The organism is Burkholderia sp. BCC0398 (assembly GCF_902833245.1).
GTDB lineage: Bacteria > Pseudomonadota > Gammaproteobacteria > Burkholderiales > Burkholderiaceae > Burkholderia > Burkholderia sola.
In genome coordinates this window covers 1-55,864 of sequence record NZ_CADFEM010000021.1, presented here as the reverse complement: position 1 = coordinate 55,864, position 55,864 = coordinate 1, and the positions used below count along the sequence as shown (strand labels likewise).

Here is a 55,864-nt window from a genome sequence, read left to right as displayed (position 1 = left end):
CGGGATCTCGACCGAACCCACCTGCTTCATGCGTTTCTTACCTTCTTTCTGCTTCTCGAGCAGTTTCTTCTTCCGCGTGATGTCGCCGCCGTAGCACTTCGCGAGCACGTTCTTGCGCAGTGCCTTGATGTTCTCGCGCGCAACGATGTGCGCGCCAATCGCGGCCTGGATCGCCACGTCGTACATCTGGCGCGGAATGATCTCGCGCATCTTCGCGGCGACTTCGCGGCCGCGATATTGCGACTGCGACCGGTGCACGATGATCGACAGCGCGTCGACCTTGTCGCCGTTGATCAGCATGTCGACCTTCACGACGTCCGACGAACGGTATTCCTTGAACTCGTAATCCATCGACGCGTAGCCGCGCGACACCGACTTCAGGCGATCGAAGAAGTCGAGCACGATCTCGGCCATCGGGATCTCGTACGTGAGCTGCACCTGACGGCCGTGATACTGCATGTTGATCTGCGAGCCGCGCTTCTGCTCGCACAGCGTGATCACCGAGCCGACGTAATCCTGCGGCATGTACAGGTTCACGGTGACGATCGGCTCGCGCACTTCGGCGATGCGGCCGGGCTCCGGCATCTTCGCCGGGTTCTCGACCATGATCGTCGAGCCGTCGCTCTGCACGACCTCGTAGACGACCGTCGGCGCGGTCGTGATCAGATCCATGTCGAATTCGCGCTCGAGCCGCTCCTGCACGATTTCCATGTGCAGCAGCCCGAGGAAGCCGCAGCGGAAACCGAAGCCGAGCGCCTGCGACACTTCCGGCTCGTACTGCAGCGAGGCGTCGTTCAGCTTCAGCTTCTCGAGCGATTCGCGCAGCGCGTCGTACTGGTTCGCCTCGACCGGATACAGCCCCGCGAACACCTGCGGCTTCACTTCCTTGAAGCCCGGCAGCGGCTCGGCGGCGGGCTTGGTCGCGTGCGTGACGGTATCACCGACCTTCGCGGCCGTCAGTTCCTTGATGCCGGCGATGATGAAGCCCACCTGCCCGGCCGACAGCGACTCGAGATTGCGCGACTTCGGCGTGAACACGCCGACGTGCTCGACCGGATACTGCGCGCCGGTCGCCATCATCTTGATCTTGTCCTTCGGGCGCAGCGTGCCGTTGACGATGCGCACGAGCATCACGACGCCGACGTAGTTGTCGAACCACGAATCGATGATCAGCGCCTGCAGCGGCGCGGCCGGATCGCCCTTCGGCGGCGGCACCTTCGCGATCAGCGACTCGAGCACGTCTTCGACGCCGAGGCCCGTCTTCGCGCTGCAGCGCGTCGCGTCGGTCGCGTCGATGCCGATCACGTCCTCGATCTCCTCGATCGCGTTCTCGGGGTTCGCGGCCGGCAGGTCGATCTTGTTCAGCACCGGCACGACCTCGACGCCGAGCTCGATCGCCGTGTAGCAGTTCGCGACCGTCTGCGCCTCGACACCCTGGCTCGCGTCGACCACCAGCAGCGCGCCTTCGCACGCGGACAGCGAACGGCTGACCTCGTACGAGAAGTCGACGTGCCCCGGCGTGTCGATCAGGTTCAGGTTGTAGACCTTGCCGTCGCGTGCGCGATAGGACAACGCGGCCGTCTGCGCCTTGATCGTGATGCCGCGCTCGCGCTCGATGTCCATCGAGTCGAGCACCTGCGCTTCCATTTCACGGTCGGCGAGGCCGCCGCATACCTGGATGATGCGATCCGCGAGTGTCGACTTGCCATGGTCGATGTGCGCGATGATCGAGAAATTGCGAATATGATCCATTCAGTGCCGATCAAGCGAAAAAGGCGCGCTCGACGACTGCGGAGCACGCCTTGTGTAAGTCGGTGAAAAAACGGCTTATTTTAGCCGAAAAGGCTTACGCCGGGCGGGATTTCGGACGCCCGCCCCGCGGGAGCCGGCGGCGCGCCCGCCGGATCAAACCCCGTATGAAGCGGCACGGGCCCGCGGCAAGCCAGGCTCAACGCCGGGCCGCCAGCGCGCCGCGCACCCGGGCGTCGTCGAACCGGTGGCGGCACACTTCCGCGCCGTCCAGCAGCAGCACCGGCACGTCCTCGTCGTAACGCGCGACGAGCGCCGCATCGGTGTCGATGTCGACGTAGTCGACCGAGACGCCGAATTCGGCCGCCACCGGCGCCAGTGCGTCGCGCATGTCGTCGCACAGGTGGCACCAGCCGCGGCCGTAGAGCGTGAACATCGGCGCGTTACTTCTGGGTCGCGCGCGGCCGCACCGGCACGAACTGCGTGTTGTCGCCGCGCCGCACGAGCACCGCGACCGCCTTCTGCGGATCGAGCTGCGCAGTCACGTCGGCGAACTGCTTCGCGTTCGCGATGTCGATGTCGGCGACGCGCAGCACGATGTCGCCGCGCTGCAGGCCCGCACGGGCGGCCGGGCCGTCGACGCCATCGATCTGCACGCCGTTCTTCAGCTTCAGCGTCTTCAGTTGCTCCGCCGTCAGGTCGCTGACCGTCAGGCCGAGCGAATTGGCCTGACGCGGCTTCTGCGGCGCGTTCTTGCGCTGCTCGGCCTTCGCCGTCGACTCGGCCGGCGTCTCGGCGATCGTGATCGGCAGATCGCGTGCCTGACCCTTGCGCCACACGCTGACCGTCGCCTTCGTGCCGGGCTTCGTGTCGCCGACCATGCGCGGCAGGTCCGACGCCGCCTCGACCGGACGACCGTTGAACTTCAGGATAATGTCGCCCGGCTGGATGCCGGCCTTGTCGGCCGGGCCGCCCGGCTCGACGCTGCTGACGAGCGCGCCTTCGGCCTTCGGCAGCCCGATCGAGTCGGCCACGTCCTTCGTCACCTCGCCGATCGCCACCGCGATCCGGCCGCGCGTGACCTTGCCGGTCGCCTTCAGCTGGTCGGCCACGCGCATCGCCTCGTCGATCGGAATCGCGAACGAAATGCCCATGAAGCCGCCAGTGCGGCTGTAGATCTGCGAGTTGATGCCGATCACCTCGCCCTGCATGTTGATCAGCGGCCCGCCCGAGTTGCCGGGGTTCACGGCGACGTCGGTCTGGATGAACGGCAGGTAGTCGCCCGTGTTGCGGCTCTTCGAGCTGACGATGCCGGCCGTGACCGTGTTGTCGAGGCCGAACGGCGAACCGATCGCGACGACCCACTCGCCGACGCGCACCTTGTTCGAATCGCCGATCGCGACGACCGGCAGGTTCGACGCCTGGATCTTGACGACCGCGACGTCCGTGCGGTCGTCGACGCCGATCAGCTTCGCCTTGAATTCACGCTTGTCGGTCAGCGTCACGTAGATGGTGTCCGCATCGTCGACGACGTGCGCATTGGTCATCACGTAACCGTCGGCCGACACGATGAAGCCCGAGCCGACGCCGCGGTTCTGCTCGGTGTCGGGCCCATTGTCCGGCGCCGGCGCGTTCTTCGGGTTGCTGCCGTTGCCGCCGCCGTTGCCGGGCGCCTGCGGCAGCGGAATGCCGAAGAAGCGCCGGAAGAATTCCGACATGTCGCCGTTGTCGAAGCCGGGCGGGAGCACGCCGCGCGGGCCGGGTACCGGCACGTTCGCGGTGGTCCGGATGTTCACGACCGCGGGGCCCACCTTTTCGACGAGGTCGGCGAAATCGGGCAGGCTGGCAGCGGGAGGCGTGACAGCGACAGCGGTTTGCGGGACGAGCGGCAGGCAGGCACACAGCGCCGCCGCCGCGAGCACTTTGCGCAGCGTGAGTTTCGTCATGTCGGGAGCCGTAGCGTTACTTGGAAGCCTTGTATTCTATGGCAGACGCGAACTGCTGCAACGTTGCCGGCGGCACTTCGCCGAGCACGGTGATCCAGTAGTCGCCGCGGCGCTTCACGAGAACGTGCGTGGCGCCGGTGCTGCCCGCGCCTTCCTTGCGCGTGTTTTTCTCGGCCGGCTCGATGAAGACCGAGACCGTCGCGAGGCCGTCGGTGAAGACGGCCTGGTCGACCGGGATCGGCGGATCGCCCGCATCGCGCGCGGCCATCGGCCGGCGCACTTCACGAATCTTCTGGAAGCCGGCGACGCTCGGCGCGAGCTGCCAGCCCTGCGCTTCCATGTCGACCGTCGCGACCGGCGGACGCACGACCGTCCAGCCGCCCAGGTTGCGCATGCCCGCTGCGATCGCAGCCTTGTCGCCACTTGCGCCGCCCGTCTGCACTTGCGAGAACGCGATCTGCTCGAGCACGCGATCGTTCGCGTCGAGCGTCTGCGAACGCAGCAGCAGCCCGGTGCGCGCGTCGGCCCACAGCTTGTACGTGAAACGGTACGCGTCCTTCGGCACGAGCTCGACGACTTGTGCGTCGATCCCGGCCACGCGGTCCTTGCCGAGCGACTTCGCATCGTAGACGGACATCACGTGCTCGCCGCTCGCGCCGAGCAGCGCGGGGAACGAATCACGCGTCTGACGGCGCTCGACCACGCACAGCTTGCGCTCGGGCACGAACGTGTACAACTCGTCGTTGTGCCGCAGCAGTTTGCGCGGCTTGCCGTCGAGCGTTTCGATCCGCTCGAACTCGCCGTCGCGGGACGAGACGTGCGCGATGCGCGACGACTGCACGTATCCGCCGCGCTGGTAGACGAACGTACCTTCGTAGCTCTGCCGCTGCGCGGCCTGCTGGACGCGGTCGAGCCAGTCGGCGGCGCCCTTGCGGGTCGCGACGGGATCGTCCGGTTGCTGGGCGCTGGCGGGAAGGGATTGAACGGACAACAGGGCGGCTGCGCAAAGCAGGAGGGCCGGCAGCCGCTTCCATCCGGAGATGGCGTGATTCAACTGCAATGTCCGCATCGGGTTTATTGGCCTGGCGTGGTGGTCACGGCAGCGCGGATCAGCGGCATCGAACCCGTGACGACGGGCTGCTGCGCGAATTGCTGGTGCGCTTCAAGATATTGGTCGAGGCTCGCGTCGCGAATGATGTTGACGTCCTGCAGGCCCGGCTGGGCCGATGCCTGCGCAACCGTCACGCGCTGCAGGTTGCCGCTCTGCGGCGCGCCTGCCGACGCGACCTGAACGGCGCCCGGCGCACCGGCCGTCTGCATCTGCGGGACGACGATCCACGTCAGCGTGGCGGCCGCGGCGGCCACCGCGAACGCGGGCACGACACGGCGGCGCAGCGACAGCAGCTTGCGCGCGACCGGTGCAGCCGCCGGCGCCAGCAGGTGCGGCTCGCTTTCGAGCGCCGCCGACATGCGCGCGGTGAACGCGACGCTCAGCGCGGGCGGCAGCGCGAGCTCGTCCGAGCGCAGCGCATCGCCAATCAGATGGTAATGGGCCCACACGGCGCGATCCGCGCGGTCGAGCTCAGCCAGAAACTGCCCGTGATCCGGGCCATCGAACATTTCGCCGTCGACCAGCGCGGAAAGGCGCTCGCCGCGCGAGCACGCTTGCGATTGCGTATTGACCGACCCCATGATGCTCCCCATCTTGCACACCCCGTCGTGACTTCACGACTCTATCCGTAACTAGACCCCGACCCGCGTCGTTCCGCCCGTCGCGCTTACCAGCGCTTGCCTTCGGGCGTATCGAGCAGCGGACGCAATTTGGCAGCGATTGCTTCGCGCGCGCGGAAGATCCGCGACCGGACCGTCCCGATCGGACAGCCCATCATTTCCGCGATCTCTTCGTAGCTCAGGCCCTCGATCTCGCGCAGCGTGATTGCCTGGCGCAGTTCTTCGGGCAGCAGAGCCATTGCAGCGTTGACCGTCTCGGCAATCTGCTTGCTCATCAACATCGACTCAGGCGTGTTGATATCCCTTAGTTGGTCTGCGTCGGAGAAAGTTTCCGCTTCCTCCGCATCGGCCTCGGTCGAGGTCGGCGCCCGGCGGCCTTGCGTCGCAAGGTAGTTCTTCGCCGTGTTGACGGCAATTCGGTACAACCACGTATAGAACGCCGATTCGCCGCGGAATTGCGGCAGCGCACGATACGCCTTGATGAACGCGTCCTGGGCCACGTCCTCGACCTCGGCGGGATCCCGCACGAGGCGCGAGATCAGCCGAATGATCTTGCGGTGGTATTTGGAGACCAGGAGTTCGAACGCCGCCTTGTCGCCCTTCTGTACGCGCTCGACCAGAGCCTGATCGATTTCTTTTTCACTCACCTGACAAATCCGTTAACTAGGGATGCAACGCGGAGCGTTATTGTAGCGTTCCGGCGCCGGCCGCTGGTTACGGTCGGTAACCGCGCGGCCGTCATGCCCGCGCCGCCGCCCCGGCCGTTCTCGCCAGCACCGACAGCGCACTGAACGACGCGGCATCGAGCGCGTCGGCCGGAATCAGCAGCGGCCGCGCGCGCCGGGCACCCTGCCCGACCGACAGCACCAGCAGCAGGCTGCTCCAGTGCGCATGGCCCGTCACACGGCCGCGGGCCAGCAAGCGCCCGGTGCGGCCAAACGCCGCAATCTCCCCGAACGCATCGATTTGCAGCTCGGCCGGCAGCCGGCGGGCGCAAGCCCGCGCCGCGCATACGGCCAGCAGCGCCGCCGTCACAGCCGCCACGCCTGCGCCGGCGGCAGCGCCCGCGCGCGGCGCCCAGAACAGGTACGCCGATGCGGCAGCCGACGCGACGAACGCGGCCAGCACGAGATACGACACGGCCGAGGCCCGCAACGCAAAGCGCTGCGGACGCCCGGCCGGAGCATCGAATGGACTCGTCAAGCGATTCGACGTCAGACGCGCTTGAACACCAGCGTGCCGTTGGTCCCGCCGAAGCCGAAGTTGTTCTTCACGGCCACGTCGATCTTCATGTCACGCGCGGTGTTCGCGCAGTAATCGAGATCGCACTCGGGGTCCTGGTTGAAGATGTTGATGGTCGGCGGCGACACGTTGTTGTGCAGCGCCAGCACCGTGAACACCGATTCGAGGCCGCCCGCGCCACCCAGCAGGTGGCCCGTCATCGACTTCGTCGAGTTCACGACGAGCTTGTACGCGTGCTCGCCGAACGCCGCCTTCACCGCGTCGGACTCGTTCTTGTCGCCCAGCGGCGTGGACGTGCCATGCGCGTTCAGGTACTGGACCTCGTCGGCGTTCATGCCGGCGTCGCGCAGGGCCGCGACCATGCAGCGGCGCGGACCATCCATGTTCGGCGCGGTCATGTGGTACGCGTCGCCCGTCATGCCGAAGCCTGCGACTTCCGCATAGATCTTCGCGCCGCGCGCCTTCGCCGCCTCGTACTCTTCGAGCACCATCACGCCGGAACCCTCGCCCAGCACGAAGCCGTCGCGGTCCTTGTCCCACGGACGCGACGCGGTCGCCGGATCGTCGTTGCGGGTCGACAGCGCGCGTGCTGCCGCGAAACCGCCGATGCCGAGCGGCGAGACCGTCGATTCGGCGCCGCCCGCGACCATCACGTCGGCGTCGCCAGCCTGGATCAGGCGCGCGGCGAGGCCGATGGAGTGCAGGCCGGTCGTGCAGGCCGTGACGGCCGCGAGGTTCGGGCCCTTCAGGCCGAACATGATGCTCAGGTGACCCGAGATCATGTTGATGATCGAACCCGGCACGAAGAACGGCGAAATCCGGCGCGCGCCGCGATCGACGTAGGTCTGGTGCGTATCCTCGATCATCGGCAGGCCGCCGATGCCGGAACCGACCAGCACGCCGATGCGTTCCGCGTTGGCTTCGGTCACTTCCAGCCCGCTGTCCCGGATGGCCTGGACGCCGGCGGCGATGCCGTAATGGATGAACGTATCCATGTTCCGGGCTTCCTTCGCCGGGATGTACTCCTCGGCGCTGAAACCCTTCACTTCGCCCGCGAAATGGCAGGCGAGGTTCGACGCATCGAACTTCGTGACGGTGGCGATACCGGACTTGCCGGCGACGAGATTGGCCCAGCCGTCGGCAACATTATTGCCAACAGGCGAAATCAGCCCCAGGCCTGTAACGACAACACGACGGCGGCTCACGGTAACCTCTTTTCCATTATTGGATGACAAAAACAAAAGCCACAGTGGCCACAGGAACCAGCCCTGCGAGCCCTGTGGCTGTTAGTCCGTCCGGCGCGGAGCCGGCAGGATGGCGCGTCAATCGCGATGATCGCGGCGACGTGGCGGACAAGCGCGAAAGGCGCTTACGCCTTGACGTTTGCGCGAGCGTAGTCGATCGCTTGCTGAACGGTCGTGATCTTCTCTGCTTCTTCGTCCGGGATTTCCATGCCGAACTCGTCTTCCAGAGCCATCACCAGTTCGACCGTGTCGAGCGAATCGGCGCCCAGGTCGTTCACGAACGAAGCTTCGTTCTTGATCTCGGCTTCCGCGACGCCCAGTTGCTCAGCGACGATCTTCTTGACACGTTGTTCGATGTTGTCCATTACCCCTCCGAGGGAAAGTTCAGATTTACAAGTGCGCGCATTTTATCAGGTTTGCTGACGGCAAAACGCGCGTTGGCTTGATGGTCGATCAAGCGCCGGTCCGCCTGAAAAACGGGATACGGCGCGGATGGTAAACGAAAACCGTTACGACATGTACATGCCGCCGTTCACGTGCAGCGTCGTACCGGTGATGTAACCGGCCTGCGGCGATGCGAGGAACGCGACGGCATGGGCGATGTCCTCCGGGCTGCCGAGGCGGCCGAGCGGAATCTGGGTCTTGAGCGCGGCCTGCTGTTCTTCCGGCAGCGTCTTCGTCATGTCGGTGTCGATGAAGCCCGGCGCCACGCAGTTCACGGTGATGCCGCGGCTGCCGATCTCGCGCGCGAGCGCCCGCGTCATGCCCGCGACGCCGGCCTTCGCGGCCGCGTAGTTGACCTGACCCGGATTGCCGGCCGAGCCGACCACCGACGTGATGTTGATGATACGGCCGCCGCGCGCCTTCATCATCGGGCGCAGCACCGCACGCGACAGGCGGAACACCGACTTCAGGTTGGTGTCGATCACCGCGTCCCAGTCCTCGTCCTTCATCCGCATCGCGAGCTGGTCCTGCGTGATGCCCGCGTTGTTGACGAGCACGTTCAGCGCGCCGAATTCCTTCACGGTCGCATCGATCAGTGCCTCGGCCGCGGCTGCGTCGTTGACGTTCAGCACCGCGCCGCGGCCCGTGACGCCCGCTTCCGCGAACGCCGCGGTGATCGCGGCGGCGCCCGATTCGCTCGTCGCCGTGCCGATCACCGTCGCGCCCAGGCGCGCGAGTTCGAGCGCGATCGAACGGCCGATGCCGCGCGACGCGCCGGTCACGATCGCAACCTGTTTATCGAGAGTCTTGTCCATGAATCGAATATCCGTTGCTTGGGAAAAGGCGCCGCGTCAGGCGGTCGCGAGCTTGAGCGCTTCGTCGAGCGAAGCCGGATCGAACACCGACGCCCCCGTCAGGTTGCCGTCGATGCGCTTCGTCAGGCCGGCCAGCACCTTGCCCGGACCGCATTCGATCACGTGCGTGACGCCCGTGCCGGCGATGTGCCGCACGCACTCGACCCAGCGCACCGGGCCTGCGGCCTGGCGCACCAGCGCATCCTTGATCGCGGCCGGATCGCTGACCACGGCGACGTCGATGTTGTTGACGACCGGAATCTGCGGCGCCTTCACGTCGACGTTCGCGAGATAGTCGCGCAGCTGGTCCGACGCCGGCTTGAGCAGCGACGAATGGAACGGCGCCGACACCGGCAGCGGCAGCGCGCGCTTCGCGCCCTTCGCCTTCGCGATCTCGCATGCCTTTTCGACCGCGGCCTTGCTGCCGGCGATCACGACCTGCGCGGGCGCATTGAAGTTCACCGCTTCGACGACCCCCGCTTCCGCGGCTTCGGCGCACACCGCGCGCACCGCGTCGTCGTCGAGGCCCAAGATCGCGGCCATGCCGCCCTGGCCGACCGGCACGGCCGTCTGCATCGCCTGCGCACGGAAGCGCACGAGCGGCACCGCGTCCTTGAACGCAAGCGCGCCGGCCGCGACGAGCGCCGTGTATTCGCCGAGGCTGTGGCCGGCGACGATCGACGGCGCCGGGCCGCCTGCCTGCTGCCACGCGCGGTAGCACGCGTATGCGGCGGTCAGCATCACGGGCTGCGTGTTGGTGGTCAGGTTCAGCTCTTCGGCCGGACCTTCGGCGATCAGCTTGCCGAGATCCTGATTGAGCGCATCGGACGCTTCCTGGAGCGTCTCGCGCACGACGGCCAGATCGGCGAATGCGTTGAGCATGCCGATCGCTTGCGAGCCCTGCCCCGGAAAAACGAATGCAAATTTCATATCGTCCCCAATTGAATCGATTCGGACGGCGCGCACGAACGGCGCGCCGACGGGATCCGCGCGCGGCTTGTCGCGCGCCGCGGATCAGAAGCGGAAGACCGACGCGCCCCAGGTGAAGCCGCCGCCGACGCCTTCGATCAGCACGTGTTGGCCACGCTGGATGCGGCCGTCACGCACCGCGGCGTCGAGCGCCAGCGGGATCGACGCCGCCGACGTGTTGCCGTGCTGGTCGACCGTCACGACCATGCGCTCCTGCGGCAGGCCGAGCTTGCGGCAGGTGCTGGTCATGATGCGGATGTTGGCCTGGTGCGGAATCAGCCAGTCGATTTGCTCGGGCGCGAGATTCGCCTTCGCGAGCGCTTCGATCGCGACCTTTTCGAGCACGTTGACCGCGAGCTTGAATACGGCCTGCCCGTCCATGTGCAGGAATGCGCTGCCGTCGATCACGCCGCGATTGACGTTGCCCGGCGTGCACAGGATGTTCGAGTAGCTGCCGTCCGCGTGCAGCGCGCTGCCGAGCACGCCCGGTTCTTCCGACGCGGACAGGATCACCGCGCCCGCGCCGTCGCCGAACAGCACGCAGGTCGTGCGGTCCTTGAAGTCGAGAATGCGCGAGAACGTCTCCGCGCCGACGATCAGCGCGGTGCGGTGCTGGCCGCTGCGGATGAAGCTGTCGGCCGTGGCCATCGCATACGCGAAACCCGAGCATACGGCCTGCACGTCGAATGCCGCACCGCCGTTCTTGATGCCGAGCTTGTTCTGCAGCAGGCACGCGGTGCTCGGGAACACGAAATCGGGGGTCGAAGTCGCGACGATGATCAGGTCGATCGACTGCGGATCGATACCGGCCGCTTCGATCGCACGACGCGACGCCTCGAGCGCGAGATCGCTCGTCGTGACGTCGGGTGCGGCGAAATGGCGCGCGTGGATGCCCGTGCGCGCGACGATCCATTCGTCGCTGGTCTCGATGCCTTCCTTCGCAAGACGATCGGTCAACTGCTGGTTCGTGACGCGGTCGGGCGGCAGGTAGCTGCCCGTGCCGAGCACGCGGGAATAGAGAGTCGATTGGGCCATTTATGCTTTAGAGGATTGCGCAGCGGAAGGTTCGGCGTGATGGCCTGCGGCCGGGCTTGCCTGGCCCGCGCCGCCCGCGTTGTGTCCGCCATCGCCGAGCGACACTGAATTATCCGCCATCGCGCGCGCGAGGCGCTCCAGCACCCCGTTTTTGACGGCATCATACCCGCGTTTGATCGCCCACTCAAACGCGTACGCGTCGGCCGAACCGTGGCTCTTGATCACGAGGCTCTTCAGCCCCAGCAGCGCCGCGCCGTTGTACTGGCGATGGTCGACGCGCTTCTTGAAACGCATCAGCACCGGCAGCGCGAGCAACGCCATCAGCCTCGACATCAGCGAACGGCCGAACTCCTCGCGGATGATGTTCGACAGCATCTGCGCGAGCCCTTCGGACGTCTTCAGCGCGACGTTGCCAACGAAGCCGTCGCACACGATCACGTCGACGGTGCCCTTGTAGATGTCGTTGCCTTCCACGTTGCCGCGGAAATTGAGCGTGCTGGCGCGCAGCAGCTCGCCTGCGCGCTTGATCGTCTCGTTGCCCTTGATGACCTCTTCGCCGATGTTCAGCAGGCCGATCGTCGGGCGCTCCTTGCCTTCGAGCGCGGCCACGAGCGCGTGCCCCATCTCCGCGAACTGCAGCAGGTGCTGCGGCTCGCAGTCGACGTTCGCACCGAGGTCCAGCATCATCGTGTAGCCGGTCGGGTTCGGCAGCGCGGACGCGATCGCGGGCCGCTCGATGCCGGGCAGCGTCTTGAGCACGTAACGGGAAACGGCCATCAGCGCGCCGGTATTGCCGGCCGAGATGCAGGCCTGCGCCGCGCCTTCCTTGACGTGGTTGAGCGCGACGCGCATCGAAGAATCCTTCTTCTTGCGCAGCGCCACTTCGACAGGATCGTCCATCGCCACGACTTCGGTGGCGGGCACGATGGTCAACGCGGGATCGTCGAGGGCTTTCAGCTTCTTCAGCTGAGCGCGAATCGCGCTTTCGATGCCGACGAGCATCAGGTGCGCATCGGGATGCGCGCGGACGAACTTGACTGCCGCGGGAACGGTCACGGACGGGCCGTGGTCGCCTCCCATGCAATCGATTGTGAGCTTTACGGTCATGGAATGCGACGAATTTCAGGCACAAAAAAGCGGCAGTTGAATGCCGCCTTTTTGTTGAGCCAGGAAAGTGTCAAGCGAACCAGTTGTCACGCGAACGGCGAGCGTAGCGCGCAACGCGTGACTTGACGCTTAGTCGTTCTTCGTCTTGACGACTTTCTTGCCGCGATAGTAGCCGTTCGGGCTGACGTGGTGACGCAGATGCACTTCACCCGTGCTCGGCTCGACTGCCAGCGGCGCTGCCGTCAGGAAATCGTGCGAACGATGCATGCCGCGCTTCGACGGCGACTTCTTGTTTTGCTGGACTGCCATGACTAACTCCTAAATAATTTTCCGGATTCTAACACAGCCCGATCCGGCGCTTAACTACCCTGGCCCAAAGCCCTACGCCTTCCCGCGCCACAACTGCTTAGTGTTTCTTGGTGCCGTCACCGTCCTTCTTCAACGCTTGCAGCGCTGCGAACGGATTCGGCCGTTTGCCTTCGTCCCCGGCTTCGTCGGACTCCTCGTCCGCCGCTTCCGCGGGACCGCTCGCGCCCGACACGAGGCTTTCGTGAACTGCCGGGCAAACCTCGTGCTTGGGCACGAGCGGCAACGAAAGCAGCAATTCCTCTTCGATCAAGTCGACGAGATCGAACTGGCGTGAGCCCACGATCACATCGGCTTCATCGTCGTCGAGCGGAAATTCCTCAGCTTCTTCTTCGGTCGCGACGACCCGGTACGTCATGTCGACGTCGAACGTCTGATCGTACGGCGTCACGCAGCGCTGGCACGTGAGCCACGCATGGCCGTGCACCGCGAGGCGCAGATACGGCTGCTGCCCGTCGGCGCCGTCGTCCTGCAACTCCTTCTGCGTGAACCCTTCCGCCTGCCACGTGAAGACCGTGTCGCGATCTGGCGCGTCCGTCGGCACTTCGTTTAACATGCGCGGCAGTTGCGAGAGGCGCACCGCCCCGGCTGCCTGCCGCCCGCTGCGGGCGAACTCGAACAGGTCGACCGCGTGCGGATCGAGCGCCGCCGCAGGTTTGCCAGAAGAAGTGTTCATGTGCGCTCCTGCCTACAGGCTGACTTGCGGATCCGGCTTGGCACCGCTCGCGTACGGCTCATCGAAGGATGACGTACTTTACTTCCGAAGACCCGGCAGGCGCCACCACAACGAAAGCCTGCCGACGAAAAGCGGGAAAGCATACCTGTTTTACCTTTTGCGGTCAATCACTTAAGCTTGCGTCCGCGCAACGCCGCGCCACACCTGACGACTCACCGATCCAACCGACCATGCCGGATACCGTTTGCCGCCCGCCGCGGCTGATTCTTGCCTCCAGTTCCCGCTACCGCCGCGCGCTCCTCGAGCGCCTCGGCGTGCCCTTCGACGTCGTGTCGCCCGACCTCGACGAAACCCCGCTCGCCGGCGAAACGCCGGCCGCGACCGCGCTGCGCCTCGCCGGCGCGAAGGCGCGGGCCGTGGCCGCGACGATCGATGCGCCGGACGGCGTGCTCGTGATCGGGTCGGACCAGGTCGCGACCTTCGACGGGCACCAGATCGGCAAGCCCGGCACGCACGAGCGCGCGCTCGCGCAGCTCATGTCGATGCAGGGCCGCGAAGTCGAATTCCACAGTGCGCTCTGCCTGTACGACAGCCGCACCGACGACGCGCAGGTCGAGGACATCGTCACGCACGTGCGCTTCCGTTCGCTGCCCGAAGCCGAACTCGACGCCTACCTGCGCGCGGAAACGCCGTACGACGTGGCCGGCAGCGCGAAGTCCGAAGGGCTCGGCATCGCGCTGCTCGACGCGATCGACTCGGACGACCCGACCGCGCTCGTCGGCCTGCCGCTGATCGCCCTCACGCGGATGCTGCGCGCCGCCGACTATCCGCTGTTTGCCACCACCCGAGGAGACCGCGCATGACCGCCGGCACGCTTTATCTGGTCCCGAACACGCTCGGCGAAGGCGACGAATCGATGCTCGCCGCCGTGCTGCCCGCCGCCGTGCAGGCGCGCGCCGGCACGCTCGGCTATTACATCGGCGAGAACGCGAAAACGACGCGCGCGTTTCTGAAGAAGATCGGCACGACGCGGCCGATCCAGGAAATCGAGATCAGCGAGCTGAACGTCAATACGCCGGCCGGCGCCATCGACCGGCTGCTCGCGCCCGTGCTGGCCGGCGCGGACGCGGGCCTCGTGTCGGAAGCCGGCTGCCCGGCCGTCGCCGACCCCGGCGCGCTGCTGGTGCGCCGCGCGCACGAGCGCGGCGTGAAGGTCGTGCCGCTCGTCGGGCCGAGTTCGATCCTGCTCGCGCTGATGGCGTCGGGCCTGAACGGCCAGAGCTTCGCGTTCAACGGCTATCTGCCGGTCGATGCGGCCGCGCGCGCGAAACGGCTGCGCGAACTCGAGCAACTGTCGCGCAAGGCGCGCCAGACGCAGATCTTCATCGAAACGCCGTACCGGAATCACGCGATGCTCGACACGCTGGTCGCGACCTGCGCGCCGTCGACGCAGATCTGCGTCGCGGCCGACCTGACCCTCGCGACCGAAACGATCGCGAGCCGCACGGTGGCCGACTGGAAAAAAGCGCCTGCGCCGAATCTGCACAAGCGCCCCGCGATCTTCCTGCTGCTCGCGAATTGATGCCGCGAACGGCGATCCGCCAGCCAGATGAAAGGCGGGCCGTCGCGGCCCGCCGATTGCCGCCAGCCGTCAGCGCAGGCTGACCGACGCGCCGCCGGCCGTCAGCGCCTTCATCGCGGCGCCGCCGACGGCCGCGCCGAACTTGCGCGCGACGCGATTCGTCAGGCTTTCCTTCACCGTGTAGTCGACCAGATCCGGCGCCTTCAGCACGTCGCGTGCGACCGTGTCGGTCGTGCCGTAGCCGTCGGCGAGGCCCAGTTCGACGCTCTTTTCGCCGGTCCAGAACAGGCCCGAGAACATGTCGGGCGTCTCGTGCAGCCGCTTGCCGCGGCCATCCTTCACCGCCTTGATGAACTGCGCATGCACCTGGTCGAGCAGTGCCTGCGCGTGCGCGTCCATCTTCGGCGTTTCCGGCGAGAACGGATCGTAGAAGCCCTTGTTTTCGCCCGACGTGTGCAGGCGCCGCTCGACGCCGAGCTTGCCCATCAGCCCGGTGAAGCCGAACCCGTCCATCAGCACGCCGATCGACCCGACGATGCTCGCCTTGTCGACGAAGATCTTGTCGGCGGCGGATGCGATGTAATAGCCGCCCGACGCGCACATGTCGGTCACGACGACGTACAGCGGCTTGTCCGGATACTTGCCGCGCAACCGCCGGATCTCGTCGTAGACCATCCCGGCCTGCACCGGGCTGCCGCCCGGGCTGTTGATCCGCAGCACGACGCCGACCGTGCCGTCGTCGTCGAAGGCGGCGTCGAGCGCCGTGTTGATGTCGTCGGCGTTCGCGTTGACGCCGGCCGCGATCTCGCCGTCGATCGTCACGAGCGCCGTATGCCGCCCGCTCGCCGAAAACTTCGAATCGCTCGAGAAATCGATCAGCGCAAACGCGAACAGCACGAACACGCCGAGAAACGCGAAGCGGAAGAAGATCTTCCAGCGCCGTGCCGCGCGCTGCTCCTTGACGGCCGCGAGCGCGATCCGCTCGAGCGCCGCGCGCTCCCAGCTCGGTTCACGGCTGTCGGGACGGGAGGAGGAATCCGGGGAATTCGGTTGGTCGGCCATGCAGTAGTGTCGTCAATCGGTCGTGGCGGAAGTGGCAGGATGCAGGTCCGCATCGGGCACCCAGAATACCGCACGGCCGTCGGGCGTGTCGCGCTCGTCGACCTCGACCGGTCGCAGGCGGCCGCCGCGGCACGGGCCGCCGACGCACTTGCCGGTATCCGGCGCGTAGATCGCGCCGTGCGTCGCGCACATCAGATAGAGGCCCGACGACTCGAAGAACTGCCCTTCGGCCCAGTCGAGCTCCATCGGCACGTGCGCGCAGCGGTTCAGGTAGCCGTACGCGCGGCCGTCGTAACGCACGAAGAACACGACGGCCTGCTCGCCGCGCAGCGTCGCGTCGACGCGCACGCCGACGCCGCCGTCGGTCAGCGCGTCGGACGCGCATACGCGCACGGCGTCCGGCGCCGCGCTCATGCGTGCTCCCGCAGCCAGGCGGCCAGCGCGCCGACGTCCGGCGCGACGAAGCGCGGCGTGAGCGCCGCCAGCGCATCGGCCGGGTGCGCGCCGTACGCGACGCCGACGCCGGCCGCGCCGGCGCTGGCGGCCATCTGCAGGTCGTGCGTGGTGTCGCCGATCATCACGGTGCGCGACAGGTCCTGCCCCAATTCCCGCGACAACTCGTGCAGCATCGCCGGATGCGGTTTCGAGAACGTCTCGTCCGCGCAGCGCGTCGCATCGAACCAGCTCGTCAGTTTCGACTGGTCGAGCACGCGGTTCAGCCCGACCCGCCCTTTGCCGGTCGCGACGGCGAGCAGGTAGCCCGTGTCGCGCAGTTCGGCGAGCAGCTCGCGCACGCCGGCGAACAGTTCGATGCGCTGGTCGTCGAGCAGATAGTGATAGCGGTAGCGTTCGGCCAGCCGCGCATAGTCGGACGGATCGAGGGTCGGAGCCGCGATCTGCAGGGCGTCGCGCAGCCCGAGGCCGATCACGTAGCGGGAGGCCTCGTCGGACGGCGTGGGCAGACCGAGATCGCGGCATGCGGCCTGGATGCTGTGCGCGATGTGCGCAGTCGAATCCATCAGCGTGCCGTCCCAGTCGAAGACGATCAGGTCAAATTGCTGTCGAGCCATGCGGTTCAGGCGGTATCGCGCAATGCGCTGAGTTGATCGAGGAAGCGCCGGCATTCGGCCGGCAACGGCGCATCGAACTGCAGCGCCTCGCCGGTCAGCGGATGCGCGAGCTTGAGGCGGTGCGCATGCAGGAACATCCGCTTCAGCGACGGCTGCGCGTTCGCGCGCGCCAGCGCCTTGTTCAGTGCGAAATCGCCATACTTCGCGTCGCCGGCGATCGGCAAGCCGAGATGCGCGAGGTGCACCCGTATCTGATGGGTCCGACCCGTTTTGAGTTCCGCTTCGACGAGCACATAGTCGGACCAGCGGTCGACGAGGTTGAACACCGTATGCGAGGCCAGCCCATCGTCCTGCACGCGCACGCGGCGCTCCCCTTCCGGGGTCGAATACTTGAACAGCGGCGCCTTCACCGCGCGGCGCCGGCCCCAGTCGGATTGCCATTCGCCGTGCGCGCACGCGAAGTAGCGCTTGTCCATCCGGTTCTCGCGGATCTGCTCGTGCAGGGCGACGAGCGCCGTGCGCTTCTTCGCGAGCATCAGGATGCCGGACGTCTCGCGGTCGAGCCGGTGCACCAGTTCGAGGAATTTCGCGCGCGGGCGCGCCTGCCGCATCTGCTCGATCACGCCGAACGCGACGCCGCTGCCGCCGTGGACCGCGACCCCGGCCGGCTTGTCGATCACGAGCATCGCGTCGTCCTCGTACAGCACGTCGAAATTCGCGGGCGGCACGACCGGCGTGTCGGCGCGTGCGAGGTCGGCCGCGGCCACGCGCACCGGCGGCACGCGGACGAGGTCGCCCAGTTCCAGGCGGTACTGCGCGTCGATCCGGCCCTTGTTCACGCGCACTTCGCCGCTGCGCAGGATCCGGTAAATATGGCTTTTCGGCACGCCTTTACAGACGCGCAACAGGAAATTGTCGATACGCTGACCGGCCGAGTTTTCGTCGATCTCGATCATCGATACCTGGCCGCTTGCGACCGAATTCTGGGATATTTTGCCTAACTCATTCATACTGAATATAATTTTGCCCAGCCTGACGTTGTGGGTGGCCTGATCGGCCGGCCCCGGCTGAATTGGGCAAGGCGCAAGCGCAAACCGCTATTTTACTTGCGCCGGGGGTCCGCTGCTCGCCCCTAATCAAAGAGATGCAGCAAGTTGCACGCACGGCGCCGCCCGTCGGCAAGGATCGCGCCCACAGGCGGATTCGGTCGGCAAGGCGCCGCGGTAACGGAAAGTTGGTTGAAAAGAATTTGATCGGCAGCCCGACGGCGCGCAGTGCGTCCGCAGGCTGCCGGTTGCGAAAATTACGGCGTTGCGCCCGATTTGGCCCCGCGAAGCGTGCGGGGCTTGGCGACGTCAAACCAGGGAAGTACACCCCAAGCGGGAAAGTCGGGCTGGATTCGATACTCCCCGCTGCGGCCCAAGCCGCAGCATCTGCCGCCCGTCGGCGCGCGCGACGCATTGCGCGCGCCCGTGGCAATGCCCGGACAGGCTTAGCGCGCTTTTGCAGCGTGCGGTGTGTGAACGCCGTGCTTTGAAGCCGTATTCGCAGGTGCCCTATGGCCGCCGGCCCCGTCTTTCGGGCCCAAGCGCCTCTTCAGGCAATTCTCCCCGCCAGCGTTCCCGCTCCAGCGTGCTCGTGACAACACAACAAGGTGCGGCCTGCCGTCGTTCCCGCCCTCGCGACTGACAACCGCGAGGCGCCGGCAGCGGAGCCGCCTGGAGTCGTTCATGAAACGCATGCTGTTCAATGCGACGCAGCAGGAGGAGCTGCGCGTCGCCATCGTCGATGGGCAAAAGCTCATCGACATCGACATCGAAACCGCCGGGCGCGAACAGCGCAAAGGCAATATCTACAAAGGTGTCATCACCCGTATCGAGCCGTCGCTCGAAGCGTGCTTCGTCAACTACGGCGAAGACCGCCACGGCTTCCTGCCGTTCAAGGAAGTCGCCCGCCAGTACTTCAAGGACGGCATCGACATGCGCTCCGCGCGCATTCAGGATGCGCTGCGCGAAGGCCAGGAGCTGATCGTCCAGGTCGAGAAGGAAGAGCGTGGCAACAAGGGCGCCGCCCTCACCACCTTCATCTCGCTCGCCGGCCGCTACCTCGTGCTGATGCCGAACAATCCGCGCGGCGGCGGCGTGTCGCGCCGGATCGAAGGCGACGAGCGCCAGGAACTGCGCGAAACGATGGCGCAACTGCAGATTCCGGACGGCATGAGCATGATCGCCCGTACCGCGGGCATCGGCCGCAGCGCCGAGGAACTGCAATGGGACCTGAATTACCTGCTGCAACTGTGGCGCGCGATCGAAGCGGCGTCGCAAAGCGGCAACGCCGGCCAGCCGATGCTGATCTATCTGGAATCGAGCCTCGTGATCCGCGCGATCCGGGACTATTTCCAGCCCGATATCGGCGAAATCCTGATCGACACGAACGAAATCCACGATCAGGCCCGTGCGTTCATGGACATCGTGATGCCGGACAACGTCGCGAAGGTGAAGCGCTACCACGACGACGTGCCGCTGTTCTCGCGTTTCCAGATCGAGCACCAGATCGAAACCGCGTACTCGCGCACGGTGCCGCTGCCGTCCGGTGGCGCGATCGTGATCGACCACACCGAAGCGCTCGTCGCGATCGACGTGAACTCGGCCCGCGCGACCAAGGGCGCGGACATCGAGGAAACGGCCACCCGCACGAACCTCGAAGCGGCCGACGAAGTCGCCCGCCAGCTGCGCCTGCGCGACCTCGGCGGCCTGATCGTGATCGATTTCATCGACATGGAATCGGCGAAGAGCCAGCGTGAAGTCGAGCAGCGCCTGAAGGACGCGCTCAAGCACGACCGTGCGCGCGTGCAGATGGGCAAGATCTCCCGCTTCGGCCTGATGGAGCTGTCGCGCCAGCGCCTGCGCCCGGCGCTGTCGGAAGGCAGCCACGTGACGTGCCCGCGCTGCAACGGCACCGGCCACATCCGCGATACCGAATCGTCCGCGCTGCAGGTCCTGCGGATCATTCAGGAAGAAGCGATGAAGGAAAACACCGCGGCGATCCACTGCCAGGTGCCGGTCGAGGTGACCGCCTTCCTGCTGAACGAAAAGCGTCAGGAAATCAACAAGATCGAGTCGCGCTTCAAGGTCGGCATCGTGCTGATCCCGAACAAGCACCTCGATACGCCGCACTACAAGCTCGAGCGCCTGCGTCACGACGACGCGCGCCTCGACGATCCGCGCGCATCCTGGAAGATGGCCGAGGAAGCGGCCCGCGAGCTCGAGTCGGAAACCGGCTACAGCAAGCGTGCGGCCGAAGTGAAGCCGAAGCAGGAAGCCGCGGTCAAGGGCATCACGCCCGAGCGTCCGGCACCGAGCCCGGCGCCGCAGCGTCCGGTCGAACCCGTTGCGGCCCCCGCCCCGGCGCCCGTCGCCGCGGCAAGCGGCGGCTTCATCGGCTGGCTGAAGGGCCTGTTCGGCGTGTCGCCGGCACCGGCGCCCGCACCGGTCGCGCCAGCCCCGGCGAAGGAGCAGGCAGCCCGCCCGGCTCGCGAGCGCACCGAAAAGACCGAGCAGCGCGGCGGCGATCGCAACCGCAACCGTCGCGGCGGCGCCCAGCAGGCGCAAGGCGGCCGTGACCAGGCAGCCGCCGGCCGTGGCCAGCCGCAACGCCAGGAGCGCGAAGGCAAGGAAGTGCGCGAACCGCGTGAAGGCCGTGAGCCGCGCGAGGGTCGTGAGCTGCGTGAGGGCCGCGAGGGTCGCGAAAACCGCGAAGGTCGTGAAAACCGTGAGGGTCGCGAAGGCCGCGAGGGCCGTGGCCCGCGCGAAGGTCGCGAGCCGCGTGAAGCCCGTGAGCCGCGCGAACCGCGTGAAAACCGCGAACCGCGCGAGCGCGTCGAACAGCCGGAAGGCGTCGAAGCAGCCGGCCGTGGCGAGCGCCAGGAACGCGGCGAGCGTCGCGAGCGCGGCGAACGCCGCAAGCCGACCCAGCATGCGGCCACGCTCGAAACCGTCACCCGCGGCGAAAACCATCCGGAACCGGAAACCGACAAGGCTGTTGCAGAAGCCCTGCCCGGCGCGGAACTGGCAGCCGATGCGGAAGCCGGCGCACGTGACGGCGAAGAACGCCGCCGTCGCCGTCGCGGCCGCCGCGGCGGTCGTCGCGAGCGCGAGGAAGACGGCTCGGTCGACCAGGCCGAGCAAGGCGCCGAAGGCGAAGTCGCGGCGCAAGCCGTGACGCCGGTCGCGGCCGAACCGGCCCACACTGCCGCACCGGTAGTCGTCGCGGCCGCGGCCAGCGCGGTCGCCGTGGAAGCCGTCGCCGAGCAGCATGCCGCACCAGCCGCTGTCGAAGCGCAGCCGGCGCCGGCACACGCCGAAGCGGCTCCGGCCGCCCCGGTCGAGCCCGTCGTCGCCGTCCAGGCAGCAGAACCGGCACCGGTCGCACCGGCGGTCGCGGAAGCGGGCCCGGCGCCGGTCGCGGTATCGCCGACCGATGCGTTCGAAGTGCCGGCGGCCGCGCCGGTCGCTGTCGACGCGCCGCAAGCCGCGCCGGTCGCTGTCGAGGCGCCGCAAGCCGCACCGGTCGAGCCAGCCGCACCGGCCGTCGCGATCGAAGCCGCTCCGGTGGCAGTCGAACCGGCACCGGTCGAAGCAGCACCGGTCGAAGCAGCGCCTGTCGACGCAGCACCGGTCGAGGCCGTCGCCGCACCGGCACCGACGCCGGCTCCCGCACAACCGGCAGCCGCGCCCGCTTCGGCGAGCCTGGATGTCGTGCTGGAGCAGGCCGGTCTCGTCTGGGTGAACACGGACGCCGACAAGTTCGCGGCCGCGCAGGAAGCCGCATCGCGACTCCCGCGCCCGGCCCGCGTGCCGCGCGAACGCAAGGTGCTGCCGCCGGCCGATACGGCCCCGATGCAGCAGGTCGAAACGACGCACCACTGAACGGCGCATCGCACGACCTAGGAAAAGCCCGCCTCCGGCGGGCTTTTTCACGTCCGCGCTGCGGGTTTCCGCCCACCGGCCCCGCCGGCCGGTTGCGGCTAAAATAGCAGTCTGGTTCGCACTTCTTCCAACATGTCCCGACGCATCATTCCCCTCGCCGACGTCAGCGGGATGCCGGACGTCTCCGGCGTCGCGCATGCCCCCGACGGCACGCTGGCCGACACGTTCGCCCGGCCGCTGCGCGACCTGCGCATTTCGGTGACGGATCGCTGCAACTTCCGTTGCGTGTACTGCATGCCGCGCGCGGTCTTCGACAAGGACTATCCGTTCCTGCCGCACAGCGCGCTGCTTACGCACGAGGAAATCGAGCGCGTCGCGCGGCTCTTCGTCGCACACGGCGTCGAGAAGATCCGCATCACGGGCGGCGAGCCGCTGCTTCGCAAGAACCTCGAATTCCTGATCGAGCGGCTCGCGCGCCTGACGACGCACGCAGGCCGCCCGCTCGACCTGACGCTGACGACCAACGGCTCGCTGCTCGCGCGCAAGGCGCGCGCGCTGAAGGACGCCGGGCTCACGCGCGTCACGGTCAGCCTCGATGCGCTCGACGATACGCTGTTCAAGCGCATGAACGACGCGGAGTTCGCGAGCGCCGACGTGCTCGACGGCATCTTCGCCGCACAGGCCGCGGGCCTCGCGCCGGTCAAGGTCAACATGGTCGTGAAGCGCGGCACCAACGACAGCGAGATCCTGCCGATGGCCGAGCGTTTTCGCGGCACCGGCGTGATCCTGCGCTTCATCGAATACATGGACGTCGGCACGTCGAACGGCTGGAACATGACCGAGGTGCTGCCGTCGGCGGACGTCGTCGCGCGCATCGCCGAACATTTCCCGCTCGTGCCGCTCGAGCCGCACACGGCGGCCGAGACCGCGCAGCGCTGGGGCTATGCGGACGGCAGCGGCGAGATCGGCGTGATCTCGAGCGTCACGCAGGCCTTCTGCGGCGACTGCACGCGCGCGCGGCTGTCGACCGAAGGCAAGCTGTACCTGTGCCTGTTCGCGTCGACGGGGCACGATCTGCGTGCGCTCGTGCGCGGCGGCGCGACCGATGCCGAGATCGCGACCGCGATCGCCCGCATCTGGCACGCGCGCACCGACCGCTATTCGCAACTGCGCGGCAGCGCATCGGCCGACGGCGCCGGCAAGCGCGTCGAAATGTCGTATATCGGCGGCTGACGCACGCCGCTCTGTCCATCCGCGCACGATGCCCGCTCCCGCCTCCCCGTCGATCGCCGGCCTGCTGCTCGCGGGCGGGCGCGCCACGCGCATGGACGGCGTCGACAAGGGCCTGCAACTGCTCGACGGTACGCCGCTCGCGCTGCACGTACTGCGCCGGCTGTCGCCGCAGGTCGACGAGACGGTGATCAGCGCGAATCGCCATGCCGATCGCTATGCCGAACTCGGTGCGCCGTTCGACGCGCGCATCGTCGCCGACGAAACCCCCGACTTCCCCGGGCCGCTCGCGGGCCTGCTTGCCGGCATGCGCGCGGCGCGCGCACCGCTGGTCGCGTGCTCGCCGTGCGATACGCCCTATCTGCCCGCCGACCTCGTCGCGCGGCTGCATGCGGCGCTCGACGCGCAACAGGCCGATATCGCGATGGCGGTCACCGTCGACGCGCAGCAGATGCGCTCGCCGCAGCCGACGTTCGCGCTGCTGCGCACGTCGCTGGCGGACGACCTCGCCGCCCGACTCGCGGCCGGCGACCGCAAGATGCGTGCGTGGTACGCACGCCACACGACGGTCGAAGTCGAGTTTCGCGACGAGCGTGCGTTTTACAATGCCAATTCCTGGCAGGAACTGGCCGCGCTGGCCCGCCGTTGACGGCCCCGCGCCGTTCCCGCCCGGCGTCTGCCGCACGCGAAACCCGCGCCCCGGCACCCTCCTCGCGCCACCGGCCACGAACCCGATACGCCTTGCGGCGCAGTCCGACTGATGATCACGCAATCCTCGCCCGCCTCCCGAACCGCACCCGACCCCGATGCCCCGCTGTCGCTCGCCGACGCGCAGGCACTCGCGTGCCGCTTCGCGGTGCCCGTCGACGCGTGCGATACGGTGGCGCTGCGCGAGGCGCTCGATCGCGTGCTCGCGGCCGACGTGAGCGCGCCATTCGACATTCCCGCGTACGACAACTCGGCGATGGACGGCTATGCGTTCGACGGCGGAGCCGCGGCACTCGCGTCGGCGCAGGGCGAGGTCGCGATGACGGTTGTCGGCACCGCGTTCGCCGGCCATCCGTTCGACGGCGCCGTGGCGGCCGGTGCATGCGTGCGCATCATGACGGGCGCGCCGATGCCGGCCGGATGCGACACGGTGATTCCGCAGGAACGCGTTCGCGTCGACGGCGACGCGATTCGCTTCGCCGCGCACGACGTCGCGCGCGGCGCGAACTGCCGCAAGGCCGGCGAGGATCTCGCGCGCGGCACCTGTGCGCTCGCCGCGGGCCGCATTTTGCGGCCGTCCGATCTCGGCCTGCTCGCGTCGTTCGGCATCGCCGACGTCACGGTGCGCCGGCGCGTGCGCGTCGCCGTGTTCTCGACCGGCGACGAGTTGCGCGAGCCCGGCGAACCACTCGGCCGCGGCGCGCTGTACGACAGCAATCGCGGGATGCTGATCGCAATGCTCGAACGGCTGCACGTGGACGCGATCGATCTCGGGATCGTCCGCGACGACCCGGCCGCGCTCGAAGCCGCATTGCGCGACGCCATCGCCGCGCAGGCCGATGCGGTGATCACGTCCGGCGGCGTGTCGGTCGGCGAAGCCGATTTCACGCGCGACGTGATGGCCCGGCTCGGCGACGTGACGTTCGCGAGCCTCGCGCTGCGACCGGGCCGCCCGCTCGCGTGCGGTACGCTCGCCCGCGCGGCCGACGACGCCGGTCACGCGCTGTTCTTCGGCTTGCCCGGCAATCCGGTCGCGTCCGCCGTGACGTTCCATGCGATCGTGCGCCCCGCGCTGCTGACGCTGGCCGGCGCGCGCACGCCGCCGCCGGCCATGTACACGGCGCTCAGCACGCAACCGTTGAAGAAACGCCCCGGCCGCACCGACTACCTGCGCGGCATCGCGACGCGCGCCGCCGACGGTCAATGGCACGTCGTACCGGTCGGATCGCAAAGCTCGGCGTCGCTGAGCGGTCTCGCGGCCGCCAACTGTTTCATCGTCCTGGGCCACGATTCCGCGGCAGTCGACGCGGGCGCCCCGGTCGACATCCTGCCGCTCGACGGCCTGATCTGAATTCCAATCGGTATATTTCTACGGGGGCAATCCGCACATGAAGAAACAAATCTCGTCGATCGCCGCGGGGCAGACCGCCAAGGCGCTGATCCTCGTCTACCTGACGTTCAGCGTGCCGATCGTGCTGCTCGGCATTCTCGTTGCGTATATCCGTTACGGGATGGTCGAGTTGAGCACGATCCTGAGCGCACTGCTGCTGAACGCGATCCTCGGTTTCGTGCTGCTGTGGATCGCGTGCCATGCGTACAACTGGGTCGCATCGCGCTTCGGCGGCATCGAGATCGTGCTGTCCGATCCGCCGGAAGAAGCGTGAGCGGCACGCCGCTGATCCGCGCGGCCGACACGCGCGACGTCGGCACGATCCTCGCGCTGATGCGCGAGCTGGCCGAGTTCGAAAAGCTCACCGAGCTGTTCGTCGCGACCGAAGCCGATCTCGCCGACGCGCTGTTCGGCGAGCATCCTGCCGCCGAGGCACGCGTAGCCGAACAAGACGGCACGATCGTCGCGTACGCGCTGTTCTTCCACAACTATTCGACGTTCCTCGGCCGCCGCGGGCTCTATCTCGAGGATCTGTACGTGCAGCCGTCGCAGCGCGGCACGGGCCTGGGCACCGCGATGCTGCGCCATCTCGCGGCGCTCGCCGTCGAGCGCCGTTGCGCGCGCTTCGAATGGTCGGTGCTCGACTGGAATCAGCCGGCGATCGACTTCTACGAGAAGATGGGCGCGACCGTGCTGCCGGAGTGGCGCATCGTGCGCGTGACGGGCGACGCGCTGGACACGCTCGCCGCGCATTGAACGCGAGCCGGCTGCGCCGGTGACCGCTGCAAAGGAAAACGGGCGCCCGTTTCTTCTGTCCGACAGTTGCCAGCAACGCGCGTCACGCGTCGTCCGCGTCGGCGCCTTCGGCCTCTTCCGCGCCGAGCAACCCGGCCGCCGTATCGCCCGGCAACGCCTCGACCTGCTTCAGCTTGCGGTTCATCACACGTGTGCGCTGCTCGGCGGACTCGATCGAGCGCGTGACCGTTTCGAGCTGCGCCTTCGTGCGCGCGAGCACGTCGCCGAACTTGCCGAACTCCGTCTTGACCGCGCCGAGCACCTGCCACACCTCGCTCGAACGCTGCTCGATCGCGAGCGTGCGGAACCCCATCTGCAGGCTGTTGAGCAGCGCGGTGAGCGTGGTCGGCCCCGCGACCGTCACGCGATAGTCGCGCTGCAGCAGGTCGGTCAGCCCCGGGCGGCGCAGGATCTCCGCATAGAGCCCCTCGGTCGGCAGGAACAGCAGCGCGAAATCGGTCGTGTACGGCGGCGCGACGTACTTCTCGGCGATCGTGCGCGCTTCCATCCGCACCCGCGCCTCGAGCGCACGCGCCGCCTCCTCGACGGCCACCGCGTCGGCACGCTCCTGCGCGTCGATCAGCCGCTCGTAGTCTTCGCGCGGGAATTTCGCGTCGATTGGCAGCCACACCGGCGACGCGTCGCGCGTGCCGGCGTCCCGCCCCGGCAGCCGGATCGCGAATTCGACGCGCTCGGTACGCTTCGGCACCGTCACGACGTTCTTCGCGTACTGGTCGGGCGTAAGCATCTGTTCGAGCAGCGCCTCGAGCTGCACTTCGCCCCAGGTGCCGCGCGTCTTCACGTTGGTCAGCACCTTCTTCAGATCGCCGACGCCGGCCGCGAGCGTCTGCATCTCGCCGAGCCCGCGATGCACTTGTTCGAGCCGGTCCGACACGAGCTTGAACGATTCGCCGAGCCGCTGCTCGAGCGTCGCGTGCAGCTTCTCGTCGACGGTGCGGCGCATCTCCTCGAGCTTCGCCGCGTTGTTCGTCTCGATTTCCTTCAGCCGCTGTTCGAGCGTCGCACGCACCTCGCCGATCCGGCGGTCGTTCGCCTCGGTCAGTTGCGTGAGCTGCCGGTTCAGCGTGTCGCCGAACAGCCGCAGCGCGCCCGTTTGCTCCTCGCGTGCCTGCTGGGCCTGGCGCTGCACGCTCTCGCGCATCGCGTCGAACTGCTGCGCGTTGCCGGCGACGAGCTTGCCGAGCTGCTGCGCGAACCCCTCGATCTGGTTGTTCTGCACGGTCGCGACGCTCGTCAGTTGCGCGGCGAGTGTCTGCTGCAACTGGGCGAAGCTGCCGGCCAGCTCGGTACGCGAGCCGCGTGCGGTCTCGACGATCTCGCCGCGCAATTCGCGTTCGAGCCGCTCGACCGCGCGCGCCTGCGCATGCGCGGCGTCCTCGATCTGGTCGCCGAGCACGGCCGCGTCGTCGTGGCGGCCGCCGCCGCGCACGAGCGCGACGATCGCCACCGCGAGCGCGACGGCCAGCACGACGACCGCCGCAAGCAACAACGTCGTCGTCATGCGCGCGGCTTCCCGATCACGTCAGGGTTGATCGGATTCGGCGGCTGCCCCGCACGCGGCCCTTCGCCCAGTGCGGCGATCAGGTTGTCGGCGGCGAGATTGGCCATCGCGCGGCGAGTCTTTTCGGTCGCGCTCGCGATATGCGGCGTCAGCACGACGTTCGGCACCTCGAGCAGCGCCGGATGCACGCTCGGCTCGCCCTCGTACACGTCGAGGCCGGCCGCGGCGATCGTCCCGTCGCGCAGCGCGGCGGCCAGCGCCGCGTCGTCGACGATCCCGCCGCGCGCGATGTTGGTCAGCGTCGCGGTGGGTTTCATCTTCGCGAGCTCGGCCGCGCCGATCGTGTGATGGTTCTCCTTCGTGTACGGCAGCACGAGCACGACATGATCGGCGCGCGCAAGCAGCGCATCCTTCGACACGTATTCGGCATCCAGCTCGGCCTCGATCTCGGGCGCGACGCGCGACCGGTTGTGATAGATCACCTGCATCCCGAAACCGCGCGCGCGGCGCGCAAGCGCCTGGCCGATACGGCCCATCCCGATCACGCCGAGCGTCGAACCGTAGATGTCGGTGCCGAGGAAGCCGTCGTACGCCCACTTCCGCCAGTGACCGGCGCGCAGCCAGTGTTCGGATTCGGCGATCCGGCGTGCGGCGGCCATCATCAGCGCCCAGCCGAAATCGGCGGTCGACTCGTTCAGCACGTCGGGCGTGTTGGTGCCGAGCACGTTCGCCGCGTTGAACGCGGCCATGTCGAAGTTGTTGTAGCCGACCGCCATGTTCGCCACCACCCGCAGGCGCGGCGCCGCCGCGAGCGTGGCCGCGCCGACCGGGTCGCCGGCCGTCAGCGCGCCGTCCTTGTCGGCCAGACGCGCGGCAAGCGCGTCGGGCGCGAGCGCATCGCCGTCGTTCCAGTCGACGTCGAAATACTGCTTGAGCCGTTCGATCACGTCCGGAAAGATCGGACGCGCGACCAGGATCTTCTGCATCGCCATCTCCGCATACCGCGGACGGATCGCGGCGCGCGATGCGCCGCCGGAGCCGCCCGCTCGGGGTTGAAAAACGTCAGCTTACGCCGTGAAGAAAAGCCACGACGTCAGCAGGAATACCGGTATCAGCACGACGAGCGCCCAGCCGAGGTACGCGAAGAAGCTCGGCATCTTCACGCCGCGCGATTCGGCGATCGCCTTCACCATGAAGTTCGGCGCGTTGCCGATATAGCTGTTTGCGCCCATGAACACCGCGCCGGCGGAAATCGCGGCGAGCGTCGACGCGCCGGTCGTCATCAGTGTCTGCGCGTCGCCGCCCGCGAGGTTGAAGAACACGAGATAGGTCGGCGCGTTGTCGAGGAACGACGACAGGATGCCGGTCGCCCAGAAGTACATTGCGTCGACCGGCTTGCCGTCGGGGCCCGTGACGAGATGGACGATCTGCGCGAACGCGCCGTCCGCACCCGCGCGCAGGATCACGATCACCGGCGCGATCGTCACGAAGATGCCCGCGAACAGCTTCGCGACTTCCTCGATCGGCGCCCAGTTGAACGCGTTGCCGTCGCGCGCGGAACGCGGCGTCAGCGCGAGCGACGCGAGCGTCACGACCACGAGCGCGACGTCGCGCACGAGATTCTGCAGCGCGACGTGCGTGCCCCAAACGTCGAACGAGATGCCCGGCTTCCACACGCCGCTCATCAGCACGAGCGCGATCACGGCCGCCAGCAGCACGAAGTTGATCTTGCCGTCGATCGACAGCGCCGCGCCGTCGGGCGTCGGATCGAGCGCGGCCGGCCGCTCCTCGCCGCCCTTCCGGTAGAAGTACGTATCGAGCGCGAAGAACAGCGCGAGCAGCACCACGCAGATGAACAGCATCGGCAGCGCGAGATGCGTGGTCGTCCAGAAGAAGCTCACGCCGTTGAGGAAGCCGAGGAACAGCGGCGGATCGCCGAGCGGCGACAGCGAGCCACCCGCGTTCGCGACGAGGAAGATGAAGAAGATCACGACGTGCACGACATGCTTGCGGTTGTCGTTGGCGCGCAGCAGCGGCCGGATCAGCAGCATCGCGGCGCCCGTCGTGCCCATCACGCTCGCGAGCAGCGTGCCGAGCGCGAGGATCGCGGTATTCAGCTTCGGCGAACCGTGCAGGTTGCCATTCACGCAGATGCCGCCCGCGACCGTATAGAGCGCGGTGAGCAGCACGATGAACGGAATGTATTCCTCGAGCAGCGCATGCACGAGCGTGCCGAACGCGGCGCCGGCGCCGAACGCGACCGCGAACGGCGCGAGAAACACGATCGCCCAGCCGGCCGCGATCTTGCCGAAGTGGTGATGCCAGAACACCGGGGCGATGAGCGGGAACAGCGCGATGGACAGCAGGATCCCGGCGAACGGGATGCCCCAGAGCGCGGACAGCGTGGCACCGTCGAGCGTGGCGGCCGATGCGAGCGCGGGAGTGGCGCCAAGCGCGATTCCCGACGCCATGCCCGCCCAGGCGGCATGTCGTTTCATGCGGAACTTCCTTGTTCGAGTAACGGTGAATGCGGCAGGCGCGTCATGCGCCCCGTACGACGATCGCGTGCACGCGGTACGGGCCGTGTGCGCCCAGAATGATCGTTTGCTCGATGTCGCCCGTGCGCGATGGGCCCGACACGAAATTGACCGCGCGCGGCAGCTCGCCGCGCTCCGCGCGAATCAGCGCGAACGCGTCTTCATGACCGGCGACGATGCGCGACGCCGGCACGATCGCGATGTGGGTTTCCGGCAAAAGACCGGCCGATGCGTAAGTGTCGGGACCGGACAGCAGCACCAGCGACCCCGTTTCGGCGGTCGCGCAGAAGCAGCCGGTCAGGCCGACGAGATCGCCGTCGCGCGGCTTGCGGCACTCGACCGACAGGCCGGCGCCGGCCCAGTCGAAATCGGCCAGCGTGCGCCATGCGACGGCCTGCGTCGGCAGACCCTGAGCAGCAAGATAGCGGGCGGCGGCGGCAGGCACGTCGGCCAGCGTCGCGACTTCGTCGACCGTGGTCGACAGGCGCCCCGCTTCGTCGACGAAAGCAGCGACGAGGTCGGCCGGCGCCGGCGGGCGCGGGCCCTGCGGATGCCGCGCGAGATAGTCGGCGACGCCGTCGCGCTCCGCTGCATCGGGTTCGGCCGCGCGCCCCTGCGCCGCGCGAATGCGCGCGAGGATCTGGCGACGGGCGGCGGAAGTGTCCATGAACGGTCCTCGTGACGTTGGCGTGCAATACGTCGGATTATACCGGCCCCCCCTGGCGCGACACACCTTCGGCCGAACGGCCAACGCCTACTTCGACGCGTCTTCCTCGACCGGCTGCGCGATGCCGAACACCTGGCGCAGGTACGCGAGATAGGCCTTGTCGTCGCACATGCTCTTGCCCGGCGAATCCGACAGCTTCGCGACCGGCTGACCGTTGCAGCGAACCATCTTGATCACGATCTGCAGCGGCACGTAGCCGAGATCGTTGGTGAGGTTGGTGCCGACGCCGAACGCGAGCTTGCAGCGGCCGCGGAACCGTTCGTACAGCTGCATGACCTTCGGGATGTCGAGCGCGTCCGAGAACACGAGCACCTTGGTGCGCGGGTCGCAGCGGTTCGCCTCGTAGTGGCGCAGCATCCGCTCGCCCCAGTCGAACGGATCGCCCGAATCGTGGCGCGCGCCGTCGAACAGCTTGCAGAAATACATGTCGAAGTCGTTCAGGAACGCGTCCATCCCGTAGACGTCCGACAGCGCGATCCCGAGGTCGCCGCGATATTCCTTCGCCCACATCTCGAAGCCGTAGATCTGCGAATCGCGCAGCCGCGGGCCGAGCGCCTGGCACGCCTGCAGGTATTCGTGCGCCATCGTGCCGAGCGGCGTGATGTCGTGCTTCATCGCGTACAGCACGTTGCTCGTGCCCGCGAACTGCGGGCCGAGCCCGTCGCGCAGCGTGAGCGCGACTTCCTCGTGCCAGACCTTCGAGAAGCGCCGGCGCGTGCCGTAGTCGGCGATCTTGCAGTCGGCGAATTCGGGCTTCGCGCCGAGCAGCTTGATCTTCTCGCGCAGCCGCTCGCGCCCTTCGCGATAGTCGGGCTCGCGCTGCGTGTTGCGGAAATAGACTTCGTTGACGATCGCGAGCACCGGGATCTCGAACAGGATCGTGTGCAGCCACGGCCCCTCGATCACGACGTCGATCTCGCCGTTGCCCTTCGGCGACGGCGTGATCGAGATGTACTTCTCGTTCAGGTGGAACAACGCGAGGAAGTCGACGAAGTCGCTCTTGATGAAGCGCATCCGCCGCAGGTAGTCGAGTTCGACGTCGGAAAAGCGCAGCGAGCACAGGCCGCGCACCTCGTCGCGAATCTCGTCGATGTACGGCACGAGATCGACGCCGGGCGTGCGGCAGCGGAACCGGTATTCGACGTTTGCAGCGGGAAAGTGATGCAGGACGACCTGCATCATCGTGAACTTGTAGAGATCCGTGTCCAGCAGCGAAGTGATGATCATGATGACGGCAGCGCCAATATCGTGACAGGGCACCGGCGCACCGCGCGCCGCCCGGTCTGTCGGCCATGTTACCCGAATGCGGGCCCGACCATCGTGAAACCGGCCGCCGCCTTGCCGTATCGTGCCGGTGCCTGGCGTACGGGTATCCGTGTCGCGCGCCCCATAAACTAATCACGAAACGATATAAGCCGGATAGCCGACCTCGTCATGCGGGTTTGGCGCTTCAGTTACAATGCCGCTTTTGGCGCAAACGCCACCCCATATACCGCCAAGCAGGAGCGTTTTAATGACTCACGTTGTGACCGAAGGCTGCATCAAGTGCAAATACACGGATTGCGTGGATGTGTGCCCGGTGGATTGCTTCCGTGAAGGTCCCAACTTTCTCGCCATCGATCCGGACGAGTGCATCGACTGCGCCGTGTGCGTCGCCGAATGCCCGACCAATGCGATCTATGCCGAAGAAGACGTTCCGGGCGACCAGCAGCAGTTCACCGAGCTGAACGCCGAGCTGGCGAAGAACTGGCCGTCGATCACGAAGACCAAGCCGGCGCCGGCCGACGCGGACGAATGGAAGGACGTGCAGGACAAGCTGCACCTGCTCGAGCGCTGATCGCACGGCGGCGACCGCAAAAAAATTTCATGCGTCGCGGCTTCGAAGTGTTGACAGGTTAGCGAACACTCCATACAATCTCGTTTCTCTGCTGTTGCTTGTTTGTTCCCCGATAGCTCAGTCGGTAGAGCGCCGGACTGTTAATCCGTAGGTCCCTGGTTCGAGCCCAGGTCGGGGAGCCAAAAACGCAAAAGCCCGTTGAAAGTGGACGGGTTTTTTGTTGGAAAACATAGCACGCAGATGTACCGATTTATTCCCCGATAGCTCAGTCGGTAGAGCGCCGGACTGTTAATCCGTAGGTCCCTGGTTCGAGCCCAGGTCGGGGAGCCAAATAGCGAAAGGCCCGTCATTCGACGGGCCTTTTGTTTTTCCGGCCCCCTTGTCCGCCTTCCTGCGTTGCGTGACCCGGTCATGCGCATGCTAGAGTCTCTGTCCCGCATCCGCATCCGGTTCCGTCGATGAAGCATCGCCTCCTCCGTTTCGCCCCCGCCGCCCTCCTGCTCTCCGCCGTCGCCGCCGCACCGCTCGCGCACGCGGAGGAAGTCGGCAGCGTCAACACCCATTTCCGCGTCACGGGTTCCGATCGCGTGGTCGTCGAGGCCTATGACGATCCGGTCGTGAACGGCGTGACCTGCTACGTGTCGCGCGCGCGCACCGGCGGGATCAAGGGCACGCTCGGCGTCGCCGAGGATCCGAGCGAAGCGTCGATCGCGTGCCGGCAGGTCGGCCCGATCAGCTTCAAGGAACCGCTCAAGCAGCAGGCCGACGTATTCAGCGAACGCATGTCGTTCATCTTCAAGACGCTGCACGTCGTGCGCGTGGTCGACAAGAAACGCAACACGATCGTCTATCTGACCTACAGCGACCGCATCGTCAGCGGCAGCCCGAAGAACGCCGTCACCGCGGTGCCGATGCCGGCCGGCACGACGATTCCGGTCAAGTAAGCCCGCACCCGCCGGGGGCGCGAGCGATACACTGTCGGTTCGACCGCTCCCGCGCCCGATCATGTCCGCCACCCGCCTTCCCGATTCCGCACGCTACTGGCGCACGCCGCTCGTGCCGGACGCGGACCTGCTCACGGCCACCTATCGCGATCACGCGTTCGCGCCCCACTGGCACGATGCGTACACGATCCCCGTGATTCTCGAAGGCGCGGAACGCTTCACCTATCGCGGCAACGGCTATGTCGCCGAAACGGGCACCGTGCCCGTGATCAATCCCGGCGAAGTGCATACGGGGTCGCGTGCCGCCGACGAGGGCTGGTGCTATCGCGTCAGTTACATGCCGGTGGAATTCATCCGCGAACTCGCGAGTGCAGTCGCGGGCCGCCCGCAGGATCCGCCATGGTTCGCCCCCGGCGTGATCCGCGACGCCGATCTGGCGGCCCGGCTCACGCTCGCGCATCGGATGCTGGAAGCCGGCAGCGAGCGCGCGCTGTCGTCGCATGCGGCCGACGGTCCGGCTACCGACGCGCCGCGCGTCTACGATCCGCTCGCCGCCGAAACCGCGATGCTCGACGGGCTGTCGACGCTGATCGTGCGCCATGCCGACGTGCGGCCGCAACCGGCGCCGCTCGCGGCCGACGAACCGCGCGTCGACGCGATGCGCGAGCGGCTCGCCGCCGATCTGACGTCCGCGGTGACGCTCGACGACGTCGCGCAGGCGGTCGGCCTGTCGCCGTTCCACGCCGCGCGTCTGTTCACGCGTACGACCGGCATGCCGCCGCATGCGTGGCGCAACCAGCTGCGGCTGCAGCGCGCGCTGGCACCGTTACGCGCGGGCGTGCCGGTCGCCGATGTCGCCGCGGCCAGCGGCTTCGTCGACCAGAGCCACTTCACGCGGCATTTCAAACGGATGTTCGGCGTGCCGCCCGGGCGCTGGCAGGCAAGCTGACGCACGGCTTCCCGCCGTCGTCGGTCGGACCGCACCGCGCAGCGACCCGCCGCGCCGGCCGACACTCGGGCACCGACCCCGCTCCCGCGAGCGCAAGAACATACAAGCCGGCCCGCCACCGGCCCGCTATCCTCCAGCTCATGGAGGAGCGCTACTTGAACGAGACACCCGCCTCACCCCCGCGCCGCCCGCTCAACGAATGGCTCGATGGCGCGCGCGACACGATTCCGATGATGATCGGCGCCGCGCCGTTCGGCGTGATTTTCGGCACGCTCGTCGGCAGCGGCCCGCTTGCCGCCTGGCATGGCGCGCTGATGTCGCTCGCCGTGTTCGCGGGGTCCGCGCAGTTCATCGCGCTCGGCCTGATCGCCGGCAGCGCGAGCTTCGCCGTCGTGCTCGCCACGACGCTGATCGTGAACCTGCGCCACCTGCTGTACAGCGCGACGCTCGCGCCCTATGTCGCACACCTGCCGCTGCGCTGGCGCGCGACGCTCGGCGCGTTGATGACCGACGAAGTGTTCGCGGTCGCCTACGGGCACTACCGGCACTACCCGCCCGGCACGATCGGCCCCCACTACTTTTTCGGCTCCGGGCTCGCGATGTACCTGAACTGGCAGGTCTGGACGCTCGCGGGCATCGGCTTCGGCACGGCGTTCCCGGGCCTGCAGTCGCTCGGCCTCGACTTCGCGATGGCGGCGACCTTCATCGCGATCGTCGTCCCGCAGCTCGGCACGCTGCGCTACTTCGCGGCGGCCGCGACGGCCGGCACGCTCGCGTACTTCTGGCAGGGCTGGCCGTACAAGCTCGGGCTGCTCGGCGCGGTCGCCGCCGGCGTCGCGATCGGCGTCGTGCTCACGCTGCGGCACGATCGCACGCGGGCCCGCTCTCGCCCGGAGGCCGCATCGTGAACTACGCGCTGTTGATCCTCGGGATGGCCGTCATCACGTATGCGATCCGCTCGACGCTGTTCCTGTTCGGCGAGCGGCTGACGTTCCCGCCGCTCGTGCGGACCGCGCTCGGCTTCGTGCCGGTCACCGTGCTGACCGCGATCATCGTGCCGATGACCGTCTCGCCGCACGGCGGCACGGCCGAGCTGACGTGGCGCAATCCGCAGCTCGTCGGCGCGCTCGCGGCCGTGCTCGTGTCGGCCGCGACCCGCCGGCCGCTCGTCACCATCGCGGCCGGGCTCGCGGTGTTCTTCCTGTGGCAAGGGGTCGTCATCCCGCACTGGCCGCCCGCCTGAGCGCACGCTCCATCGCGCGCGCTCAAGTTTCCGCGCGGCCCGCCGATATAGGAGAGGAAGACCCGCCACCGGCCCCGGCGCGCATCGGTCAGTCGACGCGGCGCCCGCTCCGGTGCGCCGCGCCGGCGCCGGCTTGCGCGGGCCGTCATCGAGATGATTCATGGGCCAGATCACCCTTTCCCTCAAGGACGACACGCTCGAGTCCCTGCGCAAGGACTACGACGCGTTCGTGCGCGTATCGCTGAAACTCGACCCGCAATTCGCGACGCCGTCGTTCGAGGATTTCCTGCGCGCCAAGCTGCTCGACAACATGGTGCCGCTGACCGAGCACGCCGTGCAGCGGATGCTGCAGGGCGGCCAGTACGCATGGGCCAAGCGCACGCTCGACAAGGAATTTCCGGACGTCGTCGCGATCCTGATGCGGCAGGCCGGCGAATTCGGCTTCGGCTTCGCGTCGCGCTCCGAATGGACGCCCGACGAGCTCGCGAAGGCATGCCGCGACTGGGCGAAGGCGATCGTCGCCGAAGCACAGGGCGACGCGTCGCTGATCGACCCGCTCGCGTCGCAGATCAAGGCGGCGGCGCAGGACATCCAGACGCTCGAGGAACTGATGCAGACGCCCGCGTGGCGGCTCGCGGAATCGCTGCGGCAGCGGATCTACGAGGCCAAGCTCGCATGCGAGATGAGCGTCGGCAGCACCGCGCGCGACAAGCTCGGCGAACTGCGCGGGCTGCTGCGGCTCGGGCTCGCGCACGGCTCGTTCCAGAAGCAGGAAGCGCAGCAGATCATGGAATACCTGCGGCTGCTGAAGCCGGAGATCTTCGTCGAGGAACCGTACGACGTCTTCGCGCGCCTCGCCGCGTGGCTGCGCAGCGTATTCACGCCGGCTGCGGTGCGGCCGGCCCAGGGCCAGGGGCAAGGCCAGCGCCGGCCGTAAGTACGCGTCCCGCTTATTACCCCACGAAGACGGCCCGATTCGCGCAAAGCGAACCGGGCCGCCGGACGATCGCCCGTCGCGACGCGCCGTCCGAAAACACGCGTCGCAACGGCGCCGGACACCGCTTACTGCGTGGCGCCCTGGGCCGATGCGCCGCCCTGCGCGCCGACCGAGGCGCCGCCTTCGGTCGCGTCGTCGGCCTTCTTCTTGGCCGAGCCCGCATGGCTCTTGGCCGACTTCGCCGCATGCTTCGTGTGCTTCTTGGTCGAATGGACGGCCGACGACGTCGTATCCTTCGCGCCATCGGCTGCCGCGCCGACCGCATCGGTCGCGCCGCCCGTCGCATTGCCCGACGCGTTCACGCCGGCACCACCCTGCACGCCTGCGCCGACACCTGCCGCCGGAGCCTGCGTCTGTACGCCGGCACCCGCCGCGCCTTGCGCCGTCGTGCCCGTCTGGGCGAATGCGGCCGAAGTGGCGAACGCCGTCAGCGCGGCACCGATCAGCATCGTACGAATCTTGGACATGGCAATTCTCCTCAAGAAGTTGTGCGCCCGGTCCGCAGCGATGCGGACCGTCGCGTTCCCGCCGCAACACGCAGCAGGTACGACAGAAGACCCGCGGCCCACGCGGCCGGTTCGCGAATCTCTCAGACTGTTACCCACCGTTTCATTTGCTGACGAATCGCTCACAGTCCTTTACAACGTGCGGCGGCGGCCCGCGCTCGCGTGCCGGCCCGCGGTGCCGTATGATGCGGAGCGTTTCCTCCCGCGCACCGCGCACCTTCCTCGTCATGCCCAATCTGGATTTCACGCTGACCGGCGAATACGTCGAGCTGCACAACCTTCTCAAGATCACCGGCCTCGCGGACAGCGGCGGCACCGCGAAGCTGATCGTCGCGTCCGGCGCGGTGAAAGTCGACGGCGCGGTCGAGCTGCGCAAGACCTGCAAAATCCGCGCGGGCCAGGTCGTACTGCTCGGCGACACGCGCATCGCGGTACGCGAGGCATAGCACCCGTTCACGCTGATAACGGGCTTGCGCAGGCCCTGGCCGTTCCCCTGCCCGCGACATGGCCATCGGCGCACGCGTTCGACACGGTACGAATAAAGCCGTAAGCTAGCCGTCTCTCAAAATAACGACATACAGCGCGGGCCCGCATCCGCGCGAGCGCCCATTCCATGTCGCATTCCGGTCTCACGCGGACGGCCGCCGCGCCGCCGTCCCTGTCCAGTCATGCCGCCGATACCGCGCGCCTCGCCGCACCGCTCGCGATCGCGCAACTGTCCCAGATGGCGATGAGCGTCACCGACACGGTGCTGCTCGGCTCGCTCGGCCCCGATTCGCTCGCGGCGGGCGGGCTCGGCGCGAACTTCTTCTTCGTGATCGTGACGATCCTGCAAGGCGTGCTGTCGTCGGTCAGCGTGAGCGTCGCGCACGCGCGCGGCGCGCAGGCCGAGGATCGCGTGCCGCACATCTACTGGACGGGCTTCGCGCTGTCCGTGCTGCTCGCGATTCCGGCGATCGTCGCGCTGTCGCTGGCCGAACCGATCCTGCTGATGTTCCACGAGCCGCCGCTGCTCGCGCATCACGTCGGCGAATACACGGGCATCCTGCGCTTCGCGGCGCTCGGCAGCCTGATCGGCGTCGGGCTGATGCGCGCGTTCCTGCCAGCGATCGGTGCCGCGCGGCGGCTGTTGTGGGTATCGATCGGCGGCGTCGGCGTCAACGGCGTGCTGAACTACGGGCTGATCCACGGCGCATTCGGACTGCCGCGCCTCGGCTTTCTCGGCTCGGCCGTCGCGACGACGATCACGATCTGGCTCACCGCGCTCGCGCTGATCTGGCTGCTGCACGGCCGGCAGCGCTTTCGCCATTTCGTGACCGCCGCGCGCCCGAAGCTGCCCGTGATGGGCGAACTGATCGGCATCGGCTGGCCGGTCGCGATCACGTACGGCGTCGAATCGACGCTGTTCCTCGCCACCGGCCTCACCGTCGGCGTGCTGGGCGCGACGTCGCTCGCCGCGCACCAGATCGCGCTGAACGTCGCGTCGGTGTCGTTCATGGTGCCGCTCGCGATCGGCCAGGCGGCCAACGTGCGCGTCGGCTACTGGATCGGCGCGGGTTCGCCCGTCGCCGCGCGGCACGCGGGCTTCGTCGCGCTCGCGCTCGGCGTCGGCTTCATGTCGCTGTCCGGCCTCGTGATGATCGTCGCGCCGCATACGATCGTCGGCCTGTACCTGCACCTCGACGACCCGGCCAACGCGGCCACGGTGTCGCTCGCCGCGTCGCTGCTCGGCATCGCCGCGGTGTTCCAGATCGTCGACGGGATGCAGACCGTCGGGTCCGGTGCGCTGCGCGGCCTGAAGGACACGCGCATCCCGATGCTCGCCGCGACCCTCGGCTACTGGGGCATCGGCTTCCCGACCGGCTACTGGTTCGCCTTCCACGCGGGCCTGGGCGCGCGCGGCCTGTGGTGGGGGCTCGCGGCGGGCCTCGCGAGCGTCGCCGTGCTGATGGCATGGCGCTTCCACCGCAAGACCGCGTCGCTGATCGCGGCGGCGCGCTAGCGCCGGTTTGCGCGCGTCACGCGCCGTGGGCACGACACGACGCGAAATCGCGGCCGGCGCTATGCTTGTCGGCTGAACCGCTCGAGACGCCGCGCCAGCGGCGCGACTGCCTCACGATACGTCTGATTACGCCTGACGCCGCGCGACGACGCGCGGCCTTTCCCCTTTCCAGGAGGAGTGCATCATGAATGAAGCAGTTCGGATGGAACGCGACACGTTCGGCGAGATCGCCGTGCCGGCCGACCGGCTCTGGGGCGCGCAGACCGAGCGCTCGCTGCAGAATTTCCGGATCTCGACGGAGAAGCAGTCGCCCGAGCTGATCCACGCGCTCGCGATCGTCAAGCGGGCCGCGGCGGCCGTCAACCAGTCGCTCGGCGTGCTCGCCGACGACAAGGCGCACGCGATCATCGAAGCCGCCGACGAGATCATCGCCGGCAAGCATCCGCGCGAATTCCCGCTCGCGGTGTGGCAGACGGGCTCCGGCACGCAGACCAACATGAACCTCAACGAGGTGATCGCGAACCGCGCGAGCGAGCTGCTGGGCGGCGAGCGCGGCGAAGCGCGCAAGGTTCATCCGAACGACGACGTGAATCGCGGCCAGTCGTCGAACGACGTGTTCCCGACCGCGATGCACATCGCGGCCGCGTATGCGATCGTCAACCACCTGCTGCCGGCGCTGCGCACGCTGCGCGCGACGCTCGACGCGAAGTCGAAGGCGTTCGCCGACATCGTGAAGATCGGCCGCACGCACCTGCAGGACGCGACGCCACTCACGCTCGGCCAGGAGTTCTCCGGCTATGTCGCGCAGCTCGACCAGGGCATCCGTCACGTCGAATCGGCGCTGCCGCACCTGTACGAACTCGCGCTCGGCGGCACCGCGGTCGGCACCGGGCTGAATGCGCATCCGGAATTCGCGGTGCGCGTGGCCGACGAGATCGGCCGGCTCGCGAAGCTGCCGTTCGTGACGGCGCCGAGCAAGTTCGAGGTGATGGCGGCCGCCGACGCGCTGGTCTTCGCGCACGGCGCGCTGAAGACGGTCGCGGCGAGCCTGATGAAGATCGCGAACGACGTGCGCTGGCTCGCGAGCGGGCCGCGCTGCGGACTCGGTGAGCTGTCGATCCCGGAAAACGAGCCGGGCAGCTCGATCATGCCGGGCAAGGTGAACCCGACGCAGTCGGAAGCCGTGACGATGCTGTGCTGCCAGGTGTTCGGCAACGACGTCGCGGTCAACGTCGGCGGCGCGAGCGGCAATTTCGAGCTGAACGTGTTTCGGCCGATGATCGCGCACAACGTGCTGCAGTCGGTGCGGCTGCTCGCCGACGGCGCGCAGAGCTTCAACGATCACTGCGCGGTGGGCATCGAGCCGAACCGCTCGCGCATCGACCTGTTGTTGAACGAATCGCTGATGCTCGTGACGGCGCTCAATCCGCACATCGGCTACGACAAGTCCGCGCAGATCGCGAAGAAGGCGCACAAGGAAGGCACGACGCTGAAGGCGGCCGCGCTCGCGCTCGGCTACCTGACCGAGGCGGAATTCGATGCATGGGTACGCCCCGAGCAGATGATCGGGACGCGGTAACGGCAGGACGACGGGCGCGGCGCGTCGAGCGCGGCGCCCGCGGCACTCAGACGGTGCCCTTCGCGACCTCTTCCGGCTTCATCTCGACGATCTTGTCGAGCGCGGCCCGCACGTCGGCCGCATATTTGGCGAGCACCTTCTGCTCGTCGGTTTCGGGCACGAACGGCGGCACCGGCACCGGGTTGCCGTTCTCGTCGACCGCGACGAACACGACGAGGCAATCGGTCGTCTGGCGCAGCACGCCGCCCTTCGGATCGCCGGCGTGCACCGACACGTGGATGTGCATGCTGGTACGGCCCGTCGCGACGACGCGCGCCTTCAGCTCGACCAGATTGCCGACCAGGATCGGACGCTGGAAACGGATGTTGCCGACGCTGACAGTCACGCAATAGCGGCTCGACCAGACGGCCGCGCACGCATACGCGACCTCGTCGATCCATTTCATCAGCGCGCCGCCATGCACCTTGCCGCCGAAGTTCACGGACGAAGGCTCGGCAAGGAAGCGGAATACGGTTTCGGTGCGGTCGAGAGCGGCCGGCACGGGGGACGGTTGGGGCATTGTTGTGGCTCCAGGCGGCAGGGGCGCTGTAATCGGGCCATTATACGTTGCACTGCGGCAATGCGTCGCGGCAAGCCCCGCCTAGCGGGGCTGCGGCGGCCATGCCGGCTCGCGCGCCGACCGGCGTCGGTCAGCGGCGCACCGTGATGCCCTGGTCGATCGTCCCGTACATCTCGATACTGCCGCTGCGCTCGCCGGTCGCGCCCGCACCGCCGGACGCACAGGCCGCGCACACGAGCGCGGCCGCCAACACACAGAAAATCGTCTTCATCGTTGCATCGCGTCACATGCGGCGGCCCGCTGCCGCCGCGTCCGGCCATTCTACGCGTGCCCTGCAACGGGCCGCGGTCCGGTCCGCGCCAGCGCGCCACCGCCGTATCCGACATTTCATCCGGAAACGAAACATCGAATGCGCGCGCGGACTACACTGCCCTCCAACCCGCTCGACGAGACACGACGATGACCGATCAAGACGACCACCATTTTCCGGGCCTGAGCCGCATCGGCGCACTGATCGCCGATCCCGGCCGCGCCGCGATGCTGTGGGTGCTGATGGACGGCAGCGCGCGACCGGCCGGCGAACTGACGATGATCGCGGGGCTGTCGCCGTCCGCGGCCAGCGCGCACCTCGCGCGCCTGACCGAGGGCGGGCTGCTGGCCCTCGACGTGCGCGGCCGGCATCGCTACTACCGCATTGCGTCGGCCGACATCGCGGCGTCGCTCGAAGCGCTCGCGAACGTCGCCCGCGCGGCCGCGCCGCATCGCCCGGTTCCGCCGCCGTCGCGCACGGTCCCGGCCGAACTGCGCTATGCACGCACCTGCTACGACCACATGGCCGGCGAGCTCGCGGTGCGCATCTTCGACGGCCTCACCGCGCGCGGCTGGCTATTCGCCAACGGCGACGCGATCGACACCACCGAGCGCGGCACGCAGGCGCTCTCGCAATGGGGCATCGACGTCGCGCAGCAGCGCGCGCGCCGGCGCCGCTTCGCGTGCGGCTGTCTCGACTGGAGCGAGCGGCGTTCGCATCTCGGCGGCGCGCTCGGCGCGGCGCTGCTCGACAGCTTCTGCGCACACGGCTGGATCGAGCGCGCGGCCCGACCGCGCGTGCTGCGCGTCACGGTGCCCGGGCAGCAGGTTTTCGACGCGTGGCTTACGTCTGCTTGACGCCGGCATTGCAGCTGCACGACAACGGCGCGCGATGGACAGGTTTTGTTACACCGCGTGCCATTCGACTTACAAAACACCGTGCCTTGAAACAGGCCAAGCGGATATCGTGAACGGGACGGCACGAATCGACGCGCCGCGATCACAACGATGACGCTCACCATGGCCTCCCTGTTCGCGCTCAAGCGCACCGCCCGCTACACGCTGCTCGCATTCGCCGCACTGGCGGCGCTGCCGCCCGCCTTCGCGCAATCTGCCGATGCGCCGCCGGCTGCAGCCGCGGCACGGCAACCCGGCGGCGATCCGCCCGGCCGCGTCGCCCGGCTCAATTACCTGTCGGGGGCCGTGACGACCGAACCGGCCGGCACCGATACCTGGTCGTATGCGGCGGTGAACCGGCCGCTGACGACCGGCGACCAGCTGTGGAACGATGCCGGCGCGCGCTCGGAACTGCACATCGGCTCGACCGCGGTGCGGCTCGGCGAATCGACGAGCCTGTCGGTGCTGAACCTCGACGACACGACGACGCAGTTGAAAGTGGGTCTCGGCACCGTCTCGACGCACGTGCGCGGTCTGCCGGCCGGCGGATCGTACGAAATCGACACGCCGAACCTCGCGCTCGGCATCACGGGCCCCGGCGACTATCGCGTCGATGTCGCGCCGAACGGCGCGAGCACGACGGTGACGGTGCGCAGCGGCAGCGCGACCGTCTACGGCAGCAACGGGCAGTATCCTCTGTCGCCCGGGCAGCAGGTCGTATTCACCGGCACCGACCTGCAGGTCGCGCAGCAATCGGCCGCACCGGGCCCCGACGCGCTCGACCAGTGGGCCGCCAGCCGCGACGCGGCCGAAGCGCGCTCGGTGTCGGCCCGCTACGTGTCCCGCGACATGCCCGGCTACCAGGATCTCGACGCGAACGGCACGTGGCGCGAAACCCCGAATTACGGCGCGGTATGGGTGCCGAACGACACGCCGGCCGACTGGGCGCCGTATCACGACGGCCACTGGATCTGGCAGGCGCCGTGGGGCTGGACCTGGGTCGACGACGCGCCGTGGGGCTTCGCGCCCTATCACTACGGCCGCTGGGCGTACCTGGACGACAGCTGGGCCTGGGTGCCGGGGCCGATGGTCGTCAGCCAGCCGCCCGTCTATGCGCCGGCGCTCGTCGCGTTCGTCGGCGGCGGGGGCGGCGGCGGTTCCGACTGGAGCGTCGCGCTCACGGTCGGCGGCGTTGCCGCGGCCGGCTGCGCGTGGTTCGCGCTCGGTCCGGGCGAACCGTGGCATCCGGGCTGGGGCGGCTGGAGCCCGCACTACTACGACCGCGTCAACCGCAACATCGTGGTGAACAACGTCAACGTGAACAAGACCGTGAACGTGACGAACATCACCAATATCACCAACATCAACAAGACGTACGTGAACTTCCGCGCGCCGCATGCGATCACGGCCGTGCCGGCCGCCGCGTTCGTGCACGGCCAGCCGGTCGCGCACTTCTCGCAACACGTCGATCCGCAGCAATGGCGCAACGCGCACGTCACGCCGGGCACGCCCGGCATCGCGCCGGTCCGCCAGAGCTTCACCGGCGGGCTGCGCACTGCCAGCTACCGTCCGCCGGCGGCGATCGCGCAACACCCGTACGTCGCGACGCGCAATCCTGCCGTGCCGCCCGCGTATCGCGACCAGGCCGCCGCCCACCTCGCGCAGCAAGGCGGGCGCGTACCGGGCGCCGGCGCGCCGGTCGTGAAGACGAATGTGCCGGCCGACTACGCGGCGCGTCCGGTCCGCGTTCCGGGCAAGCCGGGCGGCGGCGCCTGGGCGATGCACAACGTGCAGCTCGTGAACCCGCACGGCCCCGTCGTGCAGCCGGGCCGCGCGCCGCGTGAAGGCCAGCCGGCCGCCGAGCAGGCGGGCCGGCCGGGCGTACCGACGCCGGGCGTACCGACGCCGGGCATGCCGAACGGCGCCCGGCCGAACGGCGAAAACTCCAACGCACCGCGTTTCACCAATGGCGGCCCGCCGCAGGCGCCCGGCAACCCGATCCCGCATCAGGCGTTCGCGCCCGGCAACGGCGTTCCGCATCCGCCGGGCGCGAACAACGCTCCGTCGGGCATCGGCAATGCACGTGCAGCCGGCGCACCGTCGTCGCCCGCGTGGATGCAGCCGCACACGCCGATGGAGCGTCAGCGCGCCGCGCCGCCTACTGCGCTGCACGCGGCAGGACAGAATGCGCTGCCGCCCGTGCGCAGCGCGGCGGTACCGCATCCGGACGGCGTGCCGACACCGCAGGGTGTGCAACCCGGCGGCCGGAACGAAACGCCGCGCGCGCAGCAGCAACCGCAACCGCAGTCGGACCATGTCGCGCAGATTCCGCAACCGCGTCCGCGCCCCGATCTCCCGACGCCGGCCCGCCAAGCGCAGCCGCAGCCCGAACGGGCCGCCCCCGCGCCGCAACCGCGCCAGGACTTCGCGCAACCGGCGCCCCATCGCGAAGTCGCGCCGCCGCGCGTGAACGAGTACCGCCCGCCGGCGCCCGCCGTGCATGACATGCCGCGCCCGCAGCCGCAGGCGCCGCGCATGGAGCCGCGACCTCAACCCCAGCCGGCGCCCCGGATGGAACCGCGCCCGTCGATGCCCGCGCCCCGGATGGAGCCACGGCCACAGCCGGCGCCGCACGTCGAGGCGCCGCGTCCGGGCAATCCGCCGCCGCAGGGCGGCCACGAGGAGCGGCATCGTCAGTAGGTGCAGCAAACATGAAACAAAAAGGCTCGACCGGTATCAGCCGGTCGAGCCTTTTTGCAGGTGCGAATCGATGAAGCCGCGCGGCCCCGGCCGCGCGATCAGACCGCCATCGGCGCGGTCAGCGGCTCATGATGCCGGTAGCCGACGAGCGAGAAATCGGACGGCTCGACCTGCTCCAGCCATTCGGGCGCATAGACGCCCGTCTTCGCGTACTCGGGCACGCGCTCGGCAATCTCGAGCCGCGGGCTTTCGTACGGCTCGCGCGTGAGCTGCTGCTGCAGCATGTCGAGCTGGTTCTCGTAGATGTGCGCGTCGCCGATGAAATACGTGAACCAGCGCGGCGTATAGCCCGTCAGCCGGCCGACGAGCGACAGCAGCGCGGCCCCCTCCGTCAGGTTGAACGGCGTGCCGAGGCCGACGTCGTTGCTGCGGATGTACAGGCACAGCGAGATCTCGCGCTTCGTCGCGTTCGGCAGGAACTGGTACAGCAGATGGCACGCGGGCAACGCGATCTGGTCGAGCACGGCCGGATTCCACGCGTGAAACAGGATGCGACGATCGGACGGGTTCTCCATGATCGTGTCCAGGCACTGGCGCAGCTGGTCGATCGCCTTGTACAGCAGCACCTTCGGCGCGCCGTCTTCGTCGAAACGCGTGACGATCCGGAAGCCGCGGCGCGTCGCGTCGGCGATCTGCGCGTCAGCGTTCGCGTCGAGCACCTTGTAACCCGGCCACTCACGCCATTGCACGCCGTATACGTCGCCGAGATCGTCCACGCCCCGGCGATACGGGTTCGCGAGCCACTGCGCGTTCTCGTTCGCGTTCGCATCCCACACCTTGCAGCCGAGCGCGCGAAAATCAGCCGCGCTGCGCGACGCGCGCAGGAACCCGACCAGTTCACCGATCGCGGACTTGAACGCGAGCTTCTTGGTCGTCACGGCCGGGAAGCCTTGCTGCAGGTCGAAGCGCAGCATCGCGCCCGGCATGCTGATGGTGCGGATGCCCGTGCGGTTCTCCTGCCAGGCGCCGGTATCGAGAATGGTACGAACGAGATCGAGATACTGTTTCATGCGGGTTCCTTCGGCCGCGAGGGGCGGCCGTACCCGCCAATTTTAGCAAGCGTGGCGCGGAAGCTCCGGCAACGACGCCGAAAACCCTGCCAGCGTGTCGCCGCGATCGCGCATGCCGTGCGCGCACATCAGCCGGTAGAGCGTGACGCGCGACACGCCGAGCTCACGCGCGGCATCGGCAAAACGGCCGCGATGGCGCAGCAGCGCCTGCTCGATCGCCTGCCGTTCGGCCGCCTCGCGCGCCTCCAGCAGCGACACCGGCGCGAGCGTCGCATAGTCGTTCAGCTCGAGATCGGCCGCGGTGATCATCCGGCCTTCGGACATCACGATCGCGCGCCGCACGCGGTTGATCAGCTCGCGCACGTTGCCCGGCCACGAATAGCCGTACAGCGACGCGACCGCGTCCGGGGAAAAGCCGCGCAGGCGGCGATGCGCGTCGCCCTTGAAGCGCTCGAGCATGTGGCGCGCGAGCACCTCGATGTCCTTGCCGCGCGCGCGCAGCGGCGGCTCCTCGATTTTCAGCACGCACAGCCGGTGAAACAGGTCCTCGCGAAAGCGCCCTTCGCGCAGCGCCGTTTCCATGTCCACGTGCGTCGCGCAGATCACGCGGACATCGACCGGCATCGACACGTGCGCGCCGAGCCGCTCGATCTTGCCTTCCTGCAGGAAGCGCAGCAGGCTCGCCTGGCTTTCGAGCGGCAGGTCGCCGATCTCGTCGAGAAACAGCGTGCCGCCGTTGGCGGCCTCGACGCGGCCGATCTTGCGCTGGTTCGCGCCGGTGAACGCGCCGCGTTCATAGCCGAACAATTCCGCCTGCAGCAGCGTCGACGGGATCGCGCCGCAATTGATCGCGATGAACGGCGCCTGCGCGCGCGACGAACGCTCGTGAATCGCGACCGCCGTCAGTTCCTTGCCCGTGCCCGATTCGCCGGAGATGAACACCGGGGCGTCGGTCGCCGCGACGCGGCGAATCGTCCTGAAGAGCCCGAGCATCGCATCGCAGGTGCCGACCATCTCGCCTTCGCTGCGCCCGGCGCCGACGGGCGGCGCAACGGGATCGGTCAATGCGACCATGCCGTGCGCATGGCCGACGGTCTCGACGATCCGCCCGGTTTCGTACGGCATCGTCACGTAGTCGAAGCAATAGTCGCGGATGAGATGCCGCAGTGTCGCGTCCTGCAACTGGCCGCGTCGCGTCGCCGCGATCCAGCCGATGTGCTGGATGCTCAGGCAGGCTTCGAGTTCGCGCAGATCCGACGGCTTGAAGCCCGGCGAGAAATCGAGCAGGCCGGCGGTTGCCACGCCGTGCTGCACGACGCGCCGTACGTCGCGCACGGTCTCGGCGAGATCGACGCGCCAGCCGCGTTCGTCGAAATGGCCGCGCAATGCGTCGTTCGGTTCGCGCGAATAGTAGATCACGTGCCGCTGATCGGCTCCCATATCCTCACCCCGTTCATCAACCGTCTAACGATTGCCGCACACGTCAGATCGTGTGCAAAAGGATCGAATCGGGTCAGCCAGAGGTGGCTCGATTCGCCATGCCGATGCGCGGCAACGACAAAGCCTCGCATGATGGCGCTTATCTCGCGTCCAATAATTTTTGACAAGACAGCTTGGTTATAGGCGCTGAATACGACAAACCCGTTTCAGCGCCGATGGCGATGCGGCCAAATCGCTCAGGAGGTCGATGCAGATCAATCCTCTGCACATAGTGGATGCGCAGAAAGGGCTTCGTCACCAACACACGCGCCGATTTTCATCCTTCGAGCGTATCGGTTGAATCAGCAATATTCCCGAGCCCCCTCGTTTCAGGCCTGAAACATTTTCAGGCGTTTTCGGCCGTCATTCGCAATGCTCGGGCACGAATCGCAATGGCGGCAACGGTCCCGGTACGGTGGCATGTATTTCGCTGAATACGGAAACGACCGGAGACAGTCGCCATGCGAAAACTTTTTTTACTTTCCTTCGTGCCGATGACGCTCGTGCTGTCGGCCGCCGGCCCGCCTGCACCGGCCTGCGCGGACGAAGGCATGCAGCCGCAGCGCGCGATGCTGCTTGCCGACAACACGCCGGGCAGGCAACACGACAACGCGTTCGGCATCGTGACCGTGTCGGCGCCGCAACCGCTGCCGGCACGCCAGGCCTCCGTGACGCTGTGGGACGAGATTCCACCGCCGCCCCATTTGCCGCTGCCGCTGCCGGCGCCTCAACCGGGCGATATCCGGCATGCGATGGAAGGCAACGCGCGAGCCAATACGCATCCCTGATCATTCGACGCGTCGAATCGATCAGGATTGCGTATTGAATCGACGATCCGGTCGGAAGGAATGCCATCGGGTAGAGCCGGTATCGCCAATCTCGCGGCACAAAAAGTTTTTGTGCTCCGTCCCCCGGCGGGCACTCTTTTTATTCGGACGGCCGCCGCGGCGCGGGGCATCACGCGTCGCGGCGCACGATGCAAGAAACGCGGATACCCGCGCCGGCAGGCGGAATCCGGCGCGCGCCGCCGTTCCGGTAAAATCGGCTCCATTCCGTCTTCCCTCTTCCCCGACCTTCATGACGACGTTGACCCTGATCGTCGCGCGCGCCCGCAACGGCATCATCGGCCGCGACAACCAGTTGCCCTGGAAACTTCCCGAGGATCTCGCGTTCTTCAAGCGCACGACGATGGGCGCGCCGATCGTGATGGGCCGCAAGACCCACGAATCGATCGGCCGGCCGCTGCCCGGCCGCCGCAACATCGTCGTCACGCGCGACGCCGCGCGCCGTTTCGAAGGCTGCGACACGGTCACGTCGCTCGCCGATGCACTGGCGCTCGCCGCGCACGACGGCGTGCCCGAGGCGTTCCTGATCGGCGGCGCGCAACTCTACGCGGAAGGTCTCACGCTCGCCGACAAGCTGATCGTCACCGAGATCGATGCCGATTTCGACGGCGACGCGTCGTTCCCGGCGCCCGACGCCGCGCACTGGCAGGAAGTCTCGCGCGACGCGCATCGGGCCGCCGCGCCGAACACGTTCGGCTATGCGTTCGTCGTCTACACGCGCAAGCGCGGCTGACGTCTTCTTCCGCACGATGAAAAAAGCCCGACCGGCTCACATACGCCGGTCGGGCTTTTTCGTTTCCTGGCGGCCTGCGCCACGCGCGGCTTACTGCCCCGCGATCGTCATCTGCTCGATCAGCACCGAGCCGGTTTCCTTCGTCCCGCGCACGATCGAGTCCGCCCCGATCGCGACGATATGGCGGAACATCTCCTGCAGCGTGCTGGCGACGGTGATTTCCTCGACCGGATACTGGATCACGCCGTTCTCCACCCAGAAACCCGCCGCGCCGCGCGAATAGTCGCCCGTCACGTAGTTCACGCCCTGCCCCATCAGCTCGGTCAGCAGCAGGCCCGTGCCGAGCTTCTTCAGCATCGCGTCGAAGTCGTCGCCCGCCTGCGTGTTCGAGCTGCGCAGCGCGAGGTTGTGCGAGCCGCCCGCGTTGCCGGTGGTTTGCGTGCCGAGCTTGCGTGCCGAATAGGTCGACAGGAAATAGCCTTCGACGACGCCGTCCTTCACGACGCTGCGCGCACGCGTGCGCACGCCTTCCTCGTCGAACGGCGCGCTGCCCATCGCGCGCGGCACGTGCGGATCCTCGACGACCTGGACGTGCGGCGCGAACACCGGCTTGCCGAGGCTGTCGACGAGGAACGACGTCTTGCGATACAGCGCGCCGCCGCTCACCGCCTGCACGAACGCGCCGAGCAGGCCGGCCGCGAGCGGCGCCTCGAACAGCACGGGCACCTTGCGCGTGTCGAGACGGCGCGCGCCCATCCGCGCGAGCGCGCGTTCGGCCGCGTAACGGCCCACCGCTTCGGGCGCGGCGAGATCGATCGCGCTGCGCTTCGACGAATACCAGTCGTCGCGCTGCATGTGGCGGCCGCTGCCCGCGATCGGCGCGCATGCGATGTAGTGGCGCGAGTACGGATAGCCGGCGAGGAAGCCGCGCGACGTCGCGAGCACGAACTGCGAGTGCTGCGCCGACACGCTCGCGCCTTCCGAATTGCGGATCTGCGGGCTGACCGCGAACGCGGCGTCTTCCGCGCGGCGGGCGAGCTCGACGGCCTCGTCGGCGCTCAGCGCCCACGGGTGGTACAGATCGAGGTCGCGCGGATCGGTTTCGAGCAGCTCGGCTTCGGCGAGGCCGGCCGCTTCGTCCTCTGCCGTGAAGCGCGCGATGTTGTAGGCTGCGGCGACGGTATCCTTGATCGCGGCCGGCGAGAAGTCCGACGTGCTCGCGTTGCCGCGCTTCTTGCCGATGAACACGGTGACGCCGACCATCTTGTCGCGGTTGTGCTCGATCGTTTCGACTTCGCCGCGGCGCACCGACACCGACAGGCCGTCGCCCTCGGAGATTTCGGTCGCGGCGTCGGTCGCGCCGAGCGCCTTCGCATGGCGAAGGATGTCCGATGCGATTTCCTTGAGCTGGTCCTGCGTGTGCGGGAAATAGCGCGCTTGTACGTCGAGATTGGCTGCCATCGTCTTGGTATCCGGTGGCGGGCGGGCGCCCGCATGGTCAAAATGTTGCGTATCCCGCGATCATAGCAAGGTCCGGGGCCGCGCACAGACAAGCTTGGGGTGTCCGCACCGCGATACAATGCGGCCCATGACACGCAAAACCCGAATCCAGCCGATCGAGCCTGTCGCCGAAGAAGACGACAACGGCTACGATCGCCCCAGCAAATCCCAGTTGAAGCGCGAAATGCACGAGTTGCAGGTGCTCGGCCAGGCGCTCGTCGACCTGCCGAAAGACGCACTGAAGCGCATGCCGATGCCCGAAAGTCTCGCGGACGCCGTGCGCGAGGCGCGCCGGATCACCGATCACGAAGGCAAGCGCCGCCAGCTCCAGTACGTCGGCCGCGTGATGCGCTCGCTGACCGACGACGAAACGGCCGCGCTGCGCACCGCACTCGACGCGCAACGCGGCGTGAACAAGGCTGCGACGGCCCGCCTGCACTGGATCGAGCGCACGCGCGAGCAGCTGCTCGCGAGCGACGACGCGCTGACCGAATTCCTGCGCCAGCACCCCGACGCCGACATCCAGGAAGGCCGCACGCTGATCCGCAACGCACGCAAGGAAGCGCAGCAAGGCAAGCCGCCGCGCTATTTCCGCGAGCTGTTCCAGTGGATCAAGGCGGCCGGGGGCGCGTCCGACAGCGACGACGACGCGGCCGACGACGCCGGAGACGACCATGACGACGAAGCCTAACCACCCGGACGAGCTCGTGGTCGGCCTCGTGTCGATCAGCGACCGCGCGAGTACGGGGGTCTACGAAGACAAGGGTATTCCGGCGCTGCAGGAATGGCTCGCCGGCACGCTGGTTTCGCCGTGGCGCGCCGAAACGCGCCTGATCCAGGACGACGCGCCGACGATCTCGGCCACGCTGACCGAACTCGTCGACGTCGCCGGCTGCGACCTCGTGCTGACGACGGGCGGCACGGGCCCCGCGCGTCGCGACGTGACGCCGGAAGCCACGCTGGCCGTGGCGACGAAGGAAATGCCGGGATTCGGCGAACAGATGCGGCAGATCAGCCTGAATTTCGTGCCGACCGCGATCCTGTCGCGGCAGGTCGCGGTGATCCGCGAAACGGCCGACCATGCGGCGCTGATCATCAACCTGCCCGGCCAGCCGAAGTCGATCCGCGAAACGCTGGAAGGGCTGCGCGACGCCGACGGCAAGTCGACCGTGCCCGGCATCTTCGCCGCGGTGCCCTACTGCATCGACCTGATCGGCGGCCCGTATATCGAGACCGACGCCGCGGTGGTCGCGGCGTTCCGCCCGAAAAGCGCGCGGCGCTGAGCGTTTGCCGCGCGCCGCACGTGTGCCGGCCCGCTCAGGCGGCCGGCACGGAATCGCCTGCCGGCGCCGATGCGGCCGGAATCAGGAAATGCTCGCGGTAGTACTTCAGCTCGTCGATCGACTCGTGGATGTCGGCGAGCGCGGTGTGCATCGCCCGCTTCTGGAAACCTTTGTAGATGGCCGGCTGCCAGCGGCGGCACAGCTCCTTGAGCGTGCTGACGTCGAGGTTGCGGTAGTGGAAGAACCGCTCGAATTCCGGCATCCAGCGCGCCATGAAGCGGCGGTCCTGGCAAATCGAGTTGCCGCACATCGGCGACTTGCCCGGGGACACGTACTGCGCGAGGAACGCCTGCAGTTGCGCGGCGGCTTCCGCCTCGGTCACGGTCGACGCGCGCACGCGGTCGATCAGCCCCGAGCGGCCGTGCGTCGACTTGTTCCAGTCGTCCATCTTCGCGAGCGTCTCGTCGCTCTGGTGAATCGCGAACACCGGGCCCTCGACGGCGACGTCGAGCGTGGAATTGGTCACGACGACCGCGATCTCGATGATGCGGTCGTTATCCGGGTCGAGGCCCGTCATCTCCATGTCGAGCCAGACGAGGTTCAACTCGTTGCGCACGAGCGCGGGCTGGCTGGCGGAAGCGGCGGTATCGGTCATGATTCATCCTGGAAAATAGCGAACCGGGCGCGCCGACGCGGCGCCACCCGGGCGGTCGGCATCGCATCAGCGGGGCCGGTCCGCAAGAACATATAATTCTCGCATAGAACCCTTTGGCGCCTTCGATGTCACCCTTTTCGTTCACCCTGCTGTTCGCGATCGCCGTACTCGCGATGGTCGTCACCAAGCTGTGGCTCGCGTCGCGGCAGATCCGCTTCGTCGCCGCGCACCGCAACGGCGTGCCCGCGCAGTTCAGCGCCACCATCCCGCTGACCGCCCACCAGCGCGCGGCCGATTACACCGTCGAGCGCACCCGGCTGACGATGCTCGAGATCGTCGTCAGCGCGGCCGTGCTGGTCGGCCTCACGCTGCTCGGCGGCGTCGGCGCGCTCGACACGCTGCTGACCGGCTGGCTCGGCCGCGGCTACGGGCAGCAGGTCGCGCTGGTCGCCGCGGTGCTCGCGATCACGGGCGTGATCGACGTGCCGTTCGAGTATTACCGCCAGTTCGGGATCGAGCAGCGCTTCGGCTTCAACCGGATGACGAAGCGGCTGTTCTTCACCGACATGCTGAAAAACACGTTGCTCGGCGCCGTGCTCGGCCTGCCGCTGCTGTTCGTCGTGCTGTGGCTGATGAACCAGGCCGGCAACCTGTGGTGGCTGTGGACCTGGGTCGTCTGGGTCGCGTTCCAGATGCTCGTGCTGCTGATCTACCCGACCTTCATCGCGCCGCTGTTCAACAAGTTCGAGCCGCTGAAGGACGACGCGCTGCGCGCGCGCATCGAGTCGCTGATGAAGCGCTGCGGCTTCGCGGCCAAGGGGCTGTTCGTGATGGACGGCAGCCGCCGCTCCGCGCACGGCAACGCGTACTTCACGGGCTTCGGCGCATCGAAGCGGATCGTGTTCTTCGACACGCTGCTCGCGCGCCTGTCCGGCCAGGAGATCGAAGCCGTGCTCGCGCACGAGCTCGGCCACTTCAAGCGCCGCCACGTGATGAAGCGGATGCTCGTGTCGTTCGTGCTGAGCCTCGTGCTGCTCGCGCTGCTCGGCTGGCTCGCGCAACGCACGTGGTTCTACACGGGACTCGGCGTCACGCCGTCGCTCGACACCAGCAACGCGGGCGCCGCGCTCATCCTGTTCTTCCTCGCGATTCCGGTGTTCCTGTTCTTCGCGACGCCGTTCAGCAGCCTCACGTCGCGCAAGCACGAATTCGAGGCCGACGCGTTCGCGGCCAGCCAGACCGACGCGCAGGATCTCGTCAGCGCGCTCGTGAAGCTCTATGAGGACAACGCGTCGACGCTGACGCCCGACCCCGTCTACACGGCCTTCTACTACTCGCATCCGCCCGCGTCGCAGCGGATCGACCGCCTGCTGCAGCACGCATGAGCCGGCCGACCTCCCGCCAGCCGGCCCCGCGCGCATCCGGCGCGCAGCGGGCCGAAGGCCGCGTGATCGCGGCGCACGGCCGCCACTACATCGTCGCGCCCGATGACGGCGGCCCGATGCTGCAATGCTTCCCACGCGGCAAGAAGAGCGACATCGCGGTCGGCGACCGCGTCGCGTACGAGCTCGCATCGGCCGACCAGGGCGTGATCGTGGAGATCGGCGAACGGCGCAACCTGCTGTACCGCTCCGACCAGTTCAAGTCGAAGCTGTTCGCGGCGAACCTCGACCAGTTGCTGATCGTGCTCGCGACCGAGCCCTATTTCAGCGAGGATCTGCTCGGCCGCGCGCTGATCGCGGCCGAGGCGAACGAGCTGAAGCCGCTCGTCGTGCTGAACAAGATCGACGTCCAAGCCGCGCTGCCGGTGGCGCGCGAGCGTCTCGCGCCGTACCGCGCGCTCGGCTACGACGTGCTCGATCTGTCGGTGAAAGGCGCGCCGGACGACGCGCGCGCGCAGTTGATGCCGCATCTCGCCGGGCATTCGACGATCCTGCTCGGCCAGTCCGGGATGGGCAAGTCGACGCTCGTGAACCTGCTCGTGCCCGATGCCGAAGCCGCGACCCGCGAGATTTCGGCCGCGCTCAACAGCGGCCGCCACACGACCACGTTCACACGCCTGTACCCGCTGGAAGGCGGCGGTGCGCTGATCGATTCGCCGGGATTCCAGGAATTCGGCCTCTACCACCTGACCGAAGGCCGCCTCGAGCGCGCGTTTCCGGAATTCCGTCCGCTGCTCGCGGACTGCCGTTTCTATAATTGTCATCATCTGCACGAGCCCGGCTGCGCGATCCTCGAAGCCGTCGCCGACGGCCGCATCGCGCCGTCCCGGCACGCGCTGTACGCGCAGCTCGTGCATGAGGCGAGCCAGATCGTCCGCTGACCGCTCGACGTGTGCGACGGCCGGCCGGCGCCAGCCGGGCCGGCCTTCATCGACAGGAGCCGCGATGCGTTTCAAGGCACCCGACCTCGCGACCGCACAGCATTGGGCCAACGTGCTCCAGGTGGCCGGCATCGGTTGTGAGCTGCACAACTGCTATGCGACCGGCGCGCTCGGCGGCCTGCCCGCCGATGCGTGCACGCCCGAACTGTGGCTCGACGACGAACGCGACGACGCGCTCGCCCGTCGGCTCCTCGATGCCGCGTCGCACGGCCCGTCGGCCGGCGCGGCACCCTGGCGCTGCCGGCAGTGCGGCGAAGCGCTGGAAGCGCAATTCACCGCGTGCTGGCAATGCGGCGCCGTGCGCAACCCGCTCGACGACTGAACGCACTGCGCCGACGCACAGCGAAAAGGCCGGCATCGAGCCGGCCTTCTCATTTTGGCGAGCGCTGGGCTAGTGTCCTGTTCCGTTGTTAACCGGTCTATGTTCACGTAGCATGTTGACGTCAACGGAACGGGAGACGTCAGCATGGCGATGGGACG

At 67.9% G+C, this 55,864-nt stretch carries 57 protein-coding genes and 2 tRNA genes (1 of these 59 cut by a window edge); 28 read left to right on the top strand and 31 right to left on the bottom strand.

The genetic code is table 11. The features are described from left to right. From lepA to HWX76_RS32840, 15 genes are all read right to left on the bottom strand, one after another. Positions 1-1,752 carry the 5' portion of a translation elongation factor 4 gene (gene lepA, locus HWX76_RS32910; protein ID WP_069620550.1) on the bottom strand. 42 nt of this gene lie to the left of the window's left edge, so only the first 1,752 of its 1,794 coding nucleotides appear in the window; the start codon lies at positions 1,750-1,752; its stop codon lies off the left edge, out of view. A 196-nt stretch (positions 1,753-1,948) separates the two neighbouring features. Then, positions 1,949-2,185 (bottom strand): glutaredoxin family protein, encoded by a 237-nt coding sequence (locus tag HWX76_RS32905; RefSeq protein WP_050011469.1) that lies wholly within the window; start codon positions 2,183-2,185, stop codon positions 1,949-1,951. Positions 2,186-2,192: 7 nt separating this feature from the next. Then, entirely contained in the window at positions 2,193-3,695 is a 1,503-nt protein-coding gene (locus tag HWX76_RS32900; RefSeq protein WP_176016905.1) for a DegQ family serine endoprotease, read from the bottom strand. Between the two features lie 16 nt (positions 3,696-3,711). Then, positions 3,712-4,764 carry a MucB/RseB C-terminal domain-containing protein gene (locus HWX76_RS32895; RefSeq protein WP_176016904.1) on the bottom strand — a complete coding sequence of 351 codons (1,053 nt, stop codon included), beginning with the start codon at positions 4,762-4,764 and terminating at the stop codon, positions 3,712-3,714. A 5-nt stretch (positions 4,765-4,769) separates the two neighbouring features. Beyond that, a complete protein-coding gene (locus HWX76_RS32890; protein WP_050011802.1) occupies positions 4,770-5,387 on the bottom strand; it encodes an RseA family anti-sigma factor in 618 nt (205 codons plus the stop codon). 86 nt (positions 5,388-5,473) lie between these two features. Next, positions 5,474-6,073, bottom strand: coding sequence for an RNA polymerase sigma factor RpoE (gene rpoE / locus HWX76_RS32885; protein ID WP_006490873.1), 600 nt, complete (start codon positions 6,071-6,073; stop codon positions 5,474-5,476). A gap of 91 nt (positions 6,074-6,164) precedes the next feature. Beyond that, positions 6,165-6,629, bottom strand: a complete 465-nt coding sequence (locus tag HWX76_RS32880) for a hypothetical protein (protein ID WP_050011473.1) — start codon at positions 6,627-6,629, stop codon at positions 6,165-6,167. A gap of 11 nt (positions 6,630-6,640) precedes the next feature. Next, entirely contained in the window at positions 6,641-7,873 is a 1,233-nt protein-coding gene (gene fabF, locus HWX76_RS32875; RefSeq protein ID WP_050011474.1) for a beta-ketoacyl-ACP synthase II, read from the bottom strand. A 164-nt stretch (positions 7,874-8,037) separates the two neighbouring features. Further along, entirely contained in the window at positions 8,038-8,277 is a 240-nt protein-coding gene (gene acpP, locus HWX76_RS32870) for an acyl carrier protein (protein ID WP_004197638.1), read from the bottom strand. Between the two features lie 144 nt (positions 8,278-8,421). Then, a complete protein-coding gene (gene fabG, locus HWX76_RS32865) occupies positions 8,422-9,171 on the bottom strand; it encodes a 3-oxoacyl-ACP reductase FabG (protein WP_006476504.1) in 750 nt (249 codons plus the stop codon). 36 nt (positions 9,172-9,207) lie between these two features. Then, positions 9,208-10,140 (bottom strand): ACP S-malonyltransferase, encoded by a 933-nt coding sequence (gene fabD / locus HWX76_RS32860; protein WP_176016903.1) that lies wholly within the window; start codon positions 10,138-10,140, stop codon positions 9,208-9,210. An 84-nt stretch (positions 10,141-10,224) separates the two neighbouring features. Next, positions 10,225-11,214: a beta-ketoacyl-ACP synthase III gene (locus HWX76_RS32855; protein WP_050011475.1), complete on the bottom strand. Its 990-nt coding sequence runs from the start codon at positions 11,212-11,214 to the stop codon at positions 10,225-10,227. Continuing rightward, the gene (plsX, locus tag HWX76_RS32850; protein WP_050011476.1) at positions 11,215-12,321 is read right to left on the bottom strand and encodes a phosphate acyltransferase PlsX; all 1,107 of its coding nucleotides are present in this window, start codon (positions 12,319-12,321) and stop codon (positions 11,215-11,217) included. Positions 12,322-12,450: 129 nt separating this feature from the next. After that, complete coding sequence (gene rpmF / locus HWX76_RS32845; protein WP_006051932.1) at positions 12,451-12,630, bottom strand: 50S ribosomal protein L32; 180 nt, start codon at positions 12,628-12,630, stop codon at positions 12,451-12,453. A gap of 97 nt (positions 12,631-12,727) precedes the next feature. Beyond that, on the bottom strand, positions 12,728-13,363 hold the full coding sequence (locus tag HWX76_RS32840) for a DUF177 domain-containing protein (protein ID WP_050011478.1): 636 nt from the start codon (positions 13,361-13,363) through the stop codon (positions 12,728-12,730). 230 nt (positions 13,364-13,593) lie between these two features. Here HWX76_RS32840 and HWX76_RS32835 point away from each other — a divergent pair, with 230 nt between their 5' ends. Further along, a complete protein-coding gene (locus HWX76_RS32835; RefSeq protein ID WP_089464634.1) occupies positions 13,594-14,226 on the top strand; it encodes a Maf-like protein in 633 nt (210 codons plus the stop codon). Next, positions 14,223-14,945, top strand: coding sequence for an SAM-dependent methyltransferase (locus HWX76_RS32830; protein ID WP_011544932.1), 723 nt, complete (start codon positions 14,223-14,225; stop codon positions 14,943-14,945). Before HWX76_RS32835 ends, HWX76_RS32830 begins: the two co-directional genes overlap by 4 nt. A gap of 69 nt (positions 14,946-15,014) precedes the next feature. Here HWX76_RS32830 and HWX76_RS32825 read toward each other — a convergent pair whose 3' ends face one another. From HWX76_RS32825 to HWX76_RS32810, 4 genes are read right to left on the bottom strand one after another with little or no spacing between them, the layout of a single operon-like run. Then, the gene (locus HWX76_RS32825; RefSeq protein ID WP_050011480.1) at positions 15,015-16,007 is read right to left on the bottom strand and encodes a S49 family peptidase; all 993 of its coding nucleotides are present in this window, start codon (positions 16,005-16,007) and stop codon (positions 15,015-15,017) included. A 12-nt stretch (positions 16,008-16,019) separates the two neighbouring features. Continuing rightward, positions 16,020-16,421: a Rieske 2Fe-2S domain-containing protein gene (locus HWX76_RS32820; RefSeq protein WP_050011481.1), complete on the bottom strand. Its 402-nt coding sequence runs from the start codon at positions 16,419-16,421 to the stop codon at positions 16,020-16,022. Beyond that, positions 16,418-17,077: an HAD-IA family hydrolase gene (locus HWX76_RS32815; protein ID WP_124629901.1), complete on the bottom strand. Its 660-nt coding sequence runs from the start codon at positions 17,075-17,077 to the stop codon at positions 16,418-16,420. Before HWX76_RS32815 ends, HWX76_RS32820 begins: the two co-directional genes overlap by 4 nt. Positions 17,078-17,082: 5 nt before the next feature. Beyond that, a complete protein-coding gene (locus HWX76_RS32810) occupies positions 17,083-18,087 on the bottom strand; it encodes an RluA family pseudouridine synthase (RefSeq protein WP_050011483.1) in 1,005 nt (334 codons plus the stop codon). Between the two features lie 720 nt (positions 18,088-18,807). Here HWX76_RS32810 and HWX76_RS32805 point away from each other — a divergent pair. From HWX76_RS32805 to HWX76_RS32780, 6 genes are all read left to right on the top strand, one after another. Beyond that, positions 18,808-22,005: an Rne/Rng family ribonuclease gene (locus HWX76_RS32805; protein WP_176016902.1), complete on the top strand. Its 3,198-nt coding sequence runs from the start codon at positions 18,808-18,810 to the stop codon at positions 22,003-22,005. A gap of 132 nt (positions 22,006-22,137) precedes the next feature. Continuing rightward, on the top strand, positions 22,138-23,238 hold the full coding sequence (gene moaA, locus HWX76_RS32800) for a GTP 3',8-cyclase MoaA (protein ID WP_124637838.1): 1,101 nt from the start codon (positions 22,138-22,140) through the stop codon (positions 23,236-23,238). Between the two features lie 28 nt (positions 23,239-23,266). Further along, complete coding sequence (gene mobA / locus HWX76_RS32795) at positions 23,267-23,884, top strand: molybdenum cofactor guanylyltransferase MobA (RefSeq protein WP_050011486.1); 618 nt, start codon at positions 23,267-23,269, stop codon at positions 23,882-23,884. A gap of 111 nt (positions 23,885-23,995) precedes the next feature. Further along, the gene (gene glp, locus HWX76_RS32790) at positions 23,996-25,294 is read left to right on the top strand and encodes a gephyrin-like molybdotransferase Glp (RefSeq protein WP_124651221.1); all 1,299 of its coding nucleotides are present in this window, start codon (positions 23,996-23,998) and stop codon (positions 25,292-25,294) included. Positions 25,295-25,331: 37 nt separating this feature from the next. After that, positions 25,332-25,607 carry a hypothetical protein gene (locus tag HWX76_RS32785; RefSeq protein WP_006476519.1) on the top strand — a complete coding sequence of 92 codons (276 nt, stop codon included), beginning with the start codon at positions 25,332-25,334 and terminating at the stop codon, positions 25,605-25,607. Further along, on the top strand, positions 25,604-26,089 hold the full coding sequence (locus HWX76_RS32780) for a GNAT family N-acetyltransferase (protein WP_050011488.1): 486 nt from the start codon (positions 25,604-25,606) through the stop codon (positions 26,087-26,089). The genes HWX76_RS32785 and HWX76_RS32780 overlap by 4 nt, the downstream gene beginning before the upstream one ends. 82 nt (positions 26,090-26,171) lie before the next feature. Here the strand turns inward: HWX76_RS32780 and rmuC are convergent, their stop codons facing one another. From rmuC to pncB, 5 genes are all read right to left on the bottom strand, one after another. Beyond that, on the bottom strand, positions 26,172-27,650 hold the full coding sequence (gene rmuC, locus HWX76_RS32775) for a DNA recombination protein RmuC (RefSeq protein ID WP_050011489.1): 1,479 nt from the start codon (positions 27,648-27,650) through the stop codon (positions 26,172-26,174). Continuing rightward, positions 27,647-28,636 (bottom strand): D-glycerate dehydrogenase, encoded by a 990-nt coding sequence (locus tag HWX76_RS32770; RefSeq protein WP_050011803.1) that lies wholly within the window; start codon positions 28,634-28,636, stop codon positions 27,647-27,649. The genes rmuC and HWX76_RS32770 overlap by 4 nt, the downstream gene beginning before the upstream one ends. A gap of 81 nt (positions 28,637-28,717) precedes the next feature. After that, entirely contained in the window at positions 28,718-30,148 is a 1,431-nt protein-coding gene (locus tag HWX76_RS32765; RefSeq protein WP_176016901.1) for a sodium:proton antiporter, read from the bottom strand. A 43-nt stretch (positions 30,149-30,191) separates the two neighbouring features. Beyond that, positions 30,192-30,854, bottom strand: a complete 663-nt coding sequence (locus tag HWX76_RS32760; RefSeq protein ID WP_050011491.1) for a lactate utilization protein C — start codon at positions 30,852-30,854, stop codon at positions 30,192-30,194. An 87-nt stretch (positions 30,855-30,941) separates the two neighbouring features. After that, complete coding sequence (gene pncB, locus HWX76_RS32755; RefSeq protein ID WP_050011492.1) at positions 30,942-32,141, bottom strand: nicotinate phosphoribosyltransferase; 1,200 nt, start codon at positions 32,139-32,141, stop codon at positions 30,942-30,944. A gap of 286 nt (positions 32,142-32,427) precedes the next feature. Between pncB and fdxA the strand changes: the two genes are divergently transcribed. The 8 genes from fdxA (at position 32,428) to HWX76_RS32715 (ending at position 36,824) form a co-directional block, all read left to right on the top strand. Further along, positions 32,428-32,751: a ferredoxin FdxA gene (gene fdxA / locus HWX76_RS32750; protein ID WP_011544919.1), complete on the top strand. Its 324-nt coding sequence runs from the start codon at positions 32,428-32,430 to the stop codon at positions 32,749-32,751. A 106-nt stretch (positions 32,752-32,857) separates the two neighbouring features. Next, positions 32,858-32,933: transfer RNA gene (locus tag HWX76_RS32745), tRNA-Asn, on the top strand. A 72-nt stretch (positions 32,934-33,005) separates the two neighbouring features. Continuing rightward, positions 33,006-33,081: transfer RNA gene (locus HWX76_RS32740), tRNA-Asn, on the top strand. Positions 33,082-33,209: 128 nt separating this feature from the next. Next, positions 33,210-33,695 carry a CreA family protein gene (locus HWX76_RS32735; RefSeq protein WP_050011493.1) on the top strand — a complete coding sequence of 162 codons (486 nt, stop codon included), beginning with the start codon at positions 33,210-33,212 and terminating at the stop codon, positions 33,693-33,695. A gap of 61 nt (positions 33,696-33,756) precedes the next feature. Next, on the top strand, positions 33,757-34,644 hold the full coding sequence (locus HWX76_RS32730; RefSeq protein WP_050011494.1) for an AraC family transcriptional regulator: 888 nt from the start codon (positions 33,757-33,759) through the stop codon (positions 34,642-34,644). A gap of 140 nt (positions 34,645-34,784) precedes the next feature. Then, entirely contained in the window at positions 34,785-35,552 is a 768-nt protein-coding gene (locus HWX76_RS32725) for an AzlC family ABC transporter permease (protein WP_050011495.1), read from the top strand. Continuing rightward, on the top strand, positions 35,549-35,887 hold the full coding sequence (locus tag HWX76_RS32720) for an AzlD domain-containing protein (protein WP_050011496.1): 339 nt from the start codon (positions 35,549-35,551) through the stop codon (positions 35,885-35,887). The genes HWX76_RS32725 and HWX76_RS32720 overlap by 4 nt, the downstream gene beginning before the upstream one ends. A gap of 160 nt (positions 35,888-36,047) precedes the next feature. Then, positions 36,048-36,824: a DUF4088 family protein gene (locus HWX76_RS32715; RefSeq protein ID WP_050011497.1), complete on the top strand. Its 777-nt coding sequence runs from the start codon at positions 36,048-36,050 to the stop codon at positions 36,822-36,824. A 125-nt stretch (positions 36,825-36,949) separates the two neighbouring features. Here HWX76_RS32715 and HWX76_RS32710 read toward each other — a convergent pair whose 3' ends face one another. Then, the gene (locus tag HWX76_RS32710) at positions 36,950-37,351 is read right to left on the bottom strand and encodes a hypothetical protein (protein WP_176016900.1); all 402 of its coding nucleotides are present in this window, start codon (positions 37,349-37,351) and stop codon (positions 36,950-36,952) included. 266 nt (positions 37,352-37,617) lie between these two features. Between HWX76_RS32710 and HWX76_RS32705 the strand changes: the two genes are divergently transcribed. The 3 genes from HWX76_RS32705 (at position 37,618) to fumC (ending at position 40,971) form a co-directional block, all read left to right on the top strand. After that, a complete protein-coding gene (locus HWX76_RS32705; protein ID WP_006486208.1) occupies positions 37,618-37,836 on the top strand; it encodes an RNA-binding S4 domain-containing protein in 219 nt (72 codons plus the stop codon). 167 nt (positions 37,837-38,003) lie between these two features. Further along, positions 38,004-39,392, top strand: coding sequence for a multidrug efflux MATE transporter NorM (norM, locus tag HWX76_RS32700; protein WP_124557539.1), 1,389 nt, complete (start codon positions 38,004-38,006; stop codon positions 39,390-39,392). 184 nt (positions 39,393-39,576) lie between these two features. After that, a complete protein-coding gene (fumC, locus tag HWX76_RS32695) occupies positions 39,577-40,971 on the top strand; it encodes a class II fumarate hydratase (RefSeq protein ID WP_011544913.1) in 1,395 nt (464 codons plus the stop codon). A 46-nt stretch (positions 40,972-41,017) separates the two neighbouring features. Here the strand turns inward: fumC and HWX76_RS32690 are convergent, their stop codons facing one another. Together HWX76_RS32690 and HWX76_RS32685 are read right to left on the bottom strand one after the other, a co-directional pair. Then, a complete protein-coding gene (locus HWX76_RS32690) occupies positions 41,018-41,530 on the bottom strand; it encodes an acyl-CoA thioesterase (protein ID WP_027811985.1) in 513 nt (170 codons plus the stop codon). Between the two features lie 130 nt (positions 41,531-41,660). Beyond that, positions 41,661-41,801, bottom strand: coding sequence for a hypothetical protein (locus HWX76_RS32685; protein ID WP_162838111.1), 141 nt, complete (start codon positions 41,799-41,801; stop codon positions 41,661-41,663). A gap of 188 nt (positions 41,802-41,989) precedes the next feature. Here HWX76_RS32685 and HWX76_RS32680 point away from each other — a divergent pair, with 188 nt between their 5' ends. Both HWX76_RS32680 and HWX76_RS32675 read left to right on the top strand, forming a co-directional pair. Next, positions 41,990-42,697 (top strand): helix-turn-helix transcriptional regulator, encoded by a 708-nt coding sequence (locus HWX76_RS32680; RefSeq protein ID WP_050011501.1) that lies wholly within the window; start codon positions 41,990-41,992, stop codon positions 42,695-42,697. A gap of 150 nt (positions 42,698-42,847) precedes the next feature. Then, positions 42,848-45,436, top strand: a complete 2,589-nt coding sequence (locus tag HWX76_RS32675) for a DUF6600 domain-containing protein (protein ID WP_244138054.1) — start codon at positions 42,848-42,850, stop codon at positions 45,434-45,436. 98 nt (positions 45,437-45,534) lie between these two features. Here the strand turns inward: HWX76_RS32675 and HWX76_RS32670 are convergent, their stop codons facing one another. Together HWX76_RS32670 and HWX76_RS32665 are read right to left on the bottom strand one after the other, a co-directional pair. Then, positions 45,535-46,506, bottom strand: coding sequence for a thymidylate synthase (locus HWX76_RS32670; protein WP_050011504.1), 972 nt, complete (start codon positions 46,504-46,506; stop codon positions 45,535-45,537). A gap of 42 nt (positions 46,507-46,548) precedes the next feature. Next, the gene (locus HWX76_RS32665; protein WP_050011505.1) at positions 46,549-47,946 is read right to left on the bottom strand and encodes a sigma-54 dependent transcriptional regulator; all 1,398 of its coding nucleotides are present in this window, start codon (positions 47,944-47,946) and stop codon (positions 46,549-46,551) included. A gap of 500 nt (positions 47,947-48,446) precedes the next feature. On the opposite strand from HWX76_RS32665, the gene HWX76_RS32660 reads away from it, so the two are divergent. Together HWX76_RS32660 and HWX76_RS32655 are read left to right on the top strand one after the other, a co-directional pair. Beyond that, on the top strand, positions 48,447-48,773 hold the full coding sequence (locus HWX76_RS32660; protein ID WP_089488264.1) for a hypothetical protein: 327 nt from the start codon (positions 48,447-48,449) through the stop codon (positions 48,771-48,773). Between the two features lie 289 nt (positions 48,774-49,062). Next, a complete protein-coding gene (locus tag HWX76_RS32655) occupies positions 49,063-49,563 on the top strand; it encodes a dihydrofolate reductase (RefSeq protein WP_050011507.1) in 501 nt (166 codons plus the stop codon). 90 nt (positions 49,564-49,653) lie between these two features. Here the strand turns inward: HWX76_RS32655 and pmbA are convergent, their stop codons facing one another. After that, complete coding sequence (gene pmbA / locus HWX76_RS32650; RefSeq protein ID WP_048984630.1) at positions 49,654-51,024, bottom strand: metalloprotease PmbA; 1,371 nt, start codon at positions 51,022-51,024, stop codon at positions 49,654-49,656. A gap of 127 nt (positions 51,025-51,151) precedes the next feature. On the opposite strand from pmbA, the gene yjgA reads away from it, so the two are divergent. Together yjgA and mog are read left to right on the top strand one after the other, a co-directional pair. Beyond that, positions 51,152-51,754, top strand: a complete 603-nt coding sequence (gene yjgA / locus HWX76_RS32645; RefSeq protein WP_275564760.1) for a ribosome biogenesis factor YjgA — start codon at positions 51,152-51,154, stop codon at positions 51,752-51,754. Beyond that, a complete protein-coding gene (gene mog, locus HWX76_RS32640) occupies positions 51,738-52,346 on the top strand; it encodes a molybdopterin adenylyltransferase (protein WP_080334138.1) in 609 nt (202 codons plus the stop codon). The genes yjgA and mog overlap by 17 nt, the downstream gene beginning before the upstream one ends. 34 nt (positions 52,347-52,380) lie before the next feature. Here the strand turns inward: mog and orn are convergent, their stop codons facing one another. Next, positions 52,381-53,001: an oligoribonuclease gene (orn, locus tag HWX76_RS32635; protein ID WP_050011510.1), complete on the bottom strand. Its 621-nt coding sequence runs from the start codon at positions 52,999-53,001 to the stop codon at positions 52,381-52,383. Positions 53,002-53,126: 125 nt separating this feature from the next. Here orn and HWX76_RS32630 point away from each other — a divergent pair, with 125 nt between their 5' ends. The 3 genes from HWX76_RS32630 to HWX76_RS32620 all read left to right on the top strand — a co-directional run bounded on the left by HWX76_RS32630 (position 53,127) and on the right by HWX76_RS32620 (position 55,706). After that, positions 53,127-54,386 (top strand): M48 family metallopeptidase, encoded by a 1,260-nt coding sequence (locus HWX76_RS32630; protein ID WP_050011804.1) that lies wholly within the window; start codon positions 53,127-53,129, stop codon positions 54,384-54,386. After that, the gene (gene rsgA, locus HWX76_RS32625; protein WP_124629897.1) at positions 54,383-55,324 is read left to right on the top strand and encodes a ribosome small subunit-dependent GTPase A; all 942 of its coding nucleotides are present in this window, start codon (positions 54,383-54,385) and stop codon (positions 55,322-55,324) included. Before HWX76_RS32630 ends, rsgA begins: the two co-directional genes overlap by 4 nt. A gap of 64 nt (positions 55,325-55,388) precedes the next feature. After that, the gene (locus HWX76_RS32620) at positions 55,389-55,706 is read left to right on the top strand and encodes a hypothetical protein (RefSeq protein WP_050011512.1); all 318 of its coding nucleotides are present in this window, start codon (positions 55,389-55,391) and stop codon (positions 55,704-55,706) included. The last annotated feature ends 158 nt before the right edge of the window (positions 55,707-55,864 follow it).

Coding starts and splice junctions, on each gene's coding strand:
- glp (WP_124651221.1), top strand. CDS start 23,996: ATGATCACGCAATCCTCGCCCGCCTCCCGAACCGCACCCGACCCCGAT.
- HWX76_RS32710 (WP_176016900.1), bottom strand. CDS start 37,351: ATGTCCAAGATTCGTACGATGCTGATCGGTGCCGCGCTGACGGCGTTC.
- HWX76_RS32655 (WP_050011507.1), top strand. CDS start 49,063: ATGACGACGTTGACCCTGATCGTCGCGCGCGCCCGCAACGGCATCATC.
- rmuC (WP_050011489.1), bottom strand. CDS start 27,650: ATGACGACGACGTTGTTGCTTGCGGCGGTCGTCGTGCTGGCCGTCGCG.
- HWX76_RS32765 (WP_176016901.1), bottom strand. CDS start 30,148: ATGAAACGACATGCCGCCTGGGCGGGCATGGCGTCGGGAATCGCGCTT.
- HWX76_RS32730 (WP_050011494.1), top strand. CDS start 33,757: ATGTCCGCCACCCGCCTTCCCGATTCCGCACGCTACTGGCGCACGCCG.
- HWX76_RS32715 (WP_050011497.1), top strand. CDS start 36,048: ATGGGCCAGATCACCCTTTCCCTCAAGGACGACACGCTCGAGTCCCTG.
- norM (WP_124557539.1), top strand. CDS start 38,004: ATGTCGCATTCCGGTCTCACGCGGACGGCCGCCGCGCCGCCGTCCCTG.
- HWX76_RS32705 (WP_006486208.1), top strand. CDS start 37,618: ATGCCCAATCTGGATTTCACGCTGACCGGCGAATACGTCGAGCTGCAC.
- fumC (WP_011544913.1), top strand. CDS start 39,577: ATGAATGAAGCAGTTCGGATGGAACGCGACACGTTCGGCGAGATCGCC.
- HWX76_RS32895 (WP_176016904.1), bottom strand. CDS start 4,764: ATGCGGACATTGCAGTTGAATCACGCCATCTCCGGATGGAAGCGGCTG.
- HWX76_RS32770 (WP_050011803.1), bottom strand. CDS start 28,636: ATGCAGAAGATCCTGGTCGCGCGTCCGATCTTTCCGGACGTGATCGAA.
- orn (WP_050011510.1), bottom strand. CDS start 53,001: ATGACCGATACCGCCGCTTCCGCCAGCCAGCCCGCGCTCGTGCGCAAC.
- HWX76_RS32900 (WP_176016905.1), bottom strand. CDS start 3,695: ATGACGAAACTCACGCTGCGCAAAGTGCTCGCGGCGGCGGCGCTGTGT.
- HWX76_RS32670 (WP_050011504.1), bottom strand. CDS start 46,506: ATGAAACAGTATCTCGATCTCGTTCGTACCATTCTCGATACCGGCGCC.
- mog (WP_080334138.1), top strand. CDS start 51,738: ATGACGACGAAGCCTAACCACCCGGACGAGCTCGTGGTCGGCCTCGTG.
- HWX76_RS32825 (WP_050011480.1), bottom strand. CDS start 16,007: ATGGCCGACCAACCGAATTCCCCGGATTCCTCCTCCCGTCCCGACAGC.
- mobA (WP_050011486.1), top strand. CDS start 23,267: ATGCCCGCTCCCGCCTCCCCGTCGATCGCCGGCCTGCTGCTCGCGGGC.
- HWX76_RS32630 (WP_050011804.1), top strand. CDS start 53,127: ATGTCACCCTTTTCGTTCACCCTGCTGTTCGCGATCGCCGTACTCGCG.
- HWX76_RS32785 (WP_006476519.1), top strand. CDS start 25,332: ATGAAGAAACAAATCTCGTCGATCGCCGCGGGGCAGACCGCCAAGGCG.
- HWX76_RS32905 (WP_050011469.1), bottom strand. CDS start 2,185: ATGTTCACGCTCTACGGCCGCGGCTGGTGCCACCTGTGCGACGACATG.
- plsX (WP_050011476.1), bottom strand. CDS start 12,321: ATGACCGTAAAGCTCACAATCGATTGCATGGGAGGCGACCACGGCCCG.
- HWX76_RS32665 (WP_050011505.1), bottom strand. CDS start 47,946: ATGGGAGCCGATCAGCGGCACGTGATCTACTATTCGCGCGAACCGAAC.
- HWX76_RS32840 (WP_050011478.1), bottom strand. CDS start 13,363: ATGAACACTTCTTCTGGCAAACCTGCGGCGGCGCTCGATCCGCACGCG.
- HWX76_RS32660 (WP_089488264.1), top strand. CDS start 48,447: ATGCGAAAACTTTTTTTACTTTCCTTCGTGCCGATGACGCTCGTGCTG.
- HWX76_RS32805 (WP_176016902.1), top strand. CDS start 18,808: ATGAAACGCATGCTGTTCAATGCGACGCAGCAGGAGGAGCTGCGCGTC.
- HWX76_RS32830 (WP_011544932.1), top strand. CDS start 14,223: ATGACCGCCGGCACGCTTTATCTGGTCCCGAACACGCTCGGCGAAGGC.
- HWX76_RS32690 (WP_027811985.1), bottom strand. CDS start 41,530: ATGCCCCAACCGTCCCCCGTGCCGGCCGCTCTCGACCGCACCGAAACC.
- HWX76_RS32890 (WP_050011802.1), bottom strand. CDS start 5,387: ATGGGGTCGGTCAATACGCAATCGCAAGCGTGCTCGCGCGGCGAGCGC.
- rpmF (WP_006051932.1), bottom strand. CDS start 12,630: ATGGCAGTCCAGCAAAACAAGAAGTCGCCGTCGAAGCGCGGCATGCAT.
- fabD (WP_176016903.1), bottom strand. CDS start 10,140: ATGAAATTTGCATTCGTTTTTCCGGGGCAGGGCTCGCAAGCGATCGGC.
- HWX76_RS32680 (WP_050011501.1), top strand. CDS start 41,990: ATGACCGATCAAGACGACCACCATTTTCCGGGCCTGAGCCGCATCGGC.
- HWX76_RS32835 (WP_089464634.1), top strand. CDS start 13,594: ATGCCGGATACCGTTTGCCGCCCGCCGCGGCTGATTCTTGCCTCCAGT.
- HWX76_RS32725 (WP_050011495.1), top strand. CDS start 34,785: ATGGAGGAGCGCTACTTGAACGAGACACCCGCCTCACCCCCGCGCCGC.
- HWX76_RS32810 (WP_050011483.1), bottom strand. CDS start 18,087: ATGAATGAGTTAGGCAAAATATCCCAGAATTCGGTCGCAAGCGGCCAG.
- HWX76_RS32760 (WP_050011491.1), bottom strand. CDS start 30,854: ATGGACACTTCCGCCGCCCGTCGCCAGATCCTCGCGCGCATTCGCGCG.
- moaA (WP_124637838.1), top strand. CDS start 22,138: ATGTCCCGACGCATCATTCCCCTCGCCGACGTCAGCGGGATGCCGGAC.
- HWX76_RS32620 (WP_050011512.1), top strand. CDS start 55,389: ATGCGTTTCAAGGCACCCGACCTCGCGACCGCACAGCATTGGGCCAAC.
- pncB (WP_050011492.1), bottom strand. CDS start 32,141: ATGATCATCACTTCGCTGCTGGACACGGATCTCTACAAGTTCACGATG.
- acpP (WP_004197638.1), bottom strand. CDS start 8,277: ATGGACAACATCGAACAACGTGTCAAGAAGATCGTCGCTGAGCAACTG.
- fdxA (WP_011544919.1), top strand. CDS start 32,428: ATGACTCACGTTGTGACCGAAGGCTGCATCAAGTGCAAATACACGGAT.
- yjgA (WP_275564760.1), top strand. CDS start 51,152: ATGACACGCAAAACCCGAATCCAGCCGATCGAGCCTGTCGCCGAAGAA.
- HWX76_RS32820 (WP_050011481.1), bottom strand. CDS start 16,421: ATGAGCGCGGCGCCGGACGCCGTGCGCGTATGCGCGTCCGACGCGCTG.
- HWX76_RS32685 (WP_162838111.1), bottom strand. CDS start 41,801: ATGAAGACGATTTTCTGTGTGTTGGCGGCCGCGCTCGTGTGCGCGGCC.
- HWX76_RS32815 (WP_124629901.1), bottom strand. CDS start 17,077: ATGGCTCGACAGCAATTTGACCTGATCGTCTTCGACTGGGACGGCACG.
- pmbA (WP_048984630.1), bottom strand. CDS start 51,024: ATGGCAGCCAATCTCGACGTACAAGCGCGCTATTTCCCGCACACGCAG.
- HWX76_RS32855 (WP_050011475.1), bottom strand. CDS start 11,214: ATGGCCCAATCGACTCTCTATTCCCGCGTGCTCGGCACGGGCAGCTAC.
- fabG (WP_006476504.1), bottom strand. CDS start 9,171: ATGGACAAGACTCTCGATAAACAGGTTGCGATCGTGACCGGCGCGTCG.
- HWX76_RS32675 (WP_244138054.1), top strand. CDS start 42,848: ATGACGCTCACCATGGCCTCCCTGTTCGCGCTCAAGCGCACCGCCCGC.
- HWX76_RS32735 (WP_050011493.1), top strand. CDS start 33,210: ATGAAGCATCGCCTCCTCCGTTTCGCCCCCGCCGCCCTCCTGCTCTCC.
- rsgA (WP_124629897.1), top strand. CDS start 54,383: ATGAGCCGGCCGACCTCCCGCCAGCCGGCCCCGCGCGCATCCGGCGCG.